The organism is Pseudomonas sp. B6002 (genome assembly GCF_013385985.1).
In the GTDB taxonomy this organism is placed as follows: domain Bacteria; phylum Pseudomonadota; class Gammaproteobacteria; order Pseudomonadales; family Pseudomonadaceae; genus Aquipseudomonas.
The window spans coordinates 56,470-113,399 of sequence record NZ_JACAOY010000014.1; the positions used below are offsets into that span (position 1 = coordinate 56,470).

The 56,930-nt window shown below is 61.7% G+C and carries 52 protein-coding genes (1 of these 52 running past the window's edge); 36 read left to right on the forward strand and 16 right to left on the reverse strand.

Translation table 11 applies throughout. The annotated features are described in order from the left end of the window. Positions 1 to 21: 21 nt before the first annotated feature. Positions 22 to 912, forward strand: a complete 891-nt coding sequence (locus HX792_RS19205) for a LysR family transcriptional regulator (protein ID WP_176997559.1) — start codon at positions 22 to 24, stop codon at positions 910 to 912. Positions 913 to 1,050: 138 nt separating this feature from the next. Here the strand turns inward: HX792_RS19205 and HX792_RS19210 are convergent, their stop codons facing one another. From HX792_RS19210 to HX792_RS19220, 3 genes are read right to left on the reverse strand one after another with little or no spacing between them, the layout of a single operon-like run. Beyond that, on the reverse strand, positions 1,051 to 2,148 hold the full coding sequence (locus HX792_RS19210) for a DNA alkylation repair protein (protein WP_176997560.1): 1,098 nt from the start codon (positions 2,146 to 2,148) through the stop codon (positions 1,051 to 1,053). A 21-nt stretch (positions 2,149 to 2,169) separates the two neighbouring features. Next, positions 2,170 to 3,516: a glutamine synthetase family protein gene (locus HX792_RS19215; RefSeq protein ID WP_176997561.1), complete on the reverse strand. Its 1,347-nt coding sequence runs from the start codon at positions 3,514 to 3,516 to the stop codon at positions 2,170 to 2,172. Between the two features lie 11 nt (positions 3,517 to 3,527). Next, complete coding sequence (locus HX792_RS19220) at positions 3,528 to 4,085, reverse strand: helix-turn-helix domain-containing protein (protein ID WP_176997562.1); 558 nt, start codon at positions 4,083 to 4,085, stop codon at positions 3,528 to 3,530. Positions 4,086 to 4,218: 133 nt separating this feature from the next. On the opposite strand from HX792_RS19220, the gene HX792_RS19225 reads away from it, so the two are divergent. Next, positions 4,219 to 4,527, forward strand: a complete 309-nt coding sequence (locus HX792_RS19225; protein WP_176997563.1) for an RcnB family protein — start codon at positions 4,219 to 4,221, stop codon at positions 4,525 to 4,527. A 51-nt stretch (positions 4,528 to 4,578) separates the two neighbouring features. On the opposite strand, the gene HX792_RS19230 is transcribed toward HX792_RS19225, so the two are convergent. Then, a complete protein-coding gene (locus HX792_RS19230) occupies positions 4,579 to 8,838 on the reverse strand; it encodes a dermonecrotic toxin domain-containing protein (RefSeq protein ID WP_176997564.1) in 4,260 nt (1,419 codons plus the stop codon). A gap of 172 nt (positions 8,839 to 9,010) precedes the next feature. On the opposite strand from HX792_RS19230, the gene HX792_RS19235 reads away from it, so the two are divergent. After that, positions 9,011 to 10,204: an MFS transporter gene (locus HX792_RS19235; RefSeq protein WP_176997565.1), complete on the forward strand. Its 1,194-nt coding sequence runs from the start codon at positions 9,011 to 9,013 to the stop codon at positions 10,202 to 10,204. Here HX792_RS19235 and HX792_RS19240 read toward each other — a convergent pair. Together HX792_RS19240 and HX792_RS19245 are read right to left on the reverse strand one after the other, a co-directional pair. Next, positions 10,167 to 10,439, reverse strand: a complete 273-nt coding sequence (locus HX792_RS19240) for a DUF1652 domain-containing protein (protein WP_176997566.1) — start codon at positions 10,437 to 10,439, stop codon at positions 10,167 to 10,169. The two genes, HX792_RS19235 and HX792_RS19240, sit on opposite strands and share 38 nt — an antisense overlap. A gap of 109 nt (positions 10,440 to 10,548) precedes the next feature. Further along, on the reverse strand, positions 10,549 to 12,039 hold the full coding sequence (locus HX792_RS19245) for a helix-turn-helix transcriptional regulator (RefSeq protein WP_176997567.1): 1,491 nt from the start codon (positions 12,037 to 12,039) through the stop codon (positions 10,549 to 10,551). Positions 12,040 to 12,214: 175 nt separating this feature from the next. Here HX792_RS19245 and HX792_RS19250 point away from each other — a divergent pair, with 175 nt between their 5' ends. The 14 genes from HX792_RS19250 to HX792_RS19315 all read left to right on the forward strand — a co-directional run bounded on the left by HX792_RS19250 (position 12,215) and on the right by HX792_RS19315 (position 26,530). Then, complete coding sequence (locus HX792_RS19250; protein WP_176997568.1) at positions 12,215 to 13,183, forward strand: hypothetical protein; 969 nt, start codon at positions 12,215 to 12,217, stop codon at positions 13,181 to 13,183. Positions 13,184 to 13,268: 85 nt separating this feature from the next. After that, positions 13,269 to 14,072, forward strand: coding sequence for an AraC family transcriptional regulator (locus HX792_RS19255; protein ID WP_176997569.1), 804 nt, complete (start codon positions 13,269 to 13,271; stop codon positions 14,070 to 14,072). Positions 14,073 to 14,331: 259 nt separating this feature from the next. Next, a complete protein-coding gene (locus HX792_RS19260; RefSeq protein ID WP_176997570.1) occupies positions 14,332 to 15,150 on the forward strand; it encodes an ABC transporter ATP-binding protein in 819 nt (272 codons plus the stop codon). Next, positions 15,147 to 15,911, forward strand: coding sequence for an ABC transporter permease (locus tag HX792_RS19265; RefSeq protein ID WP_176997571.1), 765 nt, complete (start codon positions 15,147 to 15,149; stop codon positions 15,909 to 15,911). Before HX792_RS19260 ends, HX792_RS19265 begins: the two co-directional genes overlap by 4 nt. 26 nt (positions 15,912 to 15,937) lie before the next feature. Next, positions 15,938 to 16,978 carry an ABC transporter substrate-binding protein gene (locus HX792_RS19270; protein ID WP_176997572.1) on the forward strand — a complete coding sequence of 347 codons (1,041 nt, stop codon included), beginning with the start codon at positions 15,938 to 15,940 and terminating at the stop codon, positions 16,976 to 16,978. Continuing rightward, on the forward strand, positions 16,975 to 17,859 hold the full coding sequence (locus HX792_RS19275; protein ID WP_176997573.1) for a PhzF family phenazine biosynthesis protein: 885 nt from the start codon (positions 16,975 to 16,977) through the stop codon (positions 17,857 to 17,859). The genes HX792_RS19270 and HX792_RS19275 overlap by 4 nt, the downstream gene beginning before the upstream one ends. Next, a complete protein-coding gene (locus HX792_RS19280; protein ID WP_176997574.1) occupies positions 17,856 to 18,317 on the forward strand; it encodes a RidA family protein in 462 nt (153 codons plus the stop codon). The genes HX792_RS19275 and HX792_RS19280 overlap by 4 nt, the downstream gene beginning before the upstream one ends. A 141-nt stretch (positions 18,318 to 18,458) precedes the next feature. Further along, positions 18,459 to 19,079, forward strand: a complete 621-nt coding sequence (locus HX792_RS19285; protein ID WP_176997575.1) for a hypothetical protein — start codon at positions 18,459 to 18,461, stop codon at positions 19,077 to 19,079. Between the two features lie 81 nt (positions 19,080 to 19,160). Then, positions 19,161 to 19,505, forward strand: coding sequence for an FKBP-type peptidyl-prolyl cis-trans isomerase (locus HX792_RS19290; protein WP_104993266.1), 345 nt, complete (start codon positions 19,161 to 19,163; stop codon positions 19,503 to 19,505). Positions 19,506 to 19,517: 12 nt separating this feature from the next. Further along, positions 19,518 to 20,126 (forward strand): GNAT family N-acetyltransferase, encoded by a 609-nt coding sequence (locus tag HX792_RS19295; RefSeq protein WP_176997576.1) that lies wholly within the window; start codon positions 19,518 to 19,520, stop codon positions 20,124 to 20,126. A gap of 585 nt (positions 20,127 to 20,711) precedes the next feature. After that, complete coding sequence (locus HX792_RS19300) at positions 20,712 to 21,428, forward strand: MgtC/SapB family protein (RefSeq protein ID WP_176997577.1); 717 nt, start codon at positions 20,712 to 20,714, stop codon at positions 21,426 to 21,428. 300 nt (positions 21,429 to 21,728) lie between these two features. After that, on the forward strand, positions 21,729 to 22,355 hold the full coding sequence (locus HX792_RS19305; protein WP_176997578.1) for a response regulator transcription factor: 627 nt from the start codon (positions 21,729 to 21,731) through the stop codon (positions 22,353 to 22,355). 6 nt (positions 22,356 to 22,361) lie between these two features. After that, the gene (locus HX792_RS19310; RefSeq protein WP_176997579.1) at positions 22,362 to 25,973 is read left to right on the forward strand and encodes a transporter substrate-binding domain-containing protein; all 3,612 of its coding nucleotides are present in this window, start codon (positions 22,362 to 22,364) and stop codon (positions 25,971 to 25,973) included. 134 nt (positions 25,974 to 26,107) lie between these two features. Continuing rightward, positions 26,108 to 26,530, forward strand: a complete 423-nt coding sequence (locus HX792_RS19315; RefSeq protein WP_176997580.1) for a chemotaxis protein CheY — start codon at positions 26,108 to 26,110, stop codon at positions 26,528 to 26,530. Here HX792_RS19315 and dkgB read toward each other — a convergent pair. Further along, positions 26,527 to 27,345, reverse strand: a complete 819-nt coding sequence (dkgB, locus tag HX792_RS19320) for a 2,5-didehydrogluconate reductase DkgB (RefSeq protein WP_176997581.1) — start codon at positions 27,343 to 27,345, stop codon at positions 26,527 to 26,529. The genes HX792_RS19315 and dkgB overlap by 4 nt on opposite strands. A gap of 236 nt (positions 27,346 to 27,581) precedes the next feature. Here dkgB and HX792_RS19325 point away from each other — a divergent pair, with 236 nt between their 5' ends. Beyond that, entirely contained in the window at positions 27,582 to 27,977 is a 396-nt protein-coding gene (locus tag HX792_RS19325; RefSeq protein WP_176997582.1) for a carboxymuconolactone decarboxylase family protein, read from the forward strand. A gap of 6 nt (positions 27,978 to 27,983) precedes the next feature. On the opposite strand, the gene HX792_RS19330 is transcribed toward HX792_RS19325, so the two are convergent. From HX792_RS19330 to HX792_RS19345, 4 genes are read right to left on the reverse strand one after another with little or no spacing between them, the layout of a single operon-like run. Further along, positions 27,984 to 28,799 (reverse strand): PP2C family serine/threonine-protein phosphatase, encoded by an 816-nt coding sequence (locus tag HX792_RS19330; protein WP_176997583.1) that lies wholly within the window; start codon positions 28,797 to 28,799, stop codon positions 27,984 to 27,986. Next, positions 28,796 to 30,235 carry a serine/threonine-protein kinase gene (locus HX792_RS19335; RefSeq protein ID WP_176997584.1) on the reverse strand — a complete coding sequence of 480 codons (1,440 nt, stop codon included), beginning with the start codon at positions 30,233 to 30,235 and terminating at the stop codon, positions 28,796 to 28,798. The genes HX792_RS19330 and HX792_RS19335 overlap by 4 nt, the downstream gene beginning before the upstream one ends. A gap of 10 nt (positions 30,236 to 30,245) precedes the next feature. After that, a complete protein-coding gene (locus tag HX792_RS19340) occupies positions 30,246 to 31,124 on the reverse strand; it encodes a DUF3365 domain-containing protein (protein WP_176997585.1) in 879 nt (292 codons plus the stop codon). Between the two features lie 30 nt (positions 31,125 to 31,154). Continuing rightward, entirely contained in the window at positions 31,155 to 32,003 is an 849-nt protein-coding gene (locus HX792_RS19345; RefSeq protein ID WP_176997586.1) for a hypothetical protein, read from the reverse strand. A gap of 273 nt (positions 32,004 to 32,276) precedes the next feature. Between HX792_RS19345 and HX792_RS19350 the strand changes: the two genes are divergently transcribed. From HX792_RS19350 to HX792_RS19360, 3 genes are all read left to right on the forward strand, one after another. Beyond that, complete coding sequence (locus HX792_RS19350) at positions 32,277 to 32,975, forward strand: hypothetical protein (protein ID WP_176997587.1); 699 nt, start codon at positions 32,277 to 32,279, stop codon at positions 32,973 to 32,975. Positions 32,976 to 33,132: 157 nt separating this feature from the next. Then, on the forward strand, positions 33,133 to 33,684 hold the full coding sequence (locus tag HX792_RS19355) for a DUF3455 domain-containing protein (RefSeq protein WP_176997588.1): 552 nt from the start codon (positions 33,133 to 33,135) through the stop codon (positions 33,682 to 33,684). Between the two features lie 126 nt (positions 33,685 to 33,810). Then, positions 33,811 to 34,563, forward strand: a complete 753-nt coding sequence (locus HX792_RS19360) for an outer membrane protein (protein ID WP_176997589.1) — start codon at positions 33,811 to 33,813, stop codon at positions 34,561 to 34,563. Positions 34,564 to 34,579: 16 nt separating this feature from the next. On the opposite strand, the gene HX792_RS19365 is transcribed toward HX792_RS19360, so the two are convergent. The 4 genes from HX792_RS19365 to HX792_RS19380 form a co-directional block, all read right to left on the reverse strand. Then, positions 34,580 to 35,407, reverse strand: coding sequence for a hypothetical protein (locus HX792_RS19365; protein WP_176997590.1), 828 nt, complete (start codon positions 35,405 to 35,407; stop codon positions 34,580 to 34,582). After that, positions 35,395 to 35,598 carry a hypothetical protein gene (locus tag HX792_RS19370; RefSeq protein ID WP_176997591.1) on the reverse strand — a complete coding sequence of 68 codons (204 nt, stop codon included), beginning with the start codon at positions 35,596 to 35,598 and terminating at the stop codon, positions 35,395 to 35,397. The genes HX792_RS19365 and HX792_RS19370 overlap by 13 nt, the downstream gene beginning before the upstream one ends. A gap of 122 nt (positions 35,599 to 35,720) precedes the next feature. Further along, positions 35,721 to 36,299, reverse strand: a complete 579-nt coding sequence (locus tag HX792_RS19375; RefSeq protein WP_176997592.1) for a cupin domain-containing protein — start codon at positions 36,297 to 36,299, stop codon at positions 35,721 to 35,723. Then, positions 36,287 to 38,242, reverse strand: a complete 1,956-nt coding sequence (locus HX792_RS19380) for an FAD-dependent oxidoreductase (protein ID WP_176997593.1) — start codon at positions 38,240 to 38,242, stop codon at positions 36,287 to 36,289. The genes HX792_RS19375 and HX792_RS19380 overlap by 13 nt, the downstream gene beginning before the upstream one ends. A 164-nt stretch (positions 38,243 to 38,406) precedes the next feature. Between HX792_RS19380 and HX792_RS19385 the strand changes: the two genes are divergently transcribed. From HX792_RS19385 to HX792_RS19435, 11 genes are all read left to right on the forward strand, one after another. Continuing rightward, complete coding sequence (locus HX792_RS19385) at positions 38,407 to 39,165, forward strand: class II aldolase/adducin family protein (protein ID WP_176997594.1); 759 nt, start codon at positions 38,407 to 38,409, stop codon at positions 39,163 to 39,165. 41 nt (positions 39,166 to 39,206) lie between these two features. Then, entirely contained in the window at positions 39,207 to 39,845 is a 639-nt protein-coding gene (locus HX792_RS19390; RefSeq protein ID WP_176997595.1) for a TetR family transcriptional regulator C-terminal domain-containing protein, read from the forward strand. Positions 39,846 to 39,993: 148 nt separating this feature from the next. Then, positions 39,994 to 40,785, forward strand: a complete 792-nt coding sequence (locus HX792_RS19395) for an enoyl-CoA hydratase/isomerase family protein (protein ID WP_176997596.1) — start codon at positions 39,994 to 39,996, stop codon at positions 40,783 to 40,785. 27 nt (positions 40,786 to 40,812) lie between these two features. Next, positions 40,813 to 41,973: an acyl-CoA dehydrogenase family protein gene (locus HX792_RS19400; RefSeq protein ID WP_176997597.1), complete on the forward strand. Its 1,161-nt coding sequence runs from the start codon at positions 40,813 to 40,815 to the stop codon at positions 41,971 to 41,973. A gap of 18 nt (positions 41,974 to 41,991) precedes the next feature. Further along, a complete protein-coding gene (locus tag HX792_RS19405; protein WP_176997598.1) occupies positions 41,992 to 44,097 on the forward strand; it encodes an acetate--CoA ligase family protein in 2,106 nt (701 codons plus the stop codon). Further along, positions 44,090 to 45,697 carry a 5-guanidino-2-oxopentanoate decarboxylase gene (locus HX792_RS19410; RefSeq protein ID WP_176997599.1) on the forward strand — a complete coding sequence of 536 codons (1,608 nt, stop codon included), beginning with the start codon at positions 44,090 to 44,092 and terminating at the stop codon, positions 45,695 to 45,697. The genes HX792_RS19405 and HX792_RS19410 overlap by 8 nt, the downstream gene beginning before the upstream one ends. A 19-nt stretch (positions 45,698 to 45,716) precedes the next feature. Continuing rightward, positions 45,717 to 47,303 carry an ABC transporter substrate-binding protein gene (locus tag HX792_RS19415; RefSeq protein ID WP_176997600.1) on the forward strand — a complete coding sequence of 529 codons (1,587 nt, stop codon included), beginning with the start codon at positions 45,717 to 45,719 and terminating at the stop codon, positions 47,301 to 47,303. A 148-nt stretch (positions 47,304 to 47,451) separates the two neighbouring features. Further along, positions 47,452 to 48,411 carry an ABC transporter permease gene (locus HX792_RS19420; protein WP_176997601.1) on the forward strand — a complete coding sequence of 320 codons (960 nt, stop codon included), beginning with the start codon at positions 47,452 to 47,454 and terminating at the stop codon, positions 48,409 to 48,411. Positions 48,412 to 48,414: 3 nt separating this feature from the next. After that, positions 48,415 to 49,242 carry an ABC transporter permease gene (locus tag HX792_RS19425; RefSeq protein WP_176997602.1) on the forward strand — a complete coding sequence of 276 codons (828 nt, stop codon included), beginning with the start codon at positions 48,415 to 48,417 and terminating at the stop codon, positions 49,240 to 49,242. Positions 49,243 to 49,244: 2 nt separating this feature from the next. After that, positions 49,245 to 50,864 carry an ABC transporter ATP-binding protein gene (locus HX792_RS19430; RefSeq protein WP_176997603.1) on the forward strand — a complete coding sequence of 540 codons (1,620 nt, stop codon included), beginning with the start codon at positions 49,245 to 49,247 and terminating at the stop codon, positions 50,862 to 50,864. Positions 50,865 to 50,873: 9 nt separating this feature from the next. After that, positions 50,874 to 51,575, forward strand: a complete 702-nt coding sequence (locus HX792_RS19435) for an NAD(P)H-dependent oxidoreductase (protein WP_176997604.1) — start codon at positions 50,874 to 50,876, stop codon at positions 51,573 to 51,575. 116 nt (positions 51,576 to 51,691) lie between these two features. On the opposite strand, the gene HX792_RS19440 is transcribed toward HX792_RS19435, so the two are convergent. Then, a complete protein-coding gene (locus tag HX792_RS19440; RefSeq protein ID WP_176997605.1) occupies positions 51,692 to 52,780 on the reverse strand; it encodes a 3-deoxy-7-phosphoheptulonate synthase in 1,089 nt (362 codons plus the stop codon). A gap of 610 nt (positions 52,781 to 53,390) precedes the next feature. On the opposite strand from HX792_RS19440, the gene HX792_RS19445 reads away from it, so the two are divergent. From HX792_RS19445 to uvrC, 4 genes are all read left to right on the forward strand, one after another. Next, positions 53,391 to 54,140 (forward strand): carbon-nitrogen hydrolase family protein, encoded by a 750-nt coding sequence (locus tag HX792_RS19445; RefSeq protein WP_176997606.1) that lies wholly within the window; start codon positions 53,391 to 53,393, stop codon positions 54,138 to 54,140. A gap of 2 nt (positions 54,141 to 54,142) precedes the next feature. Continuing rightward, on the forward strand, positions 54,143 to 54,583 hold the full coding sequence (locus HX792_RS19450) for a GNAT family N-acetyltransferase (RefSeq protein WP_176997607.1): 441 nt from the start codon (positions 54,143 to 54,145) through the stop codon (positions 54,581 to 54,583). A 176-nt stretch (positions 54,584 to 54,759) separates the two neighbouring features. Beyond that, positions 54,760 to 55,401, forward strand: a complete 642-nt coding sequence (gene uvrY / locus HX792_RS19455; RefSeq protein WP_003190387.1) for a UvrY/SirA/GacA family response regulator transcription factor — start codon at positions 54,760 to 54,762, stop codon at positions 55,399 to 55,401. A gap of 1 nt (position 55,402) precedes the next feature. Continuing rightward, positions 55,403 to 56,930, forward strand: the 5' portion of a protein-coding gene (gene uvrC, locus HX792_RS19460; protein ID WP_176997608.1) for an excinuclease ABC subunit UvrC. 296 nt of this gene lie beyond the right edge of the window; 1,528 of the gene's 1,824 nt are visible here — the first part of the coding sequence; the start codon lies at positions 55,403 to 55,405; the stop codon falls past the right edge of the window.

Sequence of the window (56,930 nt, forward strand, 5' to 3'; positions counted from 1 at the left end):
AGTTCATGCAATGGAGGCGACATGTTCGACTGGAATGACTTGCGATATTTTCTTGAGTTGCAACGCAGCGGCCGCCTGCTCACCGCCGCGCAGCGCCTGAAAACCACCCACGCCACCGTGGCGCGGCATATCGAAGCCATCGAAAAAAGCCTCGGCACCGCGTTGTTCGTGCAGCACGCCCAGGGCTACGAACTCACCCCTGCGGGCGAGGCCCTGCTCAAGCACGCCGAAGCCATGGAAAACGTCGCGCTGCTGGCCGAAGACGAACTCACCCATAGCGCCGCGCCCCTGGGCAAGATCCGTCTTGGCGTCGCCGAAGGCCTGGGCGTGATGTTCCTCGCCAGCCGCATGGGAGGGTTGTTCGAACGCTACCCGGGGCTGGAGGTGGAGCTGGTGGCGGTGCCGCGCTTTGTCAGCATCCTCAACCGCGAAGCGGAAATCAGCATCCACCTCGAACGCCCCAGCGTCGACCAACTCGTCACCCGCAAGCTCACCGACTACCGCCTGGCGCTCTACGCCAGCCGTGCCTACCTGGACCGCAACCCGCCGATCGAAAAACGCGAAGACCTCGCCGCCCATGCCTGGATCGATTACGTGGACGACCTGCTGTTCAGCCAGGAGCTCAAATTCCTCAGCAGTTTCTGCCGCAACCCCAAGGTGGTGTTCCACAGCACCAGCGTCATCGCCCAGCACCAGGCCGCGCGCTCGGGGCTAGGCATTGCGGTGCTGCCGTGCTTCATGGCCGCCGGCGACCCGGACCTGGTGCCGTTGCTGCCGGGGGAGGGCATCCAGCGCAGCTACTGGATCAGCTCGCGCAGGGAGCTGCACAAGTCAGTGCGGCTGCGGGTGTTGTGGGATTACGTGGTGGAGTTGTGTGCGCGGGAGCAGGGCTTGTTGCTGGGTGAAACCTGACTGAATACACCGGATCAAACCTGTGGGAGCTGGCTTGCCTGCGATGGCGGTGGATCAGTCACCAGATTTATCAACTGACACACCCCATCGCAGGCAAGCCAGCTCCCACATTTGACCGGTGGTGTTGCTTGAGCCGCGTCAGGCACGCAACTCAAACTCCACACTCCCCAACCGTTCCCCATTCACCAACACATGCACCACATGCCGGCCGGGGTAGTGCTTGCGCGTGGTCATGTCGCGAATGTGCTGTTCGCGCCGAACGTGCTGCTGCTCGCCGGCGCCCAGGCTGAAGGCCTTGAGCTTGAACACCTTGTTTGCACTGTGGCCGGCGCTTTTCACGTAGTCGATGGCGTAGTCGACCACCAGCTTCTGTGGCGCAGCAGCGATGGATTCCAGGCTGAAGGACAGATTGATGCGCTCGCCGAGGTTGATCACTGCCGGCGTGACCTTCAGGTGGTGAAGCTTCACCTCGGCCTTGGCCCCGGCACCCATGATCGTCAGTGCGCGGGTGTTGCCTTGCTTGATCAGGCTGCGCAGGGCGTGGCGGGCGATCCAGGCGGTGTGGGGGTTCTCCAGGTTCCAGCCTTCGATCAGGCCGAGTACCCAGTCGGGGTGGTCCTTGGTGATGTCGTTGAGGTGGTTGGCCACCGATTTGCGCACGTACAGGCTGGGGTCAGCCTTGAGGTTGTCGAGGAGCGATGCGCACAGCTCGGGGTTGGCCTGCACGTCGGTCAAGCGGAATGACCAGGGCAGGCGCGGGCGCGAACCTTCGCTGGCCAGGCGGCGCACGTGTTCGTTGTCATCCAGCGACCAGGCTTGCATCACCGCCAGCGTGCGCGGGAAGTCGTGCAGCAGAAAGTGGCGGATGGCGAATTCGGCGGAGCCAAAGGTGGTGAAGTACTTGAGCGCGGCCATGGAGCGCTTGAAATCATCCAGCCCGTAGCTCGCCACATAGTGCGGCAGGAACAGGCTGACAAACGAACTGTTCAAGCGCGGCGCCAGGGCATAAAGCAGTTCAAGGCTCTGCGGGTAATCCAGTGGGATCACCGCGTGGAGGCTCTCGCTGACCCGCGCCATGCGCTGCATCACCGACAGCTCGGCCAGCCCGTCCTTGGCGTGTTTGAGAAACCCCTTGGCGTCGAACGCCGGGTACACCGCTGTCATCTCGGTGGCGATGTGTTGCAGGCGTTCGACGTTGAAGATTTCCTTGAGGGCCGGGGCGCTTTGGTCGGTCATCGGTGATTCCATAGGGTGGGGTCAGAGAAACCAGCGGTATTCCCGCGCATGAATCTCTTGCTGGAAGGCCAAGTGGTCCTGGCGTTTGTTCTCGCAGTACACGTCGACAAATTCGGCACCCAGCTTATCGCGCAATACCGGTTGGTGTTGCATTGCGCGCACGGCCTCGAGCATTTCCAGGGGGAAGTCGGTGCCGCTGCTGCGGTCCTCGTTCAGCGGGGCGATGGGATCGCGCTTGGCTTCAAGACCATGCTCCAGGCCGACCAGGATCGCCGCCAACACCAGGTACGGGTTGGCGTCGGCGCTGGCCAGGCGGTGCTCGATGCGCAGGTTGCGTGGGTCGGACTCGGGGATACGCACGCACGCGTCGCGGTCTTCAAAGCCCCAACTGGCGCGAGTCGCCGCATTCACCGTGCCGCCCAGGCGGCGGAAGGCGTTGCTGTTGGGCGAGAAGATCGGCATGCAATGCGGCAGCAATTCCAGGCACCCGGCCACCGCGTGACGCAGCGGTTGTTGCTGGTGCGCGGCCAACAGATTATTGCCCGCGCCGTCATACAGGCTGACGTGCACGTGCATGCCGCTGCCGGGATATTGCAGGTACGGCTTGGCCATGAAGCTGGCGCGGTAACCGTGCTTGAGCGCCACGCCCCGGGTGCTGCGGCAGAACAGGGCGGCCCAGTCAGCGGCGCGCAGGCCGTCGTCCAAATGGCCGAAGTTGATCTCGAACTGGCCGGGGCCGATCTCGGCAGTGATCACCGTGATGTCGATGCCCTGGTCTTTGGCGGTCTGCGCCATGTCATCCAGCACTTCACTGAACCGTGAAAGCCGCTCGATGTGCAGGTTGGGCTGGTCATCGGCGTCATCGCTCAGCGGGTCGCGTGGGAACTGCGGCAGGCCGTTGTCGAGTTTTTTGTCGAACAGGTAGAACTCCAGCTCGAACGCCACCACCGGGTGAATGCCCTTGTGTTGCAGGCGCTCCAGTACCTTGGCCAGCACTTCACGGGGTTCGAACTCGATCGGTGCCTCGGTGCCGTCGGAGGTGATCAGCATCTGGCCCAACGGCTGTGATTCCCAGCTCACTGGCTTGAGCGTGCCGGGTACCAGCCGACGGTTGGCGTCCGGGTCGCCGTCGTTGAAGCAGTAGTCACCAATCTTGAACAGCCCGCCCTGAGCCCCCAGCAGCACAGCGTTCTGCGGCAGCTTCAAAGGGCTGCCAGCGGCGACTTTTTCCAGCATCTCGATGGGGTAGCGCTTGCCGTAGAAGTGCCCGGGAATGTCCAGGGCGATCAAGTCGACATAACGCACATCGGGATGGTTCTGGCGAAAGGTCCGTACTTCGGCCAGTAACGTGGAGGCATGGCTTTTCACGGGTGCAACTCCTAGTTGTAAACCCACAATACGCGGGCGGGCAGATCAGTCAGGTTGGCGTAGCGGCAATGGGCAAAACTGGCCAGGTGGAAGCTGTCGCCCGGGCCGAGGGTGACCGAATCGGCTTCGCCCTCCACCCACAGCGTCAACTCACCTTCCAGCACGAAGCCGGCCTGTTCGGCGCGATCGCTCATGGTTTGCTCGCCGCTGTTGGCGCCGGGGGCGAGCAGGCTGTCGAGCATCGAAAAGGCGCCGTTCATGCTCGGCGAGACGAGGATGTCGGTGATGCCATTGGCGTAGTACACCGTGCGCCGTTCGTTGGGACGAGTGATCCAGTCCACCGCCTTGGGTTTGGGCTGGCTGTAGAAATAGGTGGTGGGCACGTCGAGGGCGTGGCTGATGGCCGTGAGGTCCGCCACGGTCGGGCGCGACAGGCCGCGTTCAACCTGGGACAGGAAACCTACCGAGCGCTCGATCTTGTGTGCGAGCTGGGCCAGTGTGAGCCTCTTGTGCTTGCGCAGGTCGTGGATCAGCGCGGCGAGGGTGGCGAGTTCTTCTTGTGGCGTCATGAAATTTATTTCGATAAATTTCATGAAAAATTACAGGAATTATTTCATGAGCGCAACGAGGCCATTTGGGTTGAATGATCGTTTGCACCAGCGGTCCGAACCTGGGTAAGCCCCCATCATTGAAGGAGCATCCATGAAATCCAACTCCCTGATCGCCTGCCTGTTGGTTGCCACGGGCTTGTCCACTGCCAGTTTTGTCGTACAGGCCGGTGATACACCCCAGGAAACCGTGCAGCCTTCCACTATCAACACCCGTGATTTGAAAGAGGGCGACCGCGCCCCGGATATTCTGATGCGCAAGGAATCAGCTATCAGTGATTGGAAAAAACGTGGCCTCAAGCAGCCAGAGGCCGATAGCCAATGGGCGCGGGTGGGCGATAAATTCGTCCTGCTCAAGACCACCAACGGCACGATTCTGGAGATCACTCCGGTAAAAAAATAATTGCCAAATCGCGGCGCCGCCCCACGCGATGACGTGGGGTGGCAGGTTGAGTCACGGCATGAAAATGTAAGGTGTCGCAAGGTGTGTTCTGCGATCTGTATGTATCACCCCTATCAAGGGAATGAAGTCGCCCTGGGCATGTGCTTGGGACGCGATTGCCCGGATCGCTGGCGGCAGGTTTTGAAAGCTGTTTCGCTGTGGGCTGGGGTCTATGTAGTTTCGGTAAGCGAGGTGGGTTGACTGCGTTCTGCGCAGCGTCAGCCAATAGACGGTGGGAAGCCCGGTGCGCCTGAAAATAAGATGATTGAGGGCCGTAGTCTCAAACACCTCATACCCACTGCTCCTCAATACGGTGCTCATCAATGTGCGGGTAGTTGCATCGTTTTGTTGCAGGGATGCTTGGGCTGCCAGGTTTCCCGGTATACGGGAAGTGTTTATTTCCAACAACGTGAAAGATTCCGGACGAGCGCTTAATGTCCAAAAGTTCTGGTTGTGCGCCAACGGGTGGCGAGAGAGCAATAGCAAGGGGTCGCTTAGTGTGATGGATGGCCTGGTAGGCCAACTTCTCCAGTCGCGCAGGGTATTCCACAAGCGTGTGTAGCCGTCGGTGCTCAATCCTGCGGGGTTGGTATTGATGAACAGCGCTTGGGCAATGTGCCTGGCGGTTTGAGCGCTGAATAAAGGAAAAGCCGCTTCAATGTATCGTACCAGCGGTCGCTGAAAGGTTACGAGGCTGATCATCCATCTGGCGAGCGACTCACTGTATTGCACCCATCGTGGCTGATCGAACAGGTTGTAATGAAGAATGTCTTCGAACTCGTTGAAGCTGGAATAGCGACGGTTGTTCGGCACGATCACGGCCCCGGTTTCTGCACTTCCACCCGGCAGTGTTGCGTAATGGCGCTCCCCGAGTTGAATGTACTCGGGCGCACCCAGGCCTGAGTCGGCGGTTGAGCTGCGCCAGAACAGCGGGCGGTCCTGGGTTGGCCTGTGTGTGGTCGAGTCCAGGGTTTGCCCCCACTCCAAAAAGCGTTGCTCCATGGGCGGTGGGCTTCTGTCGGGAGCGGGAGGCCGTACCGAGCGACTTGGACCGGGAACCGGTTCTACGGGGCTGGGCGTCAGTGAGCTCGACAGGCGTTGCCCTCTGATCAACGCGTCGAACTGCTGAGGTGTCGATAGGAGGTATTGATGAAATGCTGGCGGCAAGGCCAGCGAGGTTCTCAAGTGGTGTACCAGTGACGTCTCCAATTCCCGTGCACGCTCCAGGGGAAATACGAACAAATCGAACACCCGTTGAGCCTGCTGTTGATCAAGGTACGGGAACAGGTCCATCAACGCTCTTTCGGTCGCGGTGGGTGTGGGAGCCCCGCCCATTAAGCCCAGGCCTTCGCCCCTTGAGCCTGGCGAGCGAATTTCCCATTTGCCCTGGCTATTGCGAAAGAGGGGATCGCCTTTGTAGGCCTGGTTAGGGCGCCGGGGGTCTTTGAGTCGCCATACCAAGGTATCGCTGTCGCGGCGTATGGAATACCAGCGGTTTTTTTCCAGAAGAAAGTGCTGGGGCGCTTGCAACGTGTCTTTTTGTGCAGCGACATGGCGCACGTAGAGGTTATGCGTTTCCCACCCCTCAAGGGGCGTTATGCCTTCTGGCTTTTTCGCCAGCGACAGCTTCGGGTCAAGCCCTGTGCTCGCCAGGCGCTGTGCGCCTTTCCAACTCGAGCTGCCGGCCCCGACGGCCCCGTCGATCACGGCGCCCAGCAGTTCGGCGAATGCGCGCACGATAGAGCGAGCAGCTGTGGCGCGATCACCCACCTGGGCTGCGTCCACGGCATCGATCACCGACAGAATGCTTCTGCTCAATCCAATCGGCAGCATGATTTTGATCGGCAGGAACATCGAGACGAGATCCAGCGCGACCGTCACGATGGTGAGAGAGGCATCGAGGTTGGACTCCTGGGTACTCGTTGATTGCGCGTTCGCTTCGTTGATGGCTGCTGAGGCTTCGATCAGATAAGCCTCTTCAAGGAAGTTGTCGGCGATTCTGCTCAGGGCGATGACCGCCGGCCCGGCACCTGTCGCGAGGACGCTACGGATTCTGGGGCGTGCACTCACTTCGACGCGTGCGATCAGGTATTCACGCCAGGCACTGTGGTTGATGAAGTCGCGGTGCATGCTTGGTGCGTCGACGTATTCGTGGAGCACGCGACCACCGCTCGCTTGCGGTGTATACACCACCTGCGAGCCAACACTTTGTGAACCCGTGGAAAATACCAGCACGCCACGGACCCGCTCGCCACGCAGCTTCAAGCTGCTGACAATGATCCGGTGTTCTTCGACCTTGGGGCGCTTGTCGTCATCGAGAGGCCCGGCGAGCACGCTCATGACCCAGTTGAAACCGCGGTTCAGCCTGTCTGGTAGGAAGTCACCGGCAATTTTTGCCTCAATTGCATCGACGCGCAGTTGCAGGGCCATAATCTGCGTGTAGTGGGACTGTTCGATTTTTGCCGCGTCGCCGGTTACAAGACGCTCCTTCAAAAATTGCTCGTAGCTGTCGCCAATGTTGATCTTGCGAACCAGCTCTTTGACCTGCGTGACGGACAGCGCTGTGTACGGCGCCTGCTTCGCGTCGGTCAGCCTGGAGAAGTTGATGAAGTTGAGGTCCAGCCATTCCACGTTATCCAGGGCTAGCTCAGTCAAGGTTCGCTGCCGAGCATCGAATACCCTGGCACCCGGTTCGGAGGGGTGAGGTTTGCCCCCTGTCACGTAGGCGCCTGCTTGCCGTGTCACGTAGGTTTTGGTGTGGACAATGATTTCATCCGGGTTGGCGATCAAGCCGTACTCAGCTTCCAGTACCCTGCTCAGTTGTTCATTGCTATAGGCCAGCAATGTACTTTTGTCGCTGTACTGTGCCAGCGATGGCAGCCCGTCTGGCGCTGAAAACTCAAGCAGTTTATCGCTGTAATCGCGCACGGCGGCCTCCCACTCCTGCTTTTCGCTGGGGGAGGCGCCCTTGAGAAATTGCAGGAGCTTGAGTTGGGTCCGTTTTCGTTGCCGGGCGACAAGCAGGTGACTGGCGTCGAACACGCGTGAAAGGTCGGTGACCCGGTCAAGGCTGGCAGGCATTTGAGCGCTGTCCAGTTGCTCGCTGTTTTTTTGGTAGTGAGCCACCATCCAGGCGAAGTGTGCATGAACCTGCTGGTACAGCGCATCAACGCAATGGTTGAAAACCGACTCCAGTCGCTCGGTATACCTGAACTGCCCATTGGCTATTTGCTGCTGATGAAAGGCGAGCACTGCGGCTCGGTCCTTTTCTTCTACCAACTCCAGAAGGTCAGCGAACTCGGATTTGCTGTTCAGTCGTCTATGTAACTCCAGGTCAAGGCTGGTCAAGGCATCGAACACTTCAAAACCGCTTGCAGGTAAATAAAGCAAAACGCTGCCAACCGCGGTGTCTGGGCTCATGTCGCGTGCTTGGGGGAGAGGGTGGTCATCTTCCGGCTGAAGCAGGGCGTCGCCCTGATCACGGGAAGTGAGCACGAACGCGCCATACAAAGGCACATCTGTCGACAATTTATCCTTGATGGCCAACCCGTATACGCCGGGCCGGTGGCCCGTCAATGCACCGCGCGACCGTGCATCCGGAGTGCGAGTGACCGTTAGAAACAGCCACTCACTCGACGTATCCAGCACACCATCGGTTTTAAGCAGTTCAACCTCGGTCTTCATGATGTCGAGACGTTTTTCGGCGACCCATTCTTTGCAGGTACGTACATCCGTCTCGCTGATCGGGCCGTTCCAGTAGCGGTCAACGTGCTCTTTGAACTGGGTGACCACGTCGTTCGCCAGCCTATTGAGAAACTGTTCGAATGCGTGTGCAGTGATGCCCCCGACAAGGTCAGCTTCTTGCGCTGTTTGGAGGGAGCGATGAAAGCTGACGGTGCGACCAACGTAGGAGGTGGGTTGATTGCTCGCAATCCTTGCCGCCGCAGACTCCATCAGCGTAGGCAGCAGCGGTTTGAGCGCTCCCTCATGAGATAGCTGTGCGTTGTTCACGGGCAGGGTTTCGGCGGTCGATGTGGAGGTTGGGCCAACGCTGATGAAAACGCTGTTCACATCGACGGGGGCAGGCAGTGATGTAAATGCCAGGTTGAACGCCTGTTGTACGAATTGAGAGAAGGTGGGTTGCTGTTTTAACCGGTCGAGAACCTCGTTGTTCAGTGCTGTGATTTTTTCGGTCAGCCTGGATTTAAAGAGTGAGTCCTTGGCGTTTAGCGTGTCCAGCAGCACGGACGGTGTAGCGGAGGTGTATTGCATAAGAAGTGCCTGATTAAGGAATGCAACGGCGATGTTGTCCGATGCTCTGACCTTGCGTGGGCTACCCGGATAGCCCCGTGAGCAAGCTCTGTCCGACTCCTGTTTTTTCTGTGAGGTTACGTTATGGTGGCAGCCCACAAAGGCCGTGTTGCCGTCCCGGAAAGAGAGCAGGATGCTTGCCACAATAAGAAACTACCCGCGTACCGTGAACCTGTTGCTGTCCGCCACGTTGCTGTTGACGCTGGCCAAGGCGATCACGTTTCCCTACCTCGTCATCTACCTCTCCAGCCACTTTGCCCTGGACATCACCGAGGTCGGCCTGGTGATCGGCAGCTCGCTGATCGTCGGTTCGCTGCTCAGTGTGTACGGCGGTTTTCTGGTCGATCGCATCAACAGCTATCGCTTGTTGCTGGCCTTGAGTGTGCTGTTCGTATTGGGCTTTATCGGCACGGTGCTCGCGCAGAATATCTGGGCGTTCTACAGCTGCCTGATCCTGATCAACCTGGCTTACGCGGTGATCGATATCGCAGTGAAGGCCGGTTTTGCCGTGCTGCTCCCCGAGGATGCACGCAGCGAAGTGTTTTCCATCAAGTACACCCTGACCAATATCGGCTACGCCGTAGGCCCGGCGTTCGGCGCGATGGTGGCCAAGCTGGATATCAGCGTGCCGTTTATCCTGTCGGCGCTGTTGGGCGTGGGGTTTTTCCTGCTGTATTGGCGCTGGGGCGACCGCACCCTGGCGACCGTCGATGCCACGCAAAAGCCGGTGCCTTTCCTCGCCGTTGGCCGCGTACTGTTAAGGGATCATCGCCTGGTGTGCTTCACCCTCGGCGGCGTGCTCAGCGCGGTGGTGTTCGGCCAGTTCACGGCATGGCTGTCGCAATACCTGGTGACCACCACCACGGCCGAATACACCTACACCGTGGTCAGCGCCGTGCTGACCACCAACGCAGTGTTGGTGATTGCCCTGCAATACGTGATCGGGCGGCGGATTTCCCATCGCTACCTGGGCCAGTGGCTGGTCGCCGGGCTGGGCATGTTCATGCTGGGCTTGATCGGCTTTGCGCTGTCCACCAGCGTGTTGTGGTGGGTGCTGGCGATGGCGGTGTTCACGGTGGGGGAGATCATCGTGTTCCCGGCCGAATACATGTTCATCGACCGCATCGCGCCGGAACACCTGCGCGGCATGTATTACGGGGCGCAGAACCTGTCCAACCTGGGCGCCGCCCTGGGGCCGGTGCTGTGTGGGCTGGTGTTGGCCAACCTGCCGGCCCACACCATGTTCTACATGCTGGGGGCGTTTATCGTCGGGGGCGGGGTGTTCTATTTCATTGGGGCGTCGTTGAAGGCAAATCATCCAGCGTGAGCTTGCCCATGGTGTTGCTTTGCAGCTCGTAACGCAGCTCTTCCACCATCTTTTCCACTTCTTGCGGGGTCTGCAGCCGGTTGGTGCTGATCCCGGTGACCACCAGGTCTACCCGGCCAGTGTCCAGGTCGTAGACCTTGAGGGTCAGGGACGCGTCACGGCACAGGGTGAACTCACACGTCAGTGGCGACAGGCCTTCTTCAATGCAGTTGCGCAGTTGGGCGAGGGTAAACATGCGGGTTCCTTCAAAACATCATTTCGATGCCTTGAAGGGTATGACGTGCCTCCCGCCGCTATAAGGCGAATTCGCACTAGCGGCACTAGTGCATTTGCACTTTAAGCGTCTACTTTTTGAGGCGCAGTTCCCCGGCAAACAGCCCGCGTTCACGGGCCCAGACGATCGCCGCGCTACGGCTGTGAACACCGAGTTTCGAATACACCGTGGCCACATGGTTGCGCACGGTGTTGGGCGCCAGTTTCAGGCGTGAAGCGATCTCCTTGTCGGCCAAACCTTCGCAGATCAGGCCCAGTACATCACGCTCGCGGGCGGTGAGGTCGGTGAACGCCACGTTCGGCAGGTTGGGGCTGTTGACGCTCTTGGCGTTGGCCAGTTTCTCGATCAAGGTCTGGCTGAACCAGGACGCGTCCTGCATCACTTCCTCGATGGCCGCCACCAGCTCCAGTTCGGAACGCTTGCGCTCGGTGATGTTCATCAGCACCAGCAGGTAGCACGGCACGTCCTGGATGATCACGGTGTCGGCGGACACCACGCAGTCGATCACCTCGCTGCCTTTCTTGCGCACCTTGAGGTCCTGGCCTTCGAGGTTGCCGGCTTTTTCCAGGGTGGCGAACAACTGAGTGCCGGCCTGGGGGCTGTCGATGAAGTCGATATCTTCGATGGACTTGCCGATCAATTCTTCGCTGGTGTACCCGGTAATGCTCATGAACGCTTCGTTGATATCCACCACCTGCCGGTTGGCAGCGCTGCACACCAGCGTGGGCACCGGCGTCAGTCGAAACGACTTGGCAAAGCGCTCCTCGCTCTGGCGCAGGGCGATTTCCGCCTTGCGCCGGGGTTCCAGGTCCATGAATGAAAACAGCATGCAGTCCTCTTCGTTCATGTCCAGCGGCTGACCGGCAACGATCACCAGCTTGCTGCCGCCTTCGGGCAGCCGCAGTTCGGCCTGCATTTGCGGGATGGTCGCGCCTTCCCCCAGGCGCTGGATGGCCAAGTCCTTGCGCTCGCCCTGTTCCAGTACATCCAGCTCATACACGGATTTGCCGATGACCTGGTCGCGGTTGTAGCCGGTCATTTCCAGGAAGCCCTGGTTGACCTTGATGTAGCGCAGGTCGCTGAGGCGGCAAATCACGGCGGGGGCCGGGTTGGCGTTGAAGGTCTTCTCGAAACGCTGCTCGGCGCTGGCCCATTCGGTGGCATCGCTGAGGATCAGCACCAGCAGTTCCGGCTCGCCGTGGGAGTCGGTGATCACCAGGCTGCGCAGGCGGTGCACCCAGGTCCGTTCTTCGTCACCCACGGGGGTGACTTCCACCACCACGTCGGTGAACTCCTCGCCGGTGGCCGCGCGCGCCAGGGGGTAGTTTTCCAGCAGCACCGGGTGGTTATTGCGATAGCGCAGGGCAAAACGTTCGGCGTATTCCTGGGTATTGGCGCCCAGGGCCATGACGGCTTCGACACCGTGCATGTTCAGTGCGGCTTCATTGGCCCAGAGGATGGTCTGGTCGACTTCGGCAAGAATGATCCCGTCGGACAGCCCGGAAATGATCTGCTGCAGTTGGCGGCGGTTGGTTTCTTTGGCAAGAACGGCCTGGGTCATAGGATCTCCGGGGTGTGTGCGCATGAAAAGTACGACACCCGGGCTTCAGGATAGTGCAGAGCAGTTGCCCGCGGCGGGGTGCGAATGCACCAGATGGCCTGGTGCATTTGAGCGGGGACGAGGAGGGCGGGCGCTCGCCAGACTGAAACGGTCAAAAACTCTCAAAGGATCGAACATGACCACTGTCTATGAAACTAACCGTTCGCTGTTTCGCGTGTCCTGGAGTTCGGTATTGGCCGGAAGTGCCATTGCCCTGGTGACGTACCTGGTGCTCAGTGTGCTGGGCACTGCCATCGGTGCGAGTGCCGTCAACCCGCTGGAAGCGGGTAACCCGTTGCGCGGCTTTGGCACGGGGGCCGGGATCTGGCTGTTTGTCTCGACCCTGCTGGCGATTGCTGCCGGTGCGTTTGTTGCCGGGCGCACCGCGCCGGACCGTGGTGGCCTGCACGGCGTGCTGACCTGGACCCTCACCACCTTGCTCACCACCTGGTTGCTGGCAGGGCTGGCGGCCAGTGTGGTCGGCACGGCCGGCAATGTGGTCGGCAAAGGCTTGTCGGTGGCCGGTAGCGGCATCGCGGCTGCAGCGCCGGGTATCGGCGACAGCGTCAAGCAGCAGCTCAATGAGCAGGGCATCCAGCTGGACTGGAACAGCCTGCAAGGCCAGCTCGACACCTTGCTCAAGCAAAGCGGCAAGCCTGAGCTGGACCCGGCCAAGGTCGAGCAGAAAACCGACCAGGCTGCCGCTGACGGCAAGCAAGTCGCCACCGATGCTGCCACTAACCCGGCTCAAGCGGGCGATCAGTTGAAGCAGTGGTTCGAGCGTGTCAAAGCCTCCGGCGAGCCGGCCTTGAACGCTGCGGATAAAGACGCGCTGATCAACATCGTTGCCGCGCGCACCGGCAAGAGCAAAGAAGAAGCCACGCAGATCGTCGACAACTATGCCCAGGCGTATCAGCAAGCCATGCAGAAGGTGGATGAGCTGAAACAGCAGGCCGAACAGAAAGCCCGTGAAGCCGCTGACGTGGCCGCCAAACAGCTCTCCCGCGCGGCCTGGAGCACCCTGGCGATGCTGTTGCTGGGCGCGGCGTTGAGTTTCTTCGTGGGGCGCGTGGCGCTGACAACCCGTCGGGTGCCGCTGGCTTAACCGGGTTTGCAGCAAGGATGCTGCTTTTCACTGGCACCAAACATGCTAGTGTCAGGGTTCACACCCCCACCGGCAGTCCCTGGCGATGCGTGATATCTACAGCGTCTTCAATTCCAATGGTGCCTATGAAACCGCGGCCCATGCCCATGACGAGTTCATGTTGATGGTGCCCGAGCACGGCTTGCTGCGCTTCAAGGACGAAGACAGCGGGCGCAGCACCTCGGTGGTCGACCGCCAGTTCGTGCTGGTGCCGCCGCAGTGCAGCCATTCCTCCTCATCACTCACCGCCAGCCAGGGTCACCTGGCGTTCTACGTCGACCCCGACTACATGCACTACGCGCTGCGCGACCTGTCCGGGGACGCCAACCGGCTGTTGCGCGTGCCCACCCTGGGCATCTGGCAAACCTCCGCGCCGCTGCACCATTTGCTGCTGGCGAAAAAAGCCTTCAGCCAGCCCGACCCGTATGTGGACCGTCGCCGCCAACTGGCCCAGGCCGATCATTTGCTGCTGCTCGAATGCCTGGCGATTTCCCTCAGCCAGCCGAGCCTGCAACGCTCCTCCACCGAGCGTCACGGCGCCATGCTGGTGCGCGATGTGAAGGCCTATGTGGAGGGCAACCTTGAACATGCGCCGGGGCTGGATGAAATCGCGGCGGTGTTCCATATGTCGCGCCGCCACCTGACCCGCTTGTTTGCCCTGCACACGGGCGAGACGGTGTTGGCCTATGTCCAGCGCCTGCGCCTGGAACGTGCGCAAACCCTGCTGCGGCACACGCGCATGTCGGTGCTGGAGGTGGCCAACAGCGTCGGCTATGAATCGCCCTCGCACCTGGCCCATGTGTTTCGCCGGGTGCTGGGCATCTCCCCGGATGAATGGCGCCGCGCCTGACCCGTCCTCAATAATCCCCTTAACGGCACTGGACCCTGTGGGAGCTGGCTTGCCTGCGATAGCGGTATGTCATTCACCACCGCTATCGCAGGCAAGCCAGCTCCCACAGTTGATTCGGTTCCAGCCGTTGGATTTCCAGCAATCGATGGCCCGATCCCGCGCGTGATCCGGCCCGATCCCGTGCGCCACAAATCTGTCATCCGTTCATCCTCTGTTCACCAACAACGAACAAGTCCGGCGTACCGGACGAGGAGGGGCGGTGAGCGCAACACCCTTTATTCAATTCTCTGGCGTGCAAAAAAGCTTCAAGGTCGAGGGCCGCCATTTTGTGGCCGTACGCAATGTGTCCCTGCAGGTGCAGCGCGGTGAAATCATCACCCTGGTCGGCCCGTCGGGCTGTGGCAAATCCACCTTGCTCAACATGACCGCCGGGCTGTTTGGGCCCACCGAAGGCCAGGTGCATTACGACGGCGCCGAGGTCAAAGGCGTGAACACGCGGGTGGGCTACATGACCCAGGCCGACCACCTGCTGCCCTGGCGCACCGTGGCCGGCAACATCGCGGTGCCGTTGCAGATTCGCCGCGTGCCCAAGGCGCAGATCGAAGCGCGGGTTGAAGAGTTGATGGCCTTGGTGGGCCTCACCGGTTTTGGCGAAAGCTACCCCAACCAGCTTTCCGGTGGCATGCGCAAACGCGCGGCCATGGCGCGCTTGATGGCCAGCGACCCGGAAACCCTGCTGATGGACGAACCCTTCGGTGCCCTCGATGCGCAGATGCGCCTGACCCTGCAAACCGAACTGTTGCGTCTGTGCCGCAAGCTGAACAAGACCGTGCTGTTCGTGACCCACGACGTCGACGAAGCCATCGCCCTGGCTGACCGCTGCGTGGTGTTCGCCGGGCGCCCGGGCACCATCGACCATGTGCTCGACATCCCCCTGACGGGCGAGCGCAACCTCGTGCAACTGCGCTCCGACCCACGCTACGTGGCGCTCTGCGCCGAACTGTGGAAACGCCTCGCGCCAGACGTCGCCGGCGCGGCCGATCCCACTTCATTGGCTCACTCTCTGGAGGTCGTATGATCCAGGTTTATCGCGTGTTGTTCCTGGTGTTTTTGCTGCTGTTGTGGGAAGGCGTGTCGCGTTGGTTTGGCGTGGAGTTCTTCATCAGCCGTCCTTCGGCAGTGGCGCAAAGCCTGTGGAAAATCCTGTTGAACGGGGTGTTTTTCTACCACGCCGGCATCACCACACTCGAAGCCGTACTGGGCTTTTTCTTCGGTTCCCTCGCGGGCTTGATCGCAGGCCTGGTGCTGGGCCGGGCGAGAGTGCTGGCGGATATCCTCGACCCGTTTCTCACCGCGTTCTACAGCCTGCCCAAAGTAGCGTTGGCGCCGTTGTTCATCCTGTGGTTCGGCATCGGCTTGCCGATGAAAGTGATCCTGACCGCCGCCGTGGTGTTCTTCCTGGTGTTTCTCAACACCTACAGCGGGGTGCGCAACGTGTCCCGCGAGCAATTGACCATCCTGCGCCTGATGGGGGCCAAGGAGCGCGACCTGCTGACCATGGTGGTGATCCCGTCGGCGTTCACCTGGGTGTTTACCGGCCTGCGCTTGTCGGTGCCCTACGCACTGATCGGTGCCCTGGTGGGCGAGATCATCGCCGCCAACCGTGGCCTGGGTTACTTGCTGTCGGATGCCGCCTCGCAGTTCGACACCGCCGGTGTGTTCGCCGCGCTGGTGGGCATCATCGCCCTGGCCCTGATCCTCAACACGGCGGTGAAGCTGGCCGAGCGCAAGCTCATGCCCTGGAAAGCCAATGAAGCGGAACGTGAAGTTGCGGTTTAACCCCCCTTTAGTCGTGGAGCTTGATCATGCTTAAGCGTTTCGTGTTTGCCAGCCTGTTGTGCGCCGCTTTCCTACCCGCTGCCCAGGCCCAGGACCTCACCAAAGTCACCCTCGCGTTCCCCAGCGAAGGCTTCCTGTATGTGCCGATCTACGTCGCGCAGAAGCAGGGCTACTTCGCCGAAGAAGGCCTGAATGTGGAGGTGATCGTGTTTCAAAAAGGCGGCTCGGCCGCGCTGACCGCCGTGCTCGGCCGCGACGCCGATGCCTATGTCGGCCTGCCCGCCGTGGCGGTGCGCGCTCGTAGCAAGGGCCAGAATGTGCAGGCCTTCGCCGCCGTGCAGACCCAGTTCGGCAGTACCGTGGTGATCGACGGTGAGTCGGCACACAAGGCCGGGGTGTCAGCCACCTCGCCGGTGTCGGCCCGCGCCCAGGCGCTCAAAGGCTTGAAGATCGGCGTGACCGGCCCCGGCAGCACCACCGATATGCTGGTGCGCTACCTGGCCAAGGACGCCGGTTTGAACCCCGACAAAGACTTCACCATTATGCCCATCGGCGGCGCGCCGAACATGCTGGCGGCGTTTTCCCAGGGCAGCATCAATGGCTTTTCGCTGTCGCCACCGACCATCACCACTGCCGCGCAGCAAGGCGGCTTTGTGCTGATGGACCTGGCCAAGGGTGAATACAAGCCATTGGACGGTTTCCTGTTCACCGCGATGATTGCCCGTGAAGACTGGCTGAGCGCCAACAAGGCCACCGCTGAAAAACTGGTGCGCGCCCTGTGGAAGGCCGAGCACCTGATCGCCACCGAGCCGGCCAAGGCCCGTGAGTCGGTGCGCCCGTACTTCGCCCATACCGACGCGGCAATCTTCGATGCCGCCTGGACCGCCTCGTTGCCGTCCTACCCGGCGACGCCACGCATCGAAAAAGACGGTGTCGAGAAAAACATCAGCTTCATGAATGCGGTTGAAAACGAGCCTGTGTCACTCGACGCGCAACAGGTCTACACCAATTCCATCGTCGACGCTGTGGCGCCGACTGTTTCCACCCTCAAGGGAGAGGCGAAATGACGCCCGAGGTTCACCTGGTCAATGTATTTCCCGCCACCCCCCGTGGCGGCAACCCGGCCCCCACCGTGGCCGTGGCCGATGGCATGAGCGACGCCGATATGCAGCAGGTCGCCCGTGATTACGGGCATGAGTGCGGCTTTGTGTTTGCCGCGCCGGTGGGCAGTGATTTTGATTTTGCCCTGCGCTTCTGGGTGCCCAACCATGAGATGGAAATGTGCGGCCATGCCACCGTCGGCGCAGTGTGGTTGCTGGATCAACTGGGCATGTTGCACAAGGACCGCCTGGCACTCTGGACCCAGAGCGGGCGCGTCGACGCGCGGGTAACCGATGCGGGGACGCCGCAGATCCAGGTGGAGATCAGCCAGCCCAAGGGCCAGGTCGAAGCCTTGAGTGACCCGCTGGTGGAGGCCGAAATCCTCTCGGTGCTGGGCATCACTTCCAACGAGCTGGCGCCGTTGCCGATCCAGAATGCTTGCACCAGCCGCGTGAAAACCCTGGTGGCCTTGAAAAGCGTGGCGGTGCTGGACAGCCTCAAGCCGGACTTTCGCCGCATGGAGCAACTGTGTGAACGCATCGGCTCCACCGGTTTGTACCCGTATGCGCCGTCGGACCTGGAAGGTCGCCAGTTCGATGCGCGGCAATTCCCCAAATCCTCGGGCTACCCGGAAGACGCCGCCACCGGCATCGCCGCCGCAGCCTTGTCTTTTGGCTTACTGGAGAACGGCCTGGTGACCGCCGATGACCGCCCGGTGCATATCCGCCAAGGGCGGGCGATGGGCCGGCCGTCGCAGATTTCCCTGCGCTTTCGCCGCGATGAGACGGGGCAGGTGCAGGGCTGCTGGCTGGGTGGGCACGTGGAATTCGCCGAGGCGCCGGCATGAGCCTGCGCGAGCGAATCACCGCCTTGGGCATGGCGCTGCCCGAGACGCCCAGCCCCAAGGGCGACTACGTACCCGTGACGATCCACGCCGGCGTGGCCTATGTCAGCGGCCAGGTTTGCCGGGTGGGCGAGGGCGTGATCAGTGGGCCAGTGACTGACCAGACGCCGCCGCAAACCGTGCTGTACGCCGGGCAAACCTGCGCACTGCGCGCCCTGAGCGTGTTGGATCAGGCCGTTGGCCTGGAGAACATCGAGCGCATTTTATTCGTGCGTGGCTTTGTGTACGGCGGGGAGGGTTTCCAGAACTTCTCCAAGGTCGTCGACGGTGCATCGCAGGTGTTGATCGACGTGTTTGGCGAGCACGGCCGTCACGCACGCTCGGCGGTGGGCGTGGCGGGCCTGCCCAGCGGCGGCCTGCTGGAACTGGAGGTTGTCGCCGCGGTGAAACCCAACCCCTAACCGTAGGAGCCGGCTTGCCGGCGATAGCGATCAAACAGGCACCGACGTGCTGACTGAAACACCGCCATCGCCGGCAAGCCGGCTCCTACAAGTCCTGTGGCAGAATGCTGGCCTTTTACGCGTATCTCGCAAAGGTGCCCCTTGAGCGCAGGCAAAGCCGTCGGACTGTTACTACTCACCTCGATGTTGGCGGCGTGCGGCACCTCGCCGCCACGCACACCCAACGACCTCTGCGGCATCTTCCGTGAAAAGGACGACTGGTACGACGCCGCCAAAGTCACGCAAAAGCGCTGGGGTGTGCCGATCCAGGTGCCGTTCGCGATCATGTATCAGGAGTCGGGCTTCCGTCAGGACGCCAAGACCCCGCGCAAATACCTGCTGTGGATCATCCCCTGGGGCCGCGTCTCCACCGCGTCCGGCTACGCCCAGGCCAAGGATGAAGTGTGGAACGACTACCGCAAGAGCACCGGCCGCACCGGCGCCAGCCGCCAGGACTTCGACGATGCCATCGACTTCGTCGGCTGGTACATGGACAAGACCTACAGCATCAACGGCGTCTACAAGTACGACGCCTACGGCCAATACCTGAACTACCACGAAGGCTGGGGCGGCTACCGCCAGCGCACCTACGCCAGCAAAGCCTGGCTGCCGCCGGTGGCAAGCAAGGTGCAGGCGCGCTCGCAGATGTACGCGGCCCAATATGCGGGGTGCAAGGATGATTTGGGGCGGGGGTTCTGGAGTCGGTTTTGGCGGTGGTTGTGAGGCTGTGGCCTGGCCCCGGGACTTGCCAAACCCACCCAGTTCTGGGAAAACCCCACCCTTTGCACTTCCAGCGAGCACCTCATGAGCACCGACGAACTCCAAATCACCGACATCCGCCCCGGCACCGGCAAAGCTGTGGTCAAGGGCGCGCTGATTACCACGCAATACACCGGCACCCTGGAAGATGGCACGGTGTTCGATTCGTCCTGGGAGCGCGGTAAGCCGTTCCAGTGTGTGATCGGCACCGGGCGGGTGATCAAGGGCTGGGACCAGGGTTTGATGGGCATGCAGGTCGGCGGTGTGCGCACCTTGTTTGTGCCGGCGCACTTGGCCTACGGCGAGCGTTCGATGGGCGCGCATATCAAGCCCAACAGCAATCTGCGTTTTGAGATCGAATTGCTGGAAGTGCTGACACGGGACGATTGAGGACGAGCAAACATGGACGTTGATTCACAGGTATTGCCGGGATGTTCCGTTGCGGGCATCCGGGTGGTTGAGTTGGGCGGTAGTGATGTAGCCGAGCTGCAGCAATTTTTCGAGCGTGCGCCGGATTACTTCATCGCCGTCAACGGTGAGCCGGCCACCCCGACAGAGGCGCATGAAGAGTTGCAGGGGCAATTGCCCGCTGGGTGGTCATGCAGCCGGATGTACTGGTTGGGTTATCGCGATGCACAGGATCAACTGGTTGCGGTGGTTAACATTGCAGCGGATTTGTTGGCGATGGGCGTCTGGCATATTGGCCTGTTGCTGGTGGATACACCCTTGCATGGCACCGGGCTTGCGCAGCGGTTGCATGCAGACCTTGAGGCGTGGGCTGCCCGAAAGGGGGCCCAATGGCTGCGGTTGACGGTGGTCATCGGCAACACCAGGGCCGAACGCTTCTGGCCCAAGCTGGGGTATGTGCAGGTGCGCACGCGGGAAGGCATCACCATGGGGCGTCAGGTGAATACGGTGTCCATTCAGGTCAAGGCGTTGGCCGGTGGCCAGGCTGATGATTACCTGGCGCGAGTCGAGCGCGATCGACCGGGTTATACACCGCCCTTGTAGGAGCCGGCTTGCCGGCGATTACGGAGTGTCTGCCATGAAATGATTGGCTGATACGCCGCAATCGCTGGCAAGCCAGCTCCTACAGGGATTGGGTCAGATAATTTTCCTGAACCAGCCCTGAAGAATGGGCTTTATTCAGTGGCGGTACATTTTCCTACGGTTTACTCACCCATCTTCGGAGCGTAAGCTGCGGGCGTTTTTATCAATAGCGGAGACCCTCAGTGGGTACTTGTTCGAGTGACAGTCGTCGGCCGGTTTCGGTAACCGGCACCAACTTGGCAAGGTAACGCGCATTCTTCCGATGCCGTTGTCTCGCCTGAAACAGCGAGATGCGGCATCCCGGCAGTGGTCAGTCCTGGCTCCTGCTCAGATCCCTCTCAATTGACGCTGACCCGCACCTGATGCCAATCGGGATGCGACGGACACGCCTGCCTTTTACGGTGGGCGGGCCGAGCTGACCTTGCCTGTTTATCGGGCATGGTGCGGCCGGTCGTACCTGGCTGGATGGATTTTCACAATGGCCAGTCAGACTGGCAGGCAAGGACCGTGTTCATAAGGACAGTCCGTCGTCAGGAGCAACATTCCATGCAAGCAATCAACAACATCAACCTCAATTCCCTGGTCGATACCCTGGTGAGCCTCACCGCGGCGTTTATCCTCGGTGGCTTGATCGGTTTCGAACGTCAGTATCGCCAGCGCACGGCGGGGTTGCGTACCAACGTGCTGGTAGCGGTGGGCGCGGCGATTTTTGTCGACATGGCCAACCGGCTCGGTGGTGCGGAAGGTGCGGTACGCGTCGTGGCGTATGTGGTGTCGGGCATCGGTTTTCTCGGTGCCGGCGTGATCATGCGCGAAGAGGGCAATGTGCGCGGGCTCAATACGGCCGCAACCCTCTGGGCGTCGGCGGCAGTGGGGGCGTGCGCGGGGGCCGACCTGATTCTCGAAGCACTGCTGGGCACATTGTTCGTGTTGGCAGCCAATACGCTGCTGCGTCCGATCGTCAATAACATCAACCGTCAGCCGTTGGATGTGGTGTCGGCAGAGGTCACCAACATTCTTTATGTCATTGCGCGACGCACTCAGCAGAAGGCTGTCCTGGCGTTGCTGGAGGCTGAGTTGGCGCGGTGCAACTACCCGGCCAGTGATGTCGACGTTCGCCCGTTTGGCACTGAAGAAGTGGAGATCGAGGCAACCTTGGCGGTTACGTCCGTGGACGGTGATGAACTGGATGCGCTGGTGGCACGAATCTCCACCTCGACCCTGGTGGTGCAGGCCTTCTGGAGCCCGAGTACCACCGACTAGTCCCCTGGCGCCAGTTTTACCTGGCGCAATGTTGCCTATGCTTATGCGAGGAAAAGTCCTACATGCATTCGAGACTATCCCTTCATTCAAGGGGACGCGGCGTTGTTAAGGTTGCGCGCTTGTTCCTACCCAGGAATCAAGGTGCGGCTTTACGTGGTTGTCGTGTTTTTCAATTAGAGGGGCCCCGTTGCCGGAGTTGCCGCGCAGGGTAATCAGTGCCGTTGGTCGGAACTGTTACTTTTCACAGGTAGATGGGGCCCGCTTGAAATGTAAGTGTTCCGATCCTCCCAGGGGAGCCCTATGAACAAAGCGTTAATTGTGGATGATCATCCGTTTATCCGTGCCACCGTCCGCTATCTGCTCAAGCAAGAAGGCTTCGATACCCTCTATGAAGCGGGAAATGGCGCCGATGCCATGCAGATCGCTCGTGAGGAGCGTCCGGCCCTGATTATCCTGGACCTGGCCATGCCCAAGCTGGGCGGTCTGGAAGTAATCAGCCGCATCAGGGCCCTGGGCCTCCCTTGTAAAATCCTGGTGCTGACGTCCTATCTGGCGGTGTTCTTTTCGACCCGTTGCATGCGCGCGGGCGCCATGGGGTTTGTCGCCAAGACCGGTGAACTGGATGAGCTGCAAAAAGCCATTAGAGCCGTGATGTCCGGTTATAGCTGTTTCCCCAGCCTGCCGACCAGCTCGGTCCACCGCGACGATTTGCAGTCCACCGAGCAGCAATTAGTGGACGCACTGTCGGATCGCGAATTGACCGTGTTGCAGAAGTTGGCACTGGGCCTTGGCAACAAAGAAATTGCCGAGGATATGTTGCTGAGTCACAAGACCATCAGCACCTATAAGACTCGGCTCAAGGAAAAGCTGCGCATGTCCTCGATCGTTCACTTGTCCAAGTTTGCTCAGCGCAATCATCTGATCTGACCTGAAATGACTATCCACTGGCTGCTCAGGGGGGCGGTGATCCTGTGGGCGGGATTACTGCCCGTGGCGGCGACCGCACTGGACGAGCCGCGACACCTGCACTTGCTGGGGCACTCGGATTTTGACGGCATTTCCGTGCCGCTGGACGAAGCCGATGGGCGCTGGCTGCGGCAGCGGCGGACCTTGTTGATGGGGGTTTCCGCGCCCGATTACGCGCCCTTTGACCTGACCAATAACAATGACGAACTCGAGGGTATCACCGCCGACTACGCGGCGCTGATCGGCCAGGCATTGAACGTCACGATCGAAGTTCGTCGCTACGACACCCGCGACGAAGTGATCGAAGCGCTCAAGGTAGGGGCCGTGGACTTTCTCGGCTCAGCCAATGGGTACGAAGCAGCCGACCCGCAGTTGGTGCTGTCTCGCACCTATGCCAATGATCAACCGACGTTGACCACCCGCTCCAGTGCCAGCCAGGCGTTGAGTGCCGACCTCGCCGGCAAACGCGTGGCGATGCTGTATCACTACATGCAGCCCGATGCCGTCCAGGCGTTTTACCCCAAGGCTCATCTGCAGTTGTTTGCATCGACCTTCGAAGCGATCGGCGCCGTGGCGTTCGGCCAGGCTGACGTGTACCTGGGCGATGCCATCAGCAGCCGTTATCTGATCAACAAAAATCACCTCAACAACGTACGCATGGCGGACTTCTCCGCCCTGGAGGTCAACCCCTTCGGGTTTGCCTTCGCCAAGGACAATACGCGGCTGCTGAATATCATCAACACCGCATTGGCGGCGGTTCCCGTCAACCAGCAAATGGAAATCCTGCGACGCTGGAGTGCCGGAGGCGGTTATCTGGAGGCCGATCGGCTGCGCTTGAGTGTCAGTGAGCAGCGCTGGCTGGAAAAATACCCGAGGATCAAAGTGGCGGTTCTCGACCCATTCGTCCCGCTGTCTTTTTTCAACGAACAAGGGCAATTTGAAGGGCTGAGCGCCGAGGTGTTGTCGCGGATCAGTTTGCGTACTGGCTTGAAGTTCGACGTGGTGCCGGGCAGTTCACTGCCGCAGCAGATCGAGGACGTCAACGCGGGGCGTGCAGATATGCTCGCGGTCGTCACCCCCAGCGTCGAACGGTCTGAAAAGGTCCGCTTCACGCGACCCTATGTCTCCAACCCCTACGTCCTGGTGGTGCGCAACGACGACAAGCGCACGGTTACGCTGGAGGACATGTCGGGAAAGCGCCTGGCGTTCATCGGCGGCAACAGCCTGGGGGCGCAAATAGCCCGGGACTATCCCACCATCACGTTTCTCGACACACAGAGCCCGGAGCAGGCCATGGCGCTGGTCGCCAATGGGGAAGCCGACGCAACGGTGTTGTTGCTGATCAGCGCGCGCTACATGATTGCGCGCAACTACCGTGATCGCCTGCGTATCACCAGTACCGTTGGCCCAGAGCCAGGTCGCGTCACATTTGGCGTCAACCGAAGCCAGTTGGAACTGTATTCGATCCTCGACAAGGCGCTGTTGAGTATCCCTCCAGAGGAACTGGATGAACTGACCAACCAGTGGCGCACCGAAGTCATCGTCGAAGAGAGTTACTGGCTGCGCCATCGTGACGTGATCCTGCAAGGTTTTGGCCTGGCCACGTTGTTGCTGTTGCTGACCCTGGGTTGGGCGATTTACCTGCGCACGCTGATCCGCAAGCGTGTGCAGGCCGAGCGCGCCTTGAGCGATCAGATGCGCTTCATGAGCGTCTTGATCGATGGCACGCCCCATCCGATTTACGTGCGAGACCGCCAGGGACGGTTAATGGCGTGCAATAACGCCTATCTCGATGTGTTTGGTTTCAAGCTTGAACACGTGATCGGCAAGACCGTGGTGGAAACCGACACTGGCAACCCGCCGCAGGCCCGGTCGTTCCATGAGGACTACTTGCGGCTGATGGCGATGGGCGAACCGCAGATCCACGACCGGATACTCAAGTTGCCCAATGGTGAGGCACTGACCATCTATCAATGGATGCTGCCGTACCGTGATGGCGACGATAACGTGGTCGGCATGATTGCTGGCTGGGTGGATGTGAGTGAACGCCAGCGACTGTTGCGTCAGGTCCAGGAGGCCAAGGAAGATGCCGATGCGGCCAACCGCGCCAAGACCACCTTTCTGGCGACCATGAGCCACGAGATACGCACGCCGATGAACGCGGTGATCGGCATGATCGAGCTTGCCCTGAAAAACGCCGAGCAAGGTCGGGCAGACCGGGATGCACTGGAGGTGGCTTCGGTGGCCTCGCGCGGCATGCTGGAGTTGATCGGCGATATTCTCGATATTGCACGGATTGAGTCCGATCATCTTTCCCTGACCCTCGAACCCACCAATCTCCACGAGCGGCTCGCCTCGGTGGCGCGGGTGTTCGAGGGCCTCGCACGGGCCAAGGGCCTGGTATTGCAAGTGGACCTGGACCCGCTGATTGAGCGTGCAGTGCTGGTCGATCCGCTGCGATTCCAGCAGGTCGTATCCAACTTGCTGAGCAATGCCATCAAGTTCACCGCCAACGGCCAGGTGGTACTGGGGGCCCACGGGACACTGCAGGGAGAGCAGTTGATGCTCCGGCTGTGGGTGCAGGACACGGGCATTGGCATCAGCGCGCAAGATCAACTGCGGTTGTTCAACCCGTTTAGCCAGGGCAGCAACAACGAACAGTCAGTTCGCAGCGGTTCAGGCCTCGGGTTGGTGATCAGCCGCAGCTTGTGCGAAATGATGGGGGGGCAGCTGCACCTGAGCAGTGTGCTGGGGCAGGGCACACGCATTGATGTGACGTTGACACTGGCCCTCACGACGACCTCGCCCGCGCCGCTGGCAGGGCCCATGCCGCACCTTGCGCCTGCGCGTGTATTGAGCATTCTGGTGGTGGATGACTATCCGGCCAATCGGTTGCTGCTGACACGGCAATTGAGTTTCCTGGGGCATCGTATTACGTCGGCAGAAGAGGGCGTCCAAGGGCTGGCACTCTGGCAGGCGGGCCACTTTGACTGCGTGATCACCGATTGCAATATGCCCCTCAAGAACGGTTACCAACTTGCCCAGGAGATTCGCGCCCAGGAGCGTGACAAGAGGCGGGTGCCATGCCTGTTGCTGGGGTTCACTGCCAATGCGCAGCCTGAAGAAGCTGAACGCTGTCGCCAGGCGGGTATGGACGGATGCCTGTTCAAACCCACAGGACTGGATGATTTGCGCTCGGCATTGGCTGCAACCACGGCCGGGGATGTGGTCGAGCCTGGAGCAAAGTTTGATTTGAGTGCATTGATCGCGCTGACCAACGACGCCCCTGGCGCCCTCAACGAGTTACTCCAACCACTGCTCGACAGCCTCAAAGCTGACCGCACGTTGCTCGCCTCCCTGCGACATGAGCCCGAGTTTGTAAAACTGCACGACCTTGCCCACCGTATCAAGGGCGGCGCGCGGATGGTCAAGGCCCAGGCATTGATTGCCTGTTGTGAAGCCTTGGAGGCCGTGTGCGAACAGCGGGATCGGCAAACCCTGGGCCCGGTCGTCGAGGCGGGGATGGAGGTTCTCGACGATTTGCACCATGGCCTGAGCCGTTATTGCAATCAGGCATGACTACAGTTGACGGCCATTCGGAGGGTTTGGGAGAACTCCTACATGAAGGAGGAACAAGCCTGATTTTGTCTGCGGAATATGTCTGGAAAATGGGCCCCGCTCACTGACGAGCACTGCCTGCCCAGGGGTTTGCCATGCCGAACAAAGCACTGACCATCCTGATTGCCGATGAACAGCATCTGCAACGGTTGTACATCGAGAAAATGCTCAACCAGTTGGGGTATCACCGGATCGTCCCGGTGCAAACGTTCGAGGAAGTCCAGATTCTGACTGCCATCCCTGCCGAGCCCTTTGATGTGCTCATCATCAACGCGGGGCTCGCCGCCCACACGTGCGGGCCGCAACCCCAGGTCCGCCATGTGCTGGTCTACGATCACCTCGACCTGGCGGCACCGGCCGGCGCAACGCCGGCTGTACTCGTGCGGCTGCCCGGCGTGCCGGACAACGTCAACCTCGAACATTTCATGGATATCATCGACCCGCCGCAGGCCAATACCGGCCTGCGGGTATTGCCGTGGCTGCGGGAGTTATCCCGTCAGCCGGTGGCCAGGGCCTAGTCCCACTTTGGCGCGATGCCCTTGGGGCTGGTCAAGCGGTGGCCACGTTCCAGGCTGGCGATCTGCGCCATGTCGGCAGCGCTCAAGGTCAGTTGCAAGGCCTTGAGGTTGCTCTCCAGGTTGGCCCGTTTGGTCGACGACGGGATCACCGCATAACCCAACTGCATCGCCCAGGCCAGGGTAACCTGCGCCGGGGTGGCTTGATGGCGTTCGGCGATCTGTTGGATCACCGGGTCTTTCAGCACTTCGCCATAGGCCAGGGTCATGTACGAGGTGATCTGGATGCCGTTGGCGGTCGCGAAGTCCACCACTTTCCGGTTTTGCAGGTAGGGGTGCAGTTCCACCTGGTTGGTGGCGATGTTCTCGGCACCCACGGCGGCGATGGCCTGCTTCATCAGGTCGATGGTGAAGTTGGAAATGCCGATTTCACGGGTGAGGCCCAGGCGCTTGGCTTCCAGCAATTGCCCCATGAACTCGGCCACGGGCACCTGGTCTTCCGGCGATGGCCAGTGGATGAGGGTCAGGTCCAGGTAATCGGTCTGCAGTTTGCGCAGGCTTTCCTTGAGGCTCGGGATCAACTGGCCTTCGGCGAAGTTGGCGATCCAGATCTTGCTGGTGATGAACAGCTCGCTGCGTGGGATGCCACTGTTGGCAATGGCCTGGCCGACGTCGGCTTCGTTTTCATAGATCTGTGCGGTGTCGATGACGCGGTAGCCCAGTTCCAGGCCGGTGCTCACCGAATCGATGACCACCTGGCCTTGCAGGCGAAAGGTACCAAGGCCAAAGGCGGGAACAGCGTGCTTAGGGGTAGACATCGGTAACTCCTGAAGGGGGTGTGAACAATGGAGTCGAGTATCCGCCCGTCGTTCCTTCGGAAAAACCACCGAACCCGAAAAGGACTCTTTACCGCAAATCACGAATGGTCAGTGCTATCTCTGAACATCCACATGACCGCTCATCCACTTTGTCATCCGGGATTTGCCGGCTTCACTTGCCAGCCACTGCTGCTGCGCGGTATTCCAGAACGCTCTCCCTTCACCCTGGATATGCCATGACCCAACACCTCACCGAATACGCCGATGCCAGCCCCGAAGTGCGCGCGGTCTACGACGACATCATGCAGACGCGCAAGGTCGAGCAGGTGAACAACTTCTGGAAATGCCTGGCCGCGCACCCGCCGACCCTGCGCCGCACCTGGGAAAGCCTCAAGGAGATCATGGCGCCGGGCGCACTCGATCCGCTGACCAAGGAGCTGCTCTACGTGGCCGTGAGTGTGACCAACAACTGCCCGTACTGCATTGCGTCCCACACGGCTGCTGCGCGTAAGGCCGGCATGACGGATGAGATGTTTGGCGAGTTGCAGGCAGTGGTTGGCATGGCCAACGAAACCAACCGTCTGGCCACCGGCTACCGCGTGCCGGTGGACGATGCGTTCAAGTTGCCGTGAGGCAACTCATCGGTCGAACCACGCCAGCAATACCGTGACGTTATCGCGCCCGGCGTACTCGCGGGTGAGGTTGACCAGACGTTGGCACGCCGTTTCTAGCGTGTCGCGTTGGGCGACCGCGAGTACCTGGAGCATTTCCTGGTGTGGCACGCAGCCGTGCAGGCCGTCACTGCACAGCATCAACAGGTCGCCGGGCTGAATCGGGTGAACACGTACCTGCGGTTCGACCCGGGGGCCGGGGCCGATGGCTTGCAGCAACAAGTTGCGTGCAGGCAGCCGGTCGACCTTGCCGGCTTCGAGGGCTTGCTGGTACCAGGTCTGGTCGCGAGTCAGCAGGCTCAGTTCGCCCTCGCGGTAGCGGTACAGGCGGCTGTCGCCCACATGGAACACCAGTAACGGCCCGTTTGATTGCGGGCGCCACACGCCAGTAAGGGTGGTGCCCATGCCGCTGCCTTCGCTCATGTGGCGGGCCACGTTCTGCTGGTACACGCACTGGTTCACCTGGTCGATGGCGTTGTGCAACAGGCTGGCGGCTTGCATCTGCGGGTCGGACCAGGTGGCGTCGGGGTCGAGGCCGTCGTGGGTCGGGTCGACGCTGTGAACCTTGAGGGCCTCGCGCAGGCTGACCAAGGCTTCGGCGCTGGCCAGGGCGCCGGCCTCATGGCCACCCATGCCATCGGCCACGGCGAGCAGGCCCAGGGCCGGCTCCACCAGGAAATTGTCTTCGTTACTCTGGCGCACCGAACCGACATCACTGACCCCATAGGCAACCGCAGCGGCCAGTTGATGGGGCCCGCAGGCGCTGAGTGGGGAATCGGTCATGGGAGAGACTCGAAGCTGGTGAGGAATGCCAGGCGCTGGGCCTCGCTCTCGATGTGCTCGGCCAACAGCAGCAGGAACGGTTGGCGCAAGGAGGTGGCCCGTGCCGCCCGGCTGACCACAATGCGCGCGATGGGGCCGATCAACACAGCCAGGCGCTTTTCGGCCATCTGCGAAAAGGCCGGGTCAATGGGCGTGGGCAGTGTTTCGGTGGTGCGGGTGACCTCGGTGGGCGGCTCGATCGCCGTGGGCTCACGGGGCGGCTCCACCGGCGCGGTCGGCGGGTTCAGGCGCAGGAACAGCGACTGGCTGGCACTGGCGAACTGTTCCCGGCCACGCTCGGAAGGGATGTGGGGCAGGAGTGCCGCGCAGATGGCATCGAAGTCATCTGCACCGTTGAGGCTCTTGCGCACCAGAAAACGTGCCAGCGGCCCGATCTGATGGGACAGCAGCGATTCCAGTTCCGGCATCACCGCAAGCTTCCAGGGCGTCAGGGTTTCCACCGCTTCGGTGAGCGCCGCCGTGCCGGTTGGCAGCGGCGTTACCCCACTGCTCAAGGGCTGGTTGGGGCGGATCAAGACGGTGCGGTCATCGTCGATTTCGGCGTTGATCCAGGTGCCGGTCGCCGTGCCCAACAGGGCTTCCAGATCGTCGAGAAACGCCTGGGCCGAGGGGTAGCGCTCGGCCGGGCGTTTGGCCAGGGCGCGCACGATGACGGCATCCAGCGCCGGGTCCAGCGCCAGGTTGAGGCTCGACGGTGCCACGGGCGTCTGGTTGAGGATCTGCTGCATGACCATGGTGGCGGAGCCCGAGAACGGCCGCTCGCCCGTGAGCAATTGGTACAGCACGATGCCGGCGGAAAACACATCGGAGCGGCCGTCGATCAACTCGCCGCAGAACTGCTCCGGCGACATGTAGCTGGGCGTGCCGATCATCGAACCGGTTTGGGTAAGGGTCGAAGAGTCCAGGCGAGCGACGCCGAAGTCGGTGACCTTGACCTTGCCGTCGGCGGTGATCAGCAGGTTGGCCGGCTTGATGTCGCGGTGCACCACACCTTTGGAGTGGGCATATTCCAGGGCCGACAACAGTTGGCGCATCCAGCCGAGGCTGTGGCTCAGGTCGCGGGGCGTCTGTGCGGCGAGCAAGGTGTTGAGGGGCGTGCCCTCGACAAACTCCATGGCGATGTACGCCGAGCCTTCATCCTCACCGTAGTCGTACACGCCGACGATATTGGGGTGCATCAGGCGGCCGGCCGCCTGGGCTTCATTCTTGAAGCGGCTGACCAGCTCGGCGTGCTGGCTGTCGCCGAACAGCTCCTTGCGGATGGTCTTGAGGGCCACGGTGCGTGCGATGTTCGGGTCGAACGCTTTGTACACCGTGCCCATGGCGCCTTTGCCGAGCACGCTGTCGATGCGGTATTTGCCCAGTTGTTCAAGCATGATCGCGGACCTATTCCTCAAGCATCTTCATGGCGCTGACCAGGCTGGTGCGCATGCGGCCGAAGGATTGGCCCAGGCGCGCCAACTCGTCCTTGCCGCTGACGTCCATTTCGGGCACGTCGGTTTCACCCAGGCTGACCCGGTCGGCCAGTGCCGACATCTGCCGCAGGCGCCGCGTGACGAACAGGTGCACGGCGACGTTCAAGGCCACGAACAGCACCGCAAATATTCCCAGCATCGACAGCATGTAGCTGTGCAGCATGCTCCTGGCGCGTTGCAGCGGCAGGTCGAGTGGCACGGTGACCAGTTGCGCGCCGATGGTGTCGTTGAGCTTCCAGCCGAAACCGTTCACCGCACCATAAATGTCGACCATGGTTTTCGGCGCCGCGTCCGGGGTGCTGTGGCAGGCCAGGCAGGCGCCGTCCTTGATCTGGATGGGGCGTGCGATGTACAGCGCTGCACCTTTGTCGTCATTGCGTTCACCGACCATTTCATCGGTTTGCGGCTGGCTGCGCAGGTTGTTGATCAGGGATTTTTCCCAGTCGTTGGCCAGGTCACGTGGGTTCGTCGGGTTGAGCGTGGCCTCTTTGTAGGCGTAGTCCGGGTAGGACTTGAGCAGTTCCTGCAGGTGCGAAATGGCGGCGAAGTCCGGCACCGACTGCGGCAGGAACTGGAATTTCAGGCGGTTTTCCAGCAACGGCACGATCTGTTCGGCAGTGTAGGTGCTGGCGGCGGAGGCCGAGCGCATCAGCATGCGCGCGGTTTCCAGGGTTTCCCGGCGCGCACTCTGTTGCAGCATGTAATTGGTGGAAAGGCTGGTGGCGATAAACCCGACGGTGAAGACCGCCAGGAACACCACGTTGAATTTGACCGCGAGCGACAGTTTCATAAGGACCTTCAGGTACAGGCGTGGTGAGGATCAGTGCGCATTCTTGCGGCGCTCCAGGCGCAGCAGTTCCAGCTCCCACTCCAGCACGCCGCCGCGGTTGACCTTGACCGCCTGGCGGAACGCCGGGTCGTTGAGTCGCGGAGCAAAACGGCTGGCGAGCATCTGCTGGCTGAGGTTCAGCGGGCTGACCACCCAGGGCGCGATGTCGTCGTAGGTGACGTCGCGCTCTTTCTTCGGCTCCGCCGCCTTGGGGGCCTTTTTGCCAAGGGGCACCAACGGGTCGAGGAACTGGGGCGGCAAGGCGTCGATAAACGCCTGTTCGGGACGCGGCACACTTTTGAGCGGCCCGTCGCCGTCGCGCTGGGCAAAGTCTTCATGGCCCAGGGTGACGCTGCGGTCAGCCTTGCCACGGTTGTCGAGCTGGCTGACCACTTGGCTGCCGTCCTCGACGAACATCTCGGTCTGGCGCTTGCCCACATGGATCACGCTGGCGCTGCCGGTGAGGTTGAACGCCAGCCCTCCCGTGGTGACCGCCAGGTTCCCATGGCTGTTGCCCGCGACGGGTTGCAGCTTCAACCAGCCATTGAGCAGGTTGATCTGTGCGGCATTGCTGTTGGTCGCAATGAGGATGCGCGTATCCGGCCCCAGTGCCAGGGTCGCTGCGGCGAGCCCTTCGATCTGTATGCCAGCGGCGCCGGTTTGCAGGATGTCGCCACCTTGCAGGCGGGTGCCGGGGCCGACGGTATACAGCGCAGTGGCGCGGATCAGCTTCAGCGGTTTTTCCGCATAGGCGATCACGGCGATGCTGGGCGCCGCCGCGTGTGCCAGCGCAAGGGGCAGCAGGCTGGCGAGGAGTAGGGCAATCGAAAGTTTCTTCACGTTGGCGCCATCTATCGAGCACTTGGGGTCAGGCACCGATGCTGTGGGTACAGCCGGTGTTCATGCGTGCGCAAGGCATCGCAGGGCCGAAGGCTACCGGCTGCAAGGGCGAAGGAAGAAGACAATTATCTGCATGGAAATCGCTGATTTCGATTAAGCGAAATCATGGAATAAAGCATCGGGGGAGGGTGTTCTTCTCATGGTTTCCCGTGATCCGAACGGTGTTTGAGGATCGGCAACACGTCTACGCTTTCCTACTGCCCGGAGCCCCTTATGTCCACCCAATGCATGAACGCGTTTTCATCCACCAAGACCTTTCTGCAACAGAATTTCATGACGGCCAAGCGTATTCCTTCCGGGCTGGTTGCCGGCCTGAATGTGTTTGACGTCAATGATCACAAAGCCGGTGGCTTTCGCCTGGCGACCCTGGATAAGCCGGGGGAGTACGGCAAGGTCGAGCGGCCACTGATGGGGCATTGGGTGCCCCAGGGCAGCTTCTGTGACATTCCTGCCAACCCCGGTGCGACTGGCTATGTGTTCACGCCGGATTTCAGTGGTTGTTCGATCCTGATCGACCACATCGACGACACCACCTACCGGGTGTTCCATGTGCAGGGCGGCAGCGATTATCTGAACAAGGAGTACCTGAGCCGGTTTGATGGGCATGGCCTGGGATTCGCCACGGCCATGACGTTCGATGACTATGGCGAGGATGCGTACCCACGAGGCTTTGCCTTCATGAAGTTCGAGGAGGGCCGCTGGTGGATTTACTTCCAGCGCCAGAACGGCGTGGGGCTGAACTTTGCGTACGGCAAGTTCCAGATGAATGGGGCGCAAACCGTGCGCGGCGGGGGGCGTATCCCGGTGCCGAACCTCAAGCGTGAGTCGCCGCGACACGGCGTGGTGCACAGCGGCAAGGCGCTGCCGATGCCCGCCAGTCAACGCGCGGAGTTGAAGGTGGAGGTCTGGTAGGTGGGGCGTTTTCGCCGGGTCTGGAAAAAAGTCGGGAATAAATACTTCGGGTCGGTTGTTCATCCTGCAGACGCTGATAACCAGCCGTGATCGACTACCGATGGATCCCAAAATGATTGACCAGACCCTTCTCGACCCTTCTTCTGGCAGGCGAACAATGAGCAACACCGACCCCGACGTTGTAGCGCGCCGCAATCGTCTGGCGCTGATGGTATTGCAGGTGATCGGCCTGGTGGTGCTGGTGCTCTGTGCAATCGACGCACAGCGTGCCCAGGCCCAGGACCTGCCGGAACCGGCCGCGGGAGCTGCGAAACATGTGCTGATGACGGTGCAGGCCACGGGCGTGCAGATCTACACCTGCGCCAAGGACAGCAACGGCCAGTTGGGCTGGCAGTTTCGCGAGCCGCTGGCCACGTTGATGATCAACGGCAAGACGGTCGGTCGGCATTTCGCCGGGCCGACCTGGCAGCTGGATGACCGCAGTGCGGTGGTGGGCAAAGTGCTCGCCCAGGCCCCAGGGGCCGGCCCCAAGGACATCTCGCTGTTGCGCCTGGGGGTGATCGACCATCAGGGCGAGGGTGGGCTGGCGCAGGTGGTTGCCGTGGAGCGCTTGCATACGTTGGGCGGTGTGTTCAGTGGCAGCTGCGAGCAAGCCGGTGAACTGCACGTGGAACCCTACAGCGCCGACTACCGCTTCCTCGGCCAATAGCCTTACCCCGAACCGTTCGGTTCGGTGCTGACACCCCCTTATCTGAATTCACGCTTCGCGCCGATCCCATTCGGCGTGCGGCAACGCTGTGCCTGTCAATCAACCAAAAAAACCAGGAGCTTCTACATGATCACTCGTTTACTCGGCGTTACTGCGCTCACCGTGGTGGCTTGCGCCTCCGTCCAGGCTGCCGAAGGCCCTACCGACTGGACCGGTTTCTACGGTGGCCTGAGTGCCGGCTACGGCTTTGGTGGCGACGGTGACGTCAACACCAAGGGCCAGGCTGCACCGAACATTGCCAACATCAACGGCGGCGCCCGCCCGGGTCGGGTTGACCTGGACCGCAATGGCCTGCTGGGCGGTGCGCAGATCGGCTACAACTACCAGTTCGGCCAATGGGTTGCCGGCATCGAGGCCGATATCTCCCACACCGACCTGCAAGACAGCCGCACTATCGGCACCTCGCAACTCAACACCCACCTGGCGTTGAACAATAAATTCGAGTCGAAGATCAAGTACCTCGGCACCCTGCGTGGTCGCTTCGGTTATGCCTTTGACCACACCTTGATCTACGGCACGGCCGGCTTGGCCTACGGCGAAACAAGCCAGAGCGTCGACATGTTCGGTCCTACTGGAAACACGCAGTTCAGCGGCGATCAAAGCCATTTCAAGATGGGTTACACCGTGGGCGCCGGTATCGAGCAGGCGATTACCCAGAACCTGTCGTTCAAGACCGAATACCTGTACTACGACCTGGGCGAGGACAAGCTGAACGTGGCGGTGATTCCGGGCAGTGGCGGGGCGGGCACCGGGTACGATTCCAAGTTCAAGAACGATGGGCAGATGCTGCGCGTGGGGTTGAACTGGAAGTTTGATTGACGTGCTGTGCTGGGCCTCAGGCGCAGGCGCTTGAGGCTTTCAACGGGCGCGCCGGTCGGTGTTGGTAGAACTGGCCCTGGCGCGCCTTGCGGTGTTTGCGGGACTGGAAGCTGTTCCAGGTGGCGAAATCGAAGCGCGTGGCCGAGACGACGTTTTCCTGGATAAGCATGATGGGGGCCGGTGTGATCACGTTTGCGTAGTGGGTGTTGAGCGTGACTTCGAGTGTGTCTTTGTCGCGGTAGCCGCTGAGCAGAGGGATCAAGTTGAAAGCGTGGTCTATACCCTCGGATTCCGTCGGCGCGCCAACGAATGTCACAAACCCTACATAGACCTTGCGGTCGCTCAAACTGAACATGCAAGGCACCTGCTGTTCGAAGGACTCTCTGAGCAAGATCCTCAACGGCGTACCCTGCAGAATTCCCAACAGCAACATCGCCTGAAAATGGGCTTCGGTGTCCAGTTTCTGGGCTTTTCTTTGCACATGTACAAAGAACCTTGCCCAGAAAACGGGAATGGCCAAGGACGTCATGCCGACCTGAAGCAAGAACACCCAGAGGGTGGCATTCCTCTCATTGGCAATGTCGAGCTCGACCAACAGGTTTCCCAGATAGTTACTGTAGTCCGTGGCGATCTCATGGCCGATGAGGAGAATCTTCTGCTTCGACAGCACCAATATGAAAGCGCTCAAGATTGCAGCCGCAACCAGGCAGCTCATTCCCAACCTTGCGACTTGCAGGTAGAGCAGTTGCCCTTCAAATCGATGCAGCCGGTAAAAGTAAAAAGGATGCAGGATGCAAACCAGATAGCCGCTGACCAGCAATGGCACGATGATCAGCAGCCCCATGATTCATCGGCCTCCATTTTGCGGATCTGGCGGATCGCTTCCTTGTAGTTTTGAGACGCCATGACTTCGCTGGTGTCAATGGCGACGAAGTGCTCGCCAACGACTCTTATTGTCTTGAGTGACTTGACCGCTTTCGCCCGATCCCAATCGTCCTGAGTCGGTTTACCAAAAAACAAATGCAATAACGACATGGCCACAACCTCGAAAAGAAGTAGCCAGTTTTATAGCAAGCGCTCCCAGGCCTTCACCACTGATGGCCGCCACGCCACTGTCGCCAGTTCCCGTAGGAAAGGTCTCCATTGCCACCAGCGGCTTAAAATGTCGGCGGTGTTATCACCCAGATCACCACGGTTTCCACCTTGCCCGGGTTGCCATAGCGATGGGGCTCGTTGCTGGCAAAGCTGAAACTGTCACCCTCATCCAGCAAAAAGCGCCGCTCACCCACCCACAACTCAAACTGCCCACTCAGTACGTACCCGGCTTCCTCACCCTCATGGCTGTAGCTCTCTTGGCTGTAGGTGCCCGGAGGAAAGCACGAGTGCAGCATTTCCAACTGGTGATTGGGCAACGGCGTCAGCAGTTGATCGACAATGCCGTCTTCGTAGCGAATGCTCTGGCGGTTGCCCCTGCGCACCACATAACCTTCGTCCTCCGCTGCCGGCACGGTTTCGCTGGCGAAGAACCACTGGATGGTCACCCCCAGGCTGCGGGCGATATTGAACAGCGCCGGGATCGACGGATAAGCCAGGTTGCGCTCCAACTGGCTCAGGTAGCCGGCGGTCAATTCACTCATCTGCGCCAGGTCCGTCAGCGTCAGGCCGCGAGCCTTGCGCAGGCCGCGAATGCGGGTACCCAAAAACAATTGCGCTGATTCGTCGTTCAAAGCGTCCACGCTACCTTCAGTCCTTCATAGATCGCCTCTTCGGCGGTGCGCGGTGCCAGGCAATCGCCAATTCGATCGAAGGGCACCACCCCTTGCAGCTGTGCACCCAGAGTGTCTACCGGCTGATGGCCCTGGCACAACACCAGGGTGTCGACCGATTCGAGCAACATCGGCTCGCCGCTGGCGGTGTGTTGCAGGTACACGGTGCTGTCATCACAGCCGTAGAGGCGGGCGTAGGGAATGATCGGGATGCCCAGGCGATGCAACTCGCCGGCCAGTTGGTCGCGCACATACAGCGGCAGGTTTTCCCCGCAATGTGTGCCGTTGACCGCCAGTTGTACGGCGTGGCCGGCGCGCACCAGGCGTTCGGCAATGCCGGGGCCGATCCAGTCGCAGCGCCAGTCGACCACCACCACCGAACGACCCGGTTCAACCTCGCCGCGCAGCACCTGCCAGGCGTCGACCACTTGCAGCTCGCCGCCTTGTTCGAAGGCCGGCCAATAGGGTTCGGCGCCGGTGGCGATGATCACGTGGTCGGGTTGCTCCCGTTCCACCAGGGCGCGATCAACCCGGGTGTTGCGCACCACACGTACGCCCGCCAACTCCATCTCCCGTTGCAGGTTGGTGCTGGTGCCGCCGAACTCACTGCGCCGTGGCAGCAACTGCGCCAGCAGCACCTGGCCACCCAATTGCCCACTGGCTTCATAGAGTGTCACCGCGTGCCCCCGCTGTGCCGCCACGGCCGCCGCCTTCATCCCAGCCGGGCCGCCGCCGACCACCATCACACGCTTGCGCGTCATCGCCGGGCGCAGGTCGCCGAATTGCAACTCGCGGCCGGTCTCCGGATGCTGGATGCAGGAGATCGGCAGCCCCTTGTGAAAGTGACCGATGCACGCCTGGTTGCACGCGATGCACGCGCGCACATCTTCGGCATGACCGTTTAGGGTTTTGGCGGGCATCAACGGGTCGCAGATCAGCGCGCGCGTCATGCCGCACACATCGGCCTGGCCTCGCGCCAGGATCAACTCGGCCTCCTGGGGCTGGTTGATACGCCCGGTGACGAATAGCGGAATCGACAGGCTGGCCTTGAACGTGGCCGCCTCATCCGCCAGGTACGCGGCGGCAATCGCCATGGGCGGCACGATATGGATCGCACCTCCCAGCGACGCCGATGTACCTGCGACGATATGCACGTAATCCAGCTGCGTTTGCAGGCTTTGCACCGCTTCCAGGGATTCACTTTCGGTGAGCCCTTCGGCATCGCGCTCGTCCGCCGAAATACGCAGGCCGATGATGAAATGTTCGTTGGTGGCCTGCCGCACGGCGGCGATGATTTCTCGCAGGAACCTCAACCGTTGCTCAAGCGAACCGTTGTACCCGTCGGTGCGCCGGTTGACCCGAGGATTGAGAAACTGCGCCGGCAAGTAGCCATGGCTCGCAACCACTTCCACGCCGTCGATCCCCGCTTGATACAACCGCGAGGCTGCCGCCGCGTAGCCCGCGACGATCTCGTCGATCATCGGCTGCTCCAGCGCCCGAGGCATCACCCGGAACCGTTCGTTTGGCACCCCTGACGCGGAGTACGCCACTGCCAGCAGGCCATCGGCCGATTCCATGATTTCGCGGCCCGGGTGAAAGATCTGCGACAGCACCACCGTGCCGTGGGCATGGCAAGTCTCGGCCAATTCGCGGTAGCCCTCGATGCAGGCATCGTCCGTGGCCATCAGCACATGGGAGGTGTACCGCGCGCTGTCGTGCACCCCGGCCACCTGCAACACAATCAGCCCCACGCCACCTTCTGCACGGGCCCGGTGGTAGGCAATCAACTGCGGGTTGACCCGGTTGTCGGTGGGCATCGAGGTGTCGTGCCCGCTGGACATGATGCGGTTCTTCAGGCGTTTTCCCCGCAGTTGCAGGGGCTCGAACAGGTGGGGAAAGGCAGCGTGCGACATGGTGCGGATACTCCAGGCGCGATTGTTGTTATTTTTCTATAGGAGGTGAGCGCCAGTAAAAAATCAACCTGTTTTTTTACTGGCGCTTGTTTGTCATGGGTGCTTGTTTTTCTACTGAAGAGTGGATTAGCGTCGCCATCACCCACCCCGCCCGGAGCATAAAAATGACTCACTCCACCGAACAGCAACTGCGTGAAGAGCTTGCCGCGTGCTACCGCTTGATCGCGCACTACCGCATGAGCGACCTGATCTTTACCCACATTTCGGTGCGTATTCCCGGGCCGGAGCATCACTTCCTGATCAACCCCTACGGGCTGATGTTCGATGAGATCACCGCCTCCAGCCTGGTGAAGATCGGCCTCGATGGCCGCGCGGTGGAGCCCTCGGCGTATGCGGTCAACCCGGCCGGTTTTGTCATCCACAGTGCGATCCATGGTGCGCGAGAAGACGCCCAGTGCGTGCTGCACACCCACACCCGTGCGGGCTGTGCGGTGGCTGCGCTGGAGTGCGGGCTGTTGCCGGTCAACCAGATCTCCATGGAGTTCTACGGCAAGGTCGCTTACCACGATTACGAAGGTGTCGCCCTGGACATGGACGAGCAGCGGCGGCTGGTGGCCGACCTGGGTGATAAGCCGGTGCTGATGCTGCGCAACCATGGCTTGCTCACGGTGGGCGAGACGGTCAGCCAGGCATTCCTGCGCATGTACTACCTGGAGAAAGCCTGCGATATCCAGATCGCCGCCCAGGCCTGCGGCACGCTGATCCTGCCGTCTGCCGAGGTGTGTACCTACACCGAACAGCAATTCAACAACCCGGACAGGCCGCTGGCCGAAGGCGAGCTGGTTGACCTGGACGCCATGCAACTGGCCTGGGCGGCGTTGCTGCGCATGCTGGATCGGGTGTCGCCGGGTTACCGGGAGTGATGTAGAGTCTGGCTGCCGACTCAACTGCAGGAAACCGCCGCATGACCCAGGAATCCCGTTTTTCCCGGATGGACCCGGAAGTGCGCAAGGCCAATCTGGTCCAGGCCACGCTGACATGCCTCAAGCGCGACGGCTTCCAAGGCGCGTCGATTCGCAAGATCAGTGCCGAGGCCGGGGTGTCGGTGGGGCTGATCAGCCATCACTATTCGGGCAAGGATGAGCTGGTCGCCGAGGCCTACCGCACCATCACCGGCCAGGTCATGAGCCTGTTGCGCGAGACCATGGCCAAGGCACCGCCGGACCCTCGGGAGCGGCTGTCGGCGCTGTTCCGTGGCTCGTTTTCCCCGGAGCTGCTCGACCCGCACCTGCTGGATGCCTGGCTGGTGTTCTGGGGCGCGGTCAAGACCGCGCCCGCCATCAACCTGGCCCACGAACACTCCTATGGCGAGTACCGCACCATCATGCGTTCGGCGCTGACCGACATGGCAGGGGAGGAGGGCTGGGAATACTTCGATGCCGACCTTGCCGCCATCGGCTTGAGCGCCTTGCTCGACGGGCTGTGGCTGGAGTCGGGGCTTAACCCCGGCACCTTTACCCCGGAGCAGGGCATTCAGATCTGCGAAGCCTGGGTCGACGGCCTGCAGGGCGCCGGGCGCCAGCGTTACCAGCTCAAACCCTGAGCCTTTCTCGCCGCCTGGGCGCACTGTCCGGGCCGGCATTTCTCCTCTGAAAATATTTGCAGTTTGCCGATTGCCACCTTACTGAACACTCGTTTAGTATCTCGCCATGTCGCACCCCTCAAGCCAATTAAAATAATTCGAGGAAGCCATGACGATCGATTCGCCCGTGCTCACCGCAGTGCAAGCAGGCGTTGCCTGGATCACCCTCAACCGTGGGCCCCAGCGCAATGCGCTCGATATCCCCACCCTCAAGCACCTGCATGCCTTGCTCGACGGCTTCAACGCCGACGCCAGCGTGCGGGTGGTGGTGTTGACCGGCAGTGGCCGCAGCTTCTGCGCCGGTGCCGACCTGGCGGAATGGGCCGATGCCGAAGCCCGTGGCGCCCTGGAAACCTACGGCTGGACCGAAACCGCCCACGCCCTGATGACCCGCTTGCACACCCTCGACAAACCCACGATTGCTGCCATCAACGGCACCGCCGTCGGCGCCGGCATGGACCTGACCCTGTGCTGCGACCTGCGCGTCGCCGCCCAATCGGCACGCTTCAAGGCCGGCTATACCAGCATGGCCTACTCGCCGGACGCCGGTGCCAGCTGGCACTTGCCGCGCCTGATCGGCAGCGAGCACGCCAAGCGCCTGCTCTTCCTGGATGAGCTGTGGAGCGCCGACCGCGCGCTGGCCGCCGGGCTTGTGGGTGAAGTGGTCGCCGATGACCAACTGCAAGCCCACACCCTTGAACTGGCGGCACGCCTGGCCAACGGCCCGACCTTCGCCTTCGCCCAGACCAAGACCCTGATCCGCGAAGGCGCCGACCGCAGCCTGCCCGAGCAATTGCAGGCGGAACTGGCCGCCGGCCTGTTGTGCGGGCGCAGTGCTGATGGTGCCGAAGCCTTGCGCGCCTCGATGGAAAAACGCCTCCCGATTTTCAGCGGCAAATAACAACAACACCTCCGAACAGGTAGCGCCATGAATTTCCAACTCAGCCAAGAACAAGACATGTTGGTGGACGCGGTACGCAGTTTTGTCGCCAAGGAACTGCTGCCCCATGAGGAGGCCGTGGACCGTGCCGACGAGGTCTCGCCAGCGCTGGCCGCACAGATCCGCGACAAGGCGATTGCTGCCGGTTTCTATGCCTTCAACATGCCGGAAGAGGTGGGTGGCGGGGGCCTCGACTACCTGTCCCAGACCTTGATCGAACGCGAGTTGTCGAAGGTGTCGTGGGCGCTGCATGTGTTCGTTGCGCGCCCCTCCAAGATCCTCATGGCCTGCACCGGCGCGCAGATCGAGGACTACTTGTTGCCGTGCATTCGGGGCGAGAAAATCGACTGCTTTGCCCTCACCGAACCGGGGGCCGGCTCTGACGCCAACGCCATCAAGACCCGTGCGGTGCGCAGTGGTGATGACTTTGTGATCAACGGCAGCAAGCACTTTATCAGCCATGCCGGGCACGCCGATTTCGCTATCGTGTTCGCGGTCACCGACACCTACGAGCACAACGGCCGGCAGCGCAATGCCGTGACTTCGTTCCTGGTGGATCGCGGCACGCCGGGCATGACCATCCGCCGTGGCCCCAAGTGCGTGAGCAACCGTGGCTACCACACCTATGAAATGTTCTTCGACGACTGCCGCGTACCCGCGTCAAAGGTGCTGGGCGAAGTGGGCAAGGGCTGGGACGTGGCCAATGCCTGGCTCACGGCCGGCCGTGTGATGGTCGCCGCCAACTGTGTCGGCCAGGCCCAGCGGGCGCTGGATGTGTCGCTGCAATGGGCGGCTGATCGCAAGCAATTCGGCCAGCCGATCGGCACCTATCAGGGTGTGAGTTTCAAGCTGGCCGACATGGCCACGCAAATCCGCGCCGCCGAGCTGTTGACCCTGCACACCGCCTGGAAAATGGACCAGGGCAACATGACCGACGGCGAAGCCGGCATGGCCAAGCTGTTTGCCAGTGAAACCCTGGGCAAGGTCGCCGATGAAGCCGTGCAGATTTTTGGCGGTATGGGCTTGATGGACGAAGGGCCGGTGGAGCGCATTTGGCGCAACGCGCGGATCGAACGGATCTGGGAAGGCACTTCGGAAATCCAGCGCCATATCATCGCCCGCGAACTGTTGCGACCAATGTTGCGCTGATCGGCGCGGAGAACGCTTATGTCCCAGGCTATTCGCGACAACCTCAAGCGCCTGCTGGCGCCCCGGCACCTGGCGTTCGTCGGTGGGCGCAGCATGGCCCGCGCACTCAAGCGCTGCGCCGACGGTGGTTTTGACGGGCCGATGTGGCTGGTCAACCCGCAGCACGACAGCCTTGACGGCATCCCCTGTGTGCGCCGGGTTGCCGATTTGCCTTGCGGCCCGGATGCGGTGTTTATCGCTACCAACCGTGAACTGACACTGACCTGCGTCGCCGAGCTGGCCGCCATCGGCACCGGCGGCGCCATCTGCTACGCCTCCGGGTTTGCCGAAACGGGGGCCAGCGGCGCGGCCCTGCAGCAACAGCTGTTAGCCGCTGCGGGCGACATGGCCTTGCTCGGCCCCAACTGCTACGGCCTGCTCGACTACCTGCACAGCTCGGCGCTGTGGCCGGTGGCCCACGGCGGCAAGGCGGTGGAGAAGGGCGTGGCGGTGCTGACCCAGAGCGGCAACTTCGCCTATAACCTGTCCATGAGCGACCGCTCGTTGCCAGTTGCCTACATGGCGTCGGTGGGCAACCAGGCGCAGCTGGGTGTTGCCGAATTGATGGACGTGTTGCTCGATGAGCCGCGTGTCACTGCCATCGGCCTGCATCTGGAAGGCTTGAAAAATGTGCCGGGCTTTGCCCGTGCGGCGCACAAGGCGCTGGAAAAAGGTATCCCGATCATCGCGTTGAAAACCGGCGTGTCGCAGATTGGTGCCGAGCTGGCTTTGAGTCATACCAGTTCGTTGTCCGGCTCCGATGCGCTGTATGACAGCCTGTTTGCGCGGCTGGGGGTGATTCGCGTGAGCGGGCCGGTGAGTTTTGTCGAGACCCTCAAGGCCGCCGCGTGCGGCAACCTGCCTGCGGGTCATAGCCTGATCGCACTGGCCTGCTCCGGTGGCGATGCCGGGCTGATTGCCGACTACGCCGAGCGCAACCAGCTTACCCTGCCAAAACTCGACGAAGACCAGCGCGGCGAACTGGCTCAGGTGCTGCCCAGCTACGCCAACCTTGTCAACCCGCTGGACTTCACCACCGCCATCTGGGGCGACCGTGAAGCCCTCAACGCCATGCTCGACACAGCGCTGCGCACCGACGCCGACGCGGCCATGCTGGTGCTGGATTACCCAGCTGAATTCACCGGCGAGCGCAAGGAATGCGACCTGTTGCTGGATCTGTTTTGCGACGCCCTGGGCCGCCATGGCAAGACCGGGTTTGTCACCTCGGCGTTTCCTGAACTGTTGCCGCCCCATGCCCGCCAGCGCTTGCATGCCGAGGGCATTGCGGCACTGCAAGGGGTCGAGGATGCACTCGCGGCCTGGGGGCGGATTGCGGCATATCAAACCACCCGCCGTACCTTGCTGGCGCGCGGCGAATCGATCCTTGAGCCGCTCTGCCCGCAAGCACTGGATGGCCACGGACTGGCGCTGGATGAGTGGGCGTCCAAGCAAGCCCTGCGCGCCTTTGGCCTGGCCACGCCAGCCGGGGTATTGAGCACACCGGGGCGGGCCGTGGGCGATGCCGAGTTGCTGGGTTACCCGCTGGTGCTCAAGGCGGTCAGTGCAGATTTGCCGCATAAGACCGAAGCGGGCGCCGTGGCGCTCAACCTCAAGGACGGCGTCGCGCTGACCACGGCGCTGTCGCTGATGCGTGAGCACATCGCCGCGTATGCACCGACGGTGGTGTTTGACCAGTTGCTGCTGGAGTCCATGGCCACACCACCGTTGGCCGAGCTGATCGTGGGCATCAAGCGTGAAAACGATTTCGGCCTGGCCCTGGTTATCGGCGCGGGCGGCATCCTTGTGGAACTGCTCAAGGACAGTCGCAGCCTGTTGCTGCCCACCACCGATGATGCAATCCGCAACGCCGTGCTCAGCCTGCGCAGTGCGACCCTGCTGCAAGGCTTTCGCGGGCGAGACAGGGCGGACATGGAAAGCGTGGTCGCAGCGATCCGTGCGGTGGCCGATTACGCCTGTGCCAACGCCGGGCGCTTGCTGGAGCTGGATGTGAACCCACTGCTGGTCAGCGCCCACGGCGCCACGGCGGTCGATGCGTTGATCCGCCTGGGAGGTGAACATGTTTGATAAGACGATGACGGGCGGCCAGGCCTTGGTACGGTTGCTGGCCAACTACGGCGTCGACACGGTCTTCGGCATTCCCGGAGTTCACACCCTGGAGCTGTACCGGGGCCTGCCTGGCAGTGGCATTCGCCATGTGCTCACGCGCCACGAACAAGGCGCCGGCTTCATGGCCGACGGCTATGCGCGGGTCAGCGGCAAGCCGGGGGTGTGCTTCGTGATCACCGGCCCCGGCGTGACCAATGCGGCCACGGCCATCGGCCAGGCCTATGCCGATTCGATTCCGATGCTGGTGATCTCCAGCGTCAACAGCACCGCCAGCCTCGGCAAGGGGTGGGGCATTCTGCATGAAACCCAGGACCAGCGGGCGATCACGGCACCGATCACCGCATTTTCGGCGGTGGCGTTGAGCGCCGAAGATTTACCTGAACTGGTCGCCCGGGCCTATGCGGTGTTCGACAGCGAACGGCCGCGCCCGGTGCACATCTCGGTGCCGCTGGATGTGTTGGCAGCGCCGATCAAGCGCGACTGGAGCAGCGAGGTGGTCCGTCGCCCGGGGCGTGGTTTGCCGTCGGTTGACGCGCTGGAGTTGGCAGTGGCCAAGCTCGCGGCGGCCAAGCGGCCGATGATCATAGCCGGTGGCGGCGCGCTGGCCGCCGGTGAAGCCTTGCAGCGTTTGAGCACACAATTGGCCGCGCCGTTTTTCACCAGCGTGGCGGGCAAGGGCCTGTTGCCGATCAATGACCCGCTGAATGCCGGTTCGACCCTCTGCGTGGAACCCGGCTGGCAACTGATCAGCGAGGCAGATGTGGTGCTGGCGGTCGGCACGGAAATGGCCGACACCGATTACTGGCGCGAGCGCTTACCGCTCACCGGCGAGCTGTTGCGGGTGGATATCGACCCGCGCAAGTTCAATGATTTCTATCCCTGCGCGGTGGCGTTGCGCGGCGATGCCCAGCAAACGGTGCAGGCGTTGCTGGAGCATTTGCCGACGGCATTGCGTGACCCCGCCGAGGCGGTTGAAAAAGTCGCGGCACTGCTCCAGGCCGTCGAGCTTGGGCATGGCCCGTTGCAGTCGATTCACCAGGCCATCCTCGACCGCATCGCGGCCGAACTGCCGGCCAACGCCTTCATCAGCAGCGACATGACCCAACTGGCCTACACCGGCAACTACGCCTACCAGAGCCGTGCGCCACGCAGCTGGTTGCACCCCACGGGCTACGGCACCCTCGGCTATGGTTTGCCGGCCGGCATCGGCGCCAAGTTCGGCGCGCCGCAGCGGCCGGGCCTGGTGCTGGTGGGCGATGGTGGTTTTCTCTACACCGCCCAGGAATTGGCCACCGCCGTCGAAGAACTGGACAGCCCGCTGGTGGTGCTGCTGTGGAACAACGACGCCTTGGGCCAGATTCGCGATGACATGCTGAACCTCGACATCGAACCCATCGGCGTGTTGCCGCGTAACCCGGATTTTGCGCTGTTCGCCCAGGCGTTCGGCTGCACCGTGAACCAGCCACACAACCTGGATGAATTGCAGACGGATTTGCGCAATGGTTTCAAACGCAATGGCGTGACCTTGATCGAGCTGAAACATGCCTATGCCTGTTGACCTTTAGAGGAACAAGACCATGAGCGAAAACAACAACAAAATGACTCAAGCGATGCACCGACGGGATTTCCTCAAGCACAGCGCCGTGGCCGGTGCAGTGGCTGCTGCGTTCTCCATGGGCTTGCCGTTGCCGGCTTTTGCCGCTGATGCCACCCCCAAGCCCGGTGGCGTGCTGCGCCTGGGCCTGGCCGGGGGCAGCACCACCGACTCTCGCGACCCCGGCTCCTGGGTCGATACCTTCACCTTCGTCGGCTTCTCGGCGGTGTACAACACGCTGACTGAAATTGCCGTCGACGGCACCGCCATCCCTGAGCTGGCCGAGCGGTTCGAGTCCACCCCGGATGCGCGGGTGTGGACCTTCACCCTGCGCCAGGGCGTGACGTTCCATAACGGCAAAAGCCTGACCGCCGAAGACGTGGTGGTGTCGATCAATCACCACCTGAGCAAAGACTCCACCTCGGCGGCCAAGACCGTGCTCGGCGATGTCGCCAGCGTCAGCGCCAAGGGCAACGACACGGTGGTGTTCGAGCTGCATTCGGGCAACGCCGACTTTGCCTATGTGGTCGCCGATTACCACCTGGTGATCATGCCCGCCAAGGACGGCGTGGCCGACTGGCAAGCCGGTATGGGCACCAGCGGGTATCGCCTGAAGAGCTTCGAGCCCGGCGTGCGCATGGACCTGGAGCGCAACCCCGACTACTGGAAACCGGACCGCGCACACTTCGCCAGCGCCGAGCTGTTGGCCATTGCCGACGGCGCGGCACGGGTCAACGCGTTGGTCACCGGGCAAGTGGACGTGATCAACAAGGTCGACCTGAAGACCGTGGCGCTGCTCAAGCGCAACCCCAATCTGGTGATCGAGGAAACCAAAGGCGCCCAGCACTACACCTTCCCGATGTTGTGCGACAGCAACGAGTTCAAGAACAACGATATCCGCATGGCGATGAAGCATGCGATCAACCGCGAAAGCTTGCTGGCGTCGGTGCTGTACGGCTATGGCCTGGTGGGCAACGATCACCCGATCCAGCCCGGCAGCCGCTTCATTAATGCGGCGTTGGAGCAGCGCACCTACGACCCGGACAAGTCGCGCTTCTACCTGCGCAAGGCCGGCGTGGAATCGCTCAAGGTGCGCCTGCAAGCGTCCGATGCGGCCTACACCGGCGCGGTAGATGCCTCGGTGTTGTTCAAGGAGCAGGCGCGTCAGGCCGGTATTGATATCGACGTGGTGCGCGAGCCGGCCGATGGGTTCTTCTCCAATGTGTGGATGAAGCAACCGTTCACCACCTCGTTCTGGTACAGCAGCCTGACCGCCGACCGTATGTTCAGCATCGGCTACGCCAAGGGCGCGGCGTGGAATGAAACCCATTGGGACAACCCGCGCTTCAACCAATTGCTCACCGCTGCGCGTGGTGAGATGAACGCCCCGCTGCGCCAGGAGATGTACAACGAAATGCAGACCCTGTGCCGGGACGACGGCGGCGCGATTGTGCCGTTGTTTGCCAGCTCCGTGGCGGCACGTTCGAACCGCGTGGCCCATGGCGCGCAGACCGCGCCGTATGGTGAGTTGGATGGGCTGCGCCTGATTGAGCGGTGGTGGCAGGCCTGAGTTCAACGACGAACACCTGTAGGAGCCGGCTTGCCGGCGATGGCTGCCTTGAGAGTGCCAGAGATGCCACTGGCCCTATCGCTGGCAAGCCAGCTCCTACAGGTAGCGGTGGTGTTTTTGAACGTGTGCCCAGTCAAGGAATCGCACGATGAATAGCTTGTTGAAACTGGTCCTCCAACGCCTGGCCCTCGGCCTGCTCTCATTGTTCGCCGTCTCGGTGATCATCTTTCTCGCCGTGGGCATGCTGCCCGGTGACATCGCCCAGGCCATGCTCGGCCAGTCCGCCACGCCGGAAACCGTGGCGGCGTTTCGGGCGCAGTTGGGCCTGGACCTGCCGCCACTCACGCGTTTTGCGCAATGGCTGCTGCGTCTGTTGCACGGCGACCTGGGTGCTTCGCTGGCCAATCAGCGACCCATCGCCGATTTGATCGGCGCGCGCCTGGGCAACACCTTGAGCCTGGCCGCGCTGGCGGCGTTGGTCTCGGTGCCCACCGCGCTGGTGCTGGGCATGCTGGCGGCGCTGTACCGCAACAGCTGGTTCGACCGCCTGCTCAATACCTCGGCGCTCAGCGCGGTGTCGTTCCCGGAGTTCTTTGTCGCCTACCTGCTGATCCTGGTGTTCTCGGTGAAACTCGGCTGGTTCCCCAGCCTGTCCAACCTGGCGCCGGACGCCACCCTGGGCACGATCCTGGAACGCTCGGTGTTGCCGGTTGCCACCCTGAGCCTGGTGGTGATCGCGCAGATGATGCGCATGACCCGTGCTTCGCTGATCAACCTGCTGGCCAGCCCGTACATCGAGATGGCGCGCCTGAAGGGCATCAGCCAGTCGCGGATTATCTGGAAGCACGCCTTGCCCAACGCGCTGGCGCCCATCGTCAACGTGATCGCGCTGAACCTGGCGTACCTGGTGGTGGGGGTGGTGGTGGTCGAAGTGGTGTTCGTCTACCCGGGCCTGGGCCAGTTGCTGGTGGACTCGGTGTCCAAGCGCGACATCCCGGTGGTACAGGCGTGCAGCCTGATCTTTGCCGCGACTTACATCCTGCTCAATACCGGGGCGGACGTGTTGTCCATCGCCAGCAACCCACGCCTGATGCATCCGAAGGGGTAGACCATGAGTCTGTTGAGCCAAGTGGCACGGGCGCCATTGAGCGCCAAGTTCGGCCTGCTGATCATTGTGATGTACATCGTGGTGGCGGTGTTTGCGCCATTGCTCGCGCCCTATGGTGAAACCCAGGTGGTGGGTGAGGGCTTCGCGCCCTGGAGCGGCCAGTTCCTGCTGGGCACCGATAACCTGGGGCGCGACATGTTCAGCCGCCTGGTTTACGGCGCGCGCAACACCTTGGGCATCGCTTTTCTGACCACCACCCTCGCGTTTTTGCTGGGGGGCTTGAGTGGCCTGGTAGCGGCCATCAAAGGTGGCTGGATCGACCAGGGCCTGTCGCGGGTGGTGGACGTGCTGATGGCGATCCCGCAGCTGATTTTCGCGCTGTTGATCCTCAGCGTGGTCGGCACCAACGCCACCTCGTTAGTGCTGGTGATTGCCTTGCTGGATTCGACGCGGGTGTTTCGCCTGTCCCGTGCCGTGGCGATGACCGTGGTGGTGCAGGACTTCGTCGAGGCCGCCCGCCTGCGCGGCGAGGGCCTGTGGTGGCTGGTCACCCGCGAGGTGTTGCCCAATGCGGCCGCGCCGTTGATTGCCGAATTCGGCCTGCGCTTCTGCTTTGTCTTTCTGTTTATCAGTGCGCTGTCATTCCTCGGCCTGGGCATTCAACCGCCGACCGCCGACTGGGGCAGCATGGTACGTGACAACGCGGTGCTGATTACCTTCGGCGACATCAGCCCGTTGCTCCCGGCGCTGGCCGTGGCATTGATCACGGTGAGTGTGAATTTCGTCGTCGACTGGATGCTGCATAAATCCAGCGGCCTGAAGGAGTGTTGAGGATGGACACGCCATTGCTGGAAATCCGCAACCTGCAGGTCGAAGGGCATTACGAAGACGCATGGCACCCGCTGATCAAGGGCATCGACCTGACCTTGCAGCGTGGTGAGGTGTTGGGGTTGATCGGTGAGTCGGGGGCGGGCAAGTCCACCCTTGGCCTAGCCGCGATGGGCTATGCGCGGGATGGCTGCCGCATCACCGGTGGCTCGGTGTGTTTTGATGGCATCGAGCTGCTGCAGGCCAAGCCTGAAACCCTGCGCAAGCTGCGCGGCCTGCGCATCGCCTATGTGGCGCAGAGCGCGGCGGCGTCGTTCAACCCGGCCCATCGGCTGATCGACCAGCATGTGGAAACCGCGGTGATCAATGGCGGCATCAGCCGTGCCCAGGCTGAACGCGAGGCGGTGGAATTGTATCGCGTGCTGCGCCTGCCCAACCCGGAAACCATTGGCCAGCGTTACCCCCATCAAGTCTCGGGCGGGCAGTTGCAACGGGTGATGACGGCGATGGCCATGGCCTGTCACCCGGACCTGATCATCTTCGACGAACCCACCACGGCCCTCGATGTCACCACCCAGATCGAAGTGTTGGCGGCGATCCGCGATGCGGTGAAAACTTTCGGCAGCGCCGCGCTGTACATCAGCCATGACCTGGCGGTGGTGGCGCAGATGGCCGACCGCATCATGGTGTTGCGCCACGGCAAGCTGGTGGAGGAAGCCGACACCCGTAGCATGCTCAGCCAGCCGCAAGAGGATTACACCAAGTCGCTGTGGGCGGTGCGCAGTTTCCGCACTGAGCCCAAGGCCTGCCCGACGCAGCAGGTGCCGTTGCTGGAGGTGCGCCAGGCGTGCGCCAGTTATGGGCATCAGCCGGTGCTGCATGAGGTGTCGATGAAGCTGTATCGCGGCCAGACCCTGGCGGTGATCGGCGAGTCCGGCAGCGGCAAAAGCTCCACGGCGCGGTTGATCACCGGTTTGTTGCCGGCCACGGCGGGGCAGGTGGTGTACGACGGCGAGGCGCTGCCGGTGGATTTTCGGCGGCGTAGCAAGGAGCAGCTGCGGCGCATCCAGATGATCTACCAGATCCCGGATACCGCGCTGAACCCGCGCCAGCGCATCGTCGACATCATCGGCCGCCCGCTCACGTTTTACCTGGGGCTCAAGGGCAAGGCCATGCGTGCTCGTGTAGCCGAGCTGCTGGAGATGATCGAGCTGGACCCGGCGGTGTTCATGGAGCGTCAGCCACGGGAGTTGTCCGGTGGGCAGAAGCAACGCATCTGCATCGCCCGCGCCCTGGCGGCTGACCCGCAACTGATCATCTGCGACGAAGTCACCTCGGCCCTTGATCAGTTGGTAGCCGAAGGCGTGTTGAAGCTGCTTAACCGGATCCAGCAGCAACTCGGCGTGGCCTACCTGTTTATCACCCATGACGTCGCCACCGTGCGCGCCATCGCCGACGAGGTGGTGGTGATGCAGCGGGGCAGGGTGGTGGACCACGGCAGCCGCAGTGCGATTTTCACCCCGCCGTACCAGGACTACACCGGCCTGCTGTTCTCATCGGAGCCGGAAATGGACCCCGACTGGCTCGACCACCTGCTGGCCCAACGGGCGGCCCACACTGTTTGAGGAACTCCCATGAAGGTTTTGATTGTTCACGCTCACCCTGAACCGCAGTCATTCACTGCCGCTCTGCGCGATAAGGCCATTGCCACGCTGCAAGGCCAGGGGCATGAGGTGCAGGTCAGCGACTTGTATACCATGCACTGGAACCCGGTGGCGTCGGCGGCGGACTTTTCGTCGCGGGAAAACCCTGACTACCTGGTGTACGCGCTGGAGCAGCGGCTGGGGGTGAAAAAGCAGTCGATTGCGGCGGATATTCAGGCCGAGCTGGACAAGCTGTTATGGGCGGACCTGCTGATCCTCAACTTCCCGATCTTCTGGTTCTCGGCGCCGGCGATGCTCAAGGGCTGGATTGACCGGGTGCTGGTGTCTGGGGTGTGTTATGGCGGCAAGCGCTTTTACGATCAGGGCGGGTTGGCGGGCAAGCGGGCGCTGGTCACGGTGACCCTGGGCGGGCGTGAGCATATGTTCGGGGACGGTGCGATACATGGGCCGCTGGAAGACATGCTGCGCCCGATACTGCGGGGGACGCTGGCGTATGTGGGCTATGACGTGCTGGCGCCGTTTGTGGCCTGGCATGTGCCGTACATCAGTGATGAGGCGCGGCGGGACTTTCTGGTGACGTATGAACAGCGGCTGCAAGGGCTGGCGGATGAGCAGCCCTTGGTGTTTCCGAAGTTGGCGCAGTTTGATGAGGCGTTGTATCCCCGGCCTTGAGTTCACTGTGGGTCAAATGTGGGAGCTGGCTTGCCTGCGATGGCGACCTGTCAGGCTACGCATCTGTAGCTGATGTACCGCTATCGCAGGCAAGCCAGCTCCCACATTTTTGATCTTCACATGTCAGAGGTTTCGGTGCTGTGTGCGCGAAGACGCTCCGCCGCACTGCGCAACAGCTGCTCAGTCCCCGCCCAACCCAGGCAACCATCGGTCACCGACACACCGTATTTCATCGACGCGCTCAACGGCTGGCAGCCTTCGAACAGGTGGCTTTCAATCATCATGCCGATGAGCGAAGTGTCGCCTTGCAGGCGTTGCTCCAGTACGTCATTGAAAACCGCCGGCTGACGCAGCGGGTCCTTGCCACTGTTGGCATGGCTGCAGTCGACCATGATCCGTGCCGCCACCTTGGACTTGGCCAGGTCCTGTTTCACTTGGGCCACGCTCTGGGCGTCGTAGTTCGGCCCACGGTGACCGCCGCGTAGCACCAGGTGGGTGTCGGGGTTGCCCGGGGTCTGGATGATCGCCGGGTGGCCCTGGCTGTCGACGCCGAAATGGCGGTGCGGGTGGGATGCCGAGCGCATCGCGTCACAGGCAATCGCGACGCCGCCATCGGTGCCGTTCTTGAAGCCCACGGGCATGCCCAGGCCGCTGGCCATTTCACGGTGGATCTGGGACTCGGTGGTGCGTGCACCAATCGCCACCCAACTGAGCAGGTCGTCGAAGTAGCCGGCGGCCATGGGTTGCAGCAGTTCGGTGGCCACCGGCAGGCCCAGGCGCAGCATTTCGCGCATCAGTTCGCGCGACAGCGTGAGGCCGGCGGCCATGTCGTCGCTGCCGTCCAGGTGCGGGTCGTAGGCCAGGCCTTTCCAGCCGACGGTGGTGCGCGGTTTTTCGACGTAGGCGCGGATCACCAGCAGCATCTGGTCGCTGACGTCGAGTGCGAGTTTCTTCAGGTTGCGCGCGTATTCCATGGCCGACTCGGGGTCGTGGATCGAGCACGGGCCGACAATCACCAGCAAACGTGAATCTTCGCCATTGAGGATGGCGCGCACGGCTTGGCGATGGGCGTGGACTTGTTCATTGAGGAACGGGCTGAGGGGCAGCTGGTGCTTGAGCTCGAGGGAGCTGGGCAGGCGTTGGGTCAGCGCTTCGTTGGCGCTGGACAGGTTGGCAACAGGCAGAGCGGCGGTGGCAGAGTTCATATTCAAGGCTTCCTGGGCAAGCGGCGGGCTGTTCCCGCACGCTCGGCCCTACTGGGGTGTTCGACAATTGGCCGTATCGGCGACGTGTGTTGGTTTGCCACCAATAGGTGACCGATCGGAGGCGGCAGGCTGTCCCGAACGGAGCTTGCTAAATCGCCATGCAGTGCTGGTGTCGTAGCGGTAATAGGTGGCGTAGTTCATGTCGTGATTCCTTTAAATGTTCTTCAAAAAAGTTAAGGGCCTGAAAAAACAAAACCCCCGGTCGGGGAGCCGACCGGGGGTTAGATTTCTCTGGCAGGCGACCCCTTGAGTAGTGGCCGCCGATTTCAGGTATCAGGCGCGCCAGTGGCTAAACCAATACCCAAAATAAAAGCTTACAGCTGCGCTCGAACCGTTCACGCGGGTAGCCGATACCGAACGCGGGGCGCTGGCAGCAGGGCAAACCTGAGTGTGGGTGAGTTGCAACATGTTATGTCTCCAAATGATGGGGGTGAGCTTACTAGAGGCACGCAGGAGGATTCAATCGGTAATTTCTATCGCGCAGGGGTACTGACGGCTATCGGTCGGGATATGCTGATAACACTTTGATACCGATTGCTTGGACGCGACCATGACTGCCTTGACCCTTGCTGCTGCTCAATCTGCCTCCATCGCCGGCGACGTGCCCGCCAATATCCAGCGGCATCTGCGATTGATGCACGCCGCCGCCGAGTATGGCGTGCAGGTATTGGTGTTCCCGGAATTGTCGCTGACCGGGTATGAGCCGTCGCTGGCGGCCGACCTGGCGGTTGCCCCGGATGACGCGGTGCTGGCGCCGCTGCGGGAAATGGCGCGGGAGTTGCGAATGACGGCGGTGGTGGGGATGCCGATCCGCCTGGCACCTGAGGGCGGCGTGTTGATTGGCGCATTGGTGTTGGGGGCGGACGGCTCCCTGGCGGTCTACACCAAGCAGCACCTGCATCCGGGTGAGGAAGTGGCGTTTATTCCGGGGCAAGGCGGTGAAGCGCTCGAACGGGGCAGTGACCGTATTGCGCTGGCGGTATGTGCAGACTTTTCCCACGTCAGCCATCCACACCAGGCGGCTGAATCGGGGGCCACGGTGTATGCCGCAGGTGTACTGATCAGCGAAGGCGGTTATGCCAATGACAGCGCGCTGCTTCAGGGATACGCCGCCGAGCATGGCTTGGTGGTGTTGATGGCCAACCATGGTGGCCCCTCGGGTGGCTACGTGTGTGCCGGTCGCAGTGCCATCTGGTCGGTTGATGGCAGTTTGCTCGCATCCGCCCCCGGCGTTGGCGACGCCTTGGTGATCGCCCGCCGTGAGGACGTGCAGTGGGCTGGCCAAGTGGTCGTCCTCTAGCCATGGCGTTTCACCTTCGAGCAGCGACAGATGAGGATCGTGTGTTTGCGCGAAAGCTCACCCGCGAAGCCATGAGCCGCTACTACCTTCAATATGGGTTGTTGTGGTCTGACGATGGTTTCGACGTCGCTTGGGCGGGGCGCGAGAACTGGCTGATTTGCAACGATGACACGGTGATGGGCTTTATCAGCCTGAGTCGTGACAGCCGGGCGCTGTATATTCGCGAGCTGCATATGCTGGAGAGCTGTCGCAAACACGGCGCGGGCAGTTGGGTGCTCGAACAGATGGCGCTCAAGGCCCAGGCGCAGGGGCTTTTGCGCTTGACGGTGTTCAAGACCAATCCAGCGAGAAGACTGTACCAGCGGCTGGGTTTGAGCATCGTTGGAGAGGAAGATTGTTTCTGGCGCATGGAGCGCGAATGTCCTCGTGTTCCGGAGGCGTAGCGCATTGGCGCCAGGGTAAAGTTGACCTTTTGCTCAGCATAAGAGGCCGGCTGCGAGTCGGCGATGGCCGAAATCGCACGCAAACTCTATATATATGACGCTTGCAGCTAGGTCTGTACCTTGGTTTTTTGCTAAGGTGTTCAGCAACCTATAAGACCATATCGCGAGGTGTCTGCTTGATTAGGGTGCTAGTAGTCGATGACCATGATCTCGTTCGTACAGGCATTACACGAATGCTGGCTGACATCGATGGCCTGCAAGTAGTCGGCCAGGCTGAGTCGGGGGAGGAGTCCCTGATCAAGGCCCGGGAGTTGAAACCCGATGTGGTTTTGATGGACGTCAAGATGCCTGGGATCGGCGGTCTTGGTGCCACTACCAAATTGTTGCGCAGCCATCCGGACATCAAAGTCGTGGTGGTGACCGTGTGCGAGGAAGACCCGTTTCCTACACGCCTTCTACAGGCAGGTGCGGCGGGTTACCTGACCAAGGGCGCAGGCCTGGCAGAGATGGTGCAAGCCATTCGCCTGGTATTTGCCGGCCAACGGTACATCAGCCCGCAGATTGCCCAGCAATTGGCCATTAAATCGTTCCAGCCCACCAGTGACTCGCCGTTTGATGCGCTGTCGGAGCGGGAAATCCAGATCGCCCTGATGATCGTCGGTTGCCAGAAGGTGCAGACGATCTCCGACAAGCTGTGCCTGTCGCCCAAAACCGTCAACACCTACCGCTATCGTATTTTCGAGAAGCTCGCCATCAGCAGTGATGTTGAATTGACCCTGCTCGCGGTACGCCACGGCATGGTGGACGCCAGCGCCTGACATGACCACACCGTTTGATCCGAGTGCCTTCCTCTCAACCTGCAGTGGCCGCCCTGGCGTGTACCGCATGTTCGACAGCGAGGCACGCCTGCTTTATGTCGGCAAAGCCAAGAACCTGAAGAACCGCCTGGCGAGCTACTTTCGCAAGACCGGTCTTGCGCCGAAGACCGCCGCCTTGGTGGCGCGTATCGCGCAGGTCGAGACCACCATCACCGCCAATGAAACCGAGGCGCTGCTGCTTGAGCAGACGCTGATCAAGGAATGGCGGCCGCCCTATAACATCCTGCTGCGCGACGACAAATCCTACCCTTACGTGTATTTGTCCGACGGCAACTTCCCGCGCTTGAGCATTCACCGGGGCGCCAAGAAGCTCAAGGGCAAGTATTTCGGCCCGTACCCCAGCGCCGGAGCGATCCGCGAAAGCCTGAGCCTGCTGCAAAAGACTTTTTTTGTGCGCCAGTGCGAAGACAGCTTCTACAAGAACCGCACCCGGCCTTGCCTGCAATACCAGATCAAGCGCTGCAAGGCGCCGTGCGTAGGCCTGGTTGAGCCGGCGGAGTACGCCGAGGATGTGCGCCATTCGGTGATGTTTCTCGAAGGTCGCAGCAATGCGCTCACCGATGAGCTGTCGGGGGCCATGGAGCAGGCGGCCAGTACGCTGGATTTCGAGCGGGCAGCAGAACTGCGCGACCAGATCTCCTTGCTGCGCCGAGTCCAGGACCAGCAGAGCATGGAAGGCGGCACCGGAGACGTCGACGTGATCGCAGCCTTCGTGAACCCGGGCGGCGCCTGTGTGCACCTGATCAGCGTGCGCGGCGGGCGAGTGCTGGGCAGCAAGAACTTCTTCCCGCAGACCGGTATCGACGAAGACGTGGCCGAAGTCATGGCTGCGTTCCTCGGCCAGTACTACGTCAGCAGCCCCGAGCGCGACCTGCCGTCGGAGCTGATCGTCAACGTGGTGCATGAAGACTTCCCCACCTTGATCGAGGCGATCCACGAACTGCGTGGCCGCGAACTGGACATCAGCCACCGCGTGCGCGGCACCCGCGCCCGCTGGCAGCAACTGGCGGTGACCAACGCCGAACAGGCCCTGGGCGCGCGGCTGGCCAACCGGCAGCACGTCGCCGCGCGCTTCGACGCCCTGGCCGAAGTGCTCAACCTGGACGAACCACCGCAGCGCCTGGAGTGCTACGACATCAGCCACTCCAGCGGCGAGGCCACGGTGGCCTCCTGCGTGGTGTTCGGGCCGGAAGGGCCGATCAAGGCCGACTACCGGCGCTACAACATTGAAGGTGTGACGGCGGGCGATGACTACGCCGCCATGCACCAGGCGCTGACTCGGCGCTTCAGCAAGCTGAAGGACGGGGAGGGCAAGCTCCCCGACATCCTGCTGGTGGACGGTGGCAAGGGCCAGTTGTCCATGGCCCGTGACGTGCTCAACGAACTGGCCGTGCCCGACCTGATCCTGCTCGGCGTGGCCAAGGGCGCCACGCGCAAGGCCGGTTTCGAAACGTTGTACTTGAATGATG

Bases quoted from the DNA above. Each gene is read 5' to 3' on its own strand.
- HX792_RS19300 (WP_176997577.1), top strand. From the start codon at position 20,712: ATGCAAGCAATCAACAACATCAACCTCAATTCCCTGGTCGATACCCTG.
- HX792_RS19205 (WP_176997559.1), top strand. From the start codon at position 22: ATGTTCGACTGGAATGACTTGCGATATTTTCTTGAGTTGCAACGCAGC.
- HX792_RS19325 (WP_176997582.1), top strand. From the start codon at position 27,582: ATGACCCAACACCTCACCGAATACGCCGATGCCAGCCCCGAAGTGCGC.
- HX792_RS19240 (WP_176997566.1), bottom strand. From the start codon at position 10,439: ATGTTTACCCTCGCCCAACTGCGCAACTGCATTGAAGAAGGCCTGTCG.
- HX792_RS19360 (WP_176997589.1), top strand. From the start codon at position 33,811: ATGATCACTCGTTTACTCGGCGTTACTGCGCTCACCGTGGTGGCTTGC.
- HX792_RS19400 (WP_176997597.1), top strand. From the start codon at position 40,813: ATGAATTTCCAACTCAGCCAAGAACAAGACATGTTGGTGGACGCGGTA.
- HX792_RS19210 (WP_176997560.1), bottom strand. From the start codon at position 2,148: ATGACCGACCAAAGCGCCCCGGCCCTCAAGGAAATCTTCAACGTCGAA.
- HX792_RS19220 (WP_176997562.1), bottom strand. From the start codon at position 4,085: ATGACGCCACAAGAAGAACTCGCCACCCTCGCCGCGCTGATCCACGAC.
- HX792_RS19340 (WP_176997585.1), bottom strand. From the start codon at position 31,124: ATGAAACTGTCGCTCGCGGTCAAATTCAACGTGGTGTTCCTGGCGGTC.
- HX792_RS19350 (WP_176997587.1), top strand. From the start codon at position 32,277: ATGTCCACCCAATGCATGAACGCGTTTTCATCCACCAAGACCTTTCTG.
- HX792_RS19295 (WP_176997576.1), top strand. From the start codon at position 19,518: ATGGACGTTGATTCACAGGTATTGCCGGGATGTTCCGTTGCGGGCATC.
- HX792_RS19355 (WP_176997588.1), top strand. From the start codon at position 33,133: ATGAGCAACACCGACCCCGACGTTGTAGCGCGCCGCAATCGTCTGGCG.
- HX792_RS19365 (WP_176997590.1), bottom strand. From the start codon at position 35,407: ATGGGGCTGCTGATCATCGTGCCATTGCTGGTCAGCGGCTATCTGGTT.
- HX792_RS19235 (WP_176997565.1), top strand. From the start codon at position 9,011: ATGCTTGCCACAATAAGAAACTACCCGCGTACCGTGAACCTGTTGCTG.
- HX792_RS19380 (WP_176997593.1), bottom strand. From the start codon at position 38,242: ATGTCGCACGCTGCCTTTCCCCACCTGTTCGAGCCCCTGCAACTGCGG.
- HX792_RS19440 (WP_176997605.1), bottom strand. From the start codon at position 52,780: ATGAACTCTGCCACCGCCGCTCTGCCTGTTGCCAACCTGTCCAGCGCC.
- HX792_RS19410 (WP_176997599.1), top strand. From the start codon at position 44,090: ATGTTTGATAAGACGATGACGGGCGGCCAGGCCTTGGTACGGTTGCTG.
- HX792_RS19430 (WP_176997603.1), top strand. From the start codon at position 49,245: ATGGACACGCCATTGCTGGAAATCCGCAACCTGCAGGTCGAAGGGCAT.
- HX792_RS19280 (WP_176997574.1), top strand. From the start codon at position 17,856: ATGAGCCTGCGCGAGCGAATCACCGCCTTGGGCATGGCGCTGCCCGAG.
- HX792_RS19425 (WP_176997602.1), top strand. From the start codon at position 48,415: ATGAGTCTGTTGAGCCAAGTGGCACGGGCGCCATTGAGCGCCAAGTTC.
- HX792_RS19370 (WP_176997591.1), bottom strand. From the start codon at position 35,598: ATGTCGTTATTGCATTTGTTTTTTGGTAAACCGACTCAGGACGATTGG.
- dkgB (WP_176997581.1), bottom strand. From the start codon at position 27,345: ATGTCTACCCCTAAGCACGCTGTTCCCGCCTTTGGCCTTGGTACCTTT.
- HX792_RS19275 (WP_176997573.1), top strand. From the start codon at position 16,975: ATGACGCCCGAGGTTCACCTGGTCAATGTATTTCCCGCCACCCCCCGT.
- HX792_RS19335 (WP_176997584.1), bottom strand. From the start codon at position 30,235: ATGCTTGAACAACTGGGCAAATACCGCATCGACAGCGTGCTCGGCAAA.
- HX792_RS19450 (WP_176997607.1), top strand. From the start codon at position 54,143: ATGGCGTTTCACCTTCGAGCAGCGACAGATGAGGATCGTGTGTTTGCG.
- HX792_RS19435 (WP_176997604.1), top strand. From the start codon at position 50,874: ATGAAGGTTTTGATTGTTCACGCTCACCCTGAACCGCAGTCATTCACT.
- HX792_RS19245 (WP_176997567.1), bottom strand. From the start codon at position 12,039: ATGACCCAGGCCGTTCTTGCCAAAGAAACCAACCGCCGCCAACTGCAG.
- HX792_RS19265 (WP_176997571.1), top strand. From the start codon at position 15,147: ATGATCCAGGTTTATCGCGTGTTGTTCCTGGTGTTTTTGCTGCTGTTG.
- HX792_RS19330 (WP_176997583.1), bottom strand. From the start codon at position 28,799: ATGACCGATTCCCCACTCAGCGCCTGCGGGCCCCATCAACTGGCCGCT.
- HX792_RS19270 (WP_176997572.1), top strand. From the start codon at position 15,938: ATGCTTAAGCGTTTCGTGTTTGCCAGCCTGTTGTGCGCCGCTTTCCTA.
- HX792_RS19405 (WP_176997598.1), top strand. From the start codon at position 41,992: ATGTCCCAGGCTATTCGCGACAACCTCAAGCGCCTGCTGGCGCCCCGG.
- HX792_RS19230 (WP_176997564.1), bottom strand. From the start codon at position 8,838: ATGCAATACACCTCCGCTACACCGTCCGTGCTGCTGGACACGCTAAAC.
- HX792_RS19225 (WP_176997563.1), top strand. From the start codon at position 4,219: ATGAAATCCAACTCCCTGATCGCCTGCCTGTTGGTTGCCACGGGCTTG.
- HX792_RS19310 (WP_176997579.1), top strand. From the start codon at position 22,362: ATGACTATCCACTGGCTGCTCAGGGGGGCGGTGATCCTGTGGGCGGGA.
- HX792_RS19420 (WP_176997601.1), top strand. From the start codon at position 47,452: ATGAATAGCTTGTTGAAACTGGTCCTCCAACGCCTGGCCCTCGGCCTG.
- HX792_RS19290 (WP_104993266.1), top strand. From the start codon at position 19,161: ATGAGCACCGACGAACTCCAAATCACCGACATCCGCCCCGGCACCGGC.
- HX792_RS19315 (WP_176997580.1), top strand. From the start codon at position 26,108: ATGCCGAACAAAGCACTGACCATCCTGATTGCCGATGAACAGCATCTG.
- HX792_RS19305 (WP_176997578.1), top strand. From the start codon at position 21,729: ATGAACAAAGCGTTAATTGTGGATGATCATCCGTTTATCCGTGCCACC.
- HX792_RS19395 (WP_176997596.1), top strand. From the start codon at position 39,994: ATGACGATCGATTCGCCCGTGCTCACCGCAGTGCAAGCAGGCGTTGCC.
- HX792_RS19250 (WP_176997568.1), top strand. From the start codon at position 12,215: ATGACCACTGTCTATGAAACTAACCGTTCGCTGTTTCGCGTGTCCTGG.
- HX792_RS19415 (WP_176997600.1), top strand. From the start codon at position 45,717: ATGAGCGAAAACAACAACAAAATGACTCAAGCGATGCACCGACGGGAT.
- HX792_RS19445 (WP_176997606.1), top strand. From the start codon at position 53,391: ATGACTGCCTTGACCCTTGCTGCTGCTCAATCTGCCTCCATCGCCGGC.
- HX792_RS19255 (WP_176997569.1), top strand. From the start codon at position 13,269: ATGCGTGATATCTACAGCGTCTTCAATTCCAATGGTGCCTATGAAACC.
- HX792_RS19390 (WP_176997595.1), top strand. From the start codon at position 39,207: ATGACCCAGGAATCCCGTTTTTCCCGGATGGACCCGGAAGTGCGCAAG.
- HX792_RS19385 (WP_176997594.1), top strand. From the start codon at position 38,407: ATGACTCACTCCACCGAACAGCAACTGCGTGAAGAGCTTGCCGCGTGC.